Consider the following 41,344-nt stretch of genomic DNA (forward strand, 5'->3'; position numbering starts at 1 on the left):
CGTGCAGAATGCCGTTGGCGTCGATGTCAAAAGTCACTTCGATCTGAGGCACGCCGCGTGGAGCGGGTGGAATCTCGGCCAAGTCGAACTTGCCCAGCGACTTGTTCTGAGTGGCTTGCTTACGCTCACCTTGCAGAACGTGGATGGTCACTGCGCTTTGGTTGTCATCGGCAGTCGAGAACACTTGCGATTTCTTGGTAGGAATCGTGGTGTTTTTCTCGATCAGTGCAGTCATCACACCGCCCATGGTTTCGATACCCAGCGTCAGCGGGCTGACGTCCAGCAGCAGGACATCTTTCACGTCACCTGCCAGTACGGCACCTTGAATAGCAGCGCCCATTGCGACCGCTTCGTCAGGGTTGACGTCTTTGCGGGCTTCTTTACCGAAGAATTCGGTGACCGCCTTCTGAACCAGCGGCATACGGGTCTGACCACCGACCAGGATCACATCGTTGATGGCGCCTACGTCGATACCCGAATCTTTCAGCGCGATGCGGCAAGGCTCGATAGTACGCTGAACCAGATCCTCTACCAGCGCTTCGAGCTTGGCGCGGGAGATTTTCACGTTCAAGTGCTTAGGACCCGTGGCATCTGCAGTGATGTACGGCAGGTTCACGTCGGTGGAGTTGCTGGACGACAGCTCGATCTTGGCCTTCTCGGCGGCTTCTTTCAGGCGCTGCATGGCCAGCGGGTCGCCCTTGAGATTCATGCCGCTTTCTTTCTTGAATTCGTCAACGAGGTAGTCGATCAGACGAATGTCGAAGTCCTCACCACCGAGGAAGGTGTCGCCGTTGGTAGCCAACACCTCGAACTGGTGCTCGCCGTCAACTTCAGCGATTTCGATGACCGAAACGTCGAACGTACCACCACCCAGGTCATAAACGATGACGGTGTGATCGCCTTTCGCTTTGTCCATACCGTAGGCCAGAGCGGCAGCGGTAGGTTCGTTGATGATGCGTTTAACATCCAGACCCGCGATGCGTCCGGCGTCCTTGGTCGCCTGGCGCTGGCTGTCGTTGAAGTAGGCCGGTACGGTGATGACCGCCTCGGTCACTGGCTCGCCGAGGTAGTCTTCGGCGGTCTTTTTCATCTTCTTCAGGATTTCCGCGGAAATCTGAGGAGGGGACATTTTCTTGTCGTTGACTGAAACCCACGCGTCGCCGTTATCGGCCTTGGCGATGGTGTAAGGCACCATCTTGATGTCTTTCTGCACGACTTCTTCGTCGAACTTGCGGCCGATCAGGCGCTTGACCGCATACAGGGTGTTGTGCGGGTTGGTGACCGCCTGACGCTTGGCCGACTGACCGACGAGGGTTTCGCCGTCGTTGGCATAAGCGATGATCGACGGAGTGGTACGCGCGCCTTCGGCGTTCTCAATCACCTTCGCAACACCGTTTTCCAGAACCGAAACGCAGGAGTTGGTGGTCCCCAGGTCGATGCCGATAATCTTGCCCATGTCTTGACTCTCCCGAAACTTGAATTAGGTTGCCGCAACTGCGTTTACAAATTGCGGTAATTTTTTAAACGCATGGCCTGTAAATGGGGGCCACTCAGCTGATTTCAAGCCTGCTCGTCAATTGACGGTGCAACAGGCGAAGGTGCCTTGCTGACCACGACCATGGCCGGGCGCAGCAGACGACCATTAAGCTGATACCCCTTCTGAAACACCTTGAGCACACTGTTAGGCTCGACGTCAGCGCTTTCCTGCATCGCCATTGCCTGGTGATGCTCGGCGTTGAACGGTTGGCCATGCGGGTCGATGGCTTCCAACTGATAGCGCTTAAGCGTATCGCCGAACATTTTCAGGGTAAGTTCGATGCCTTCGCGCATCGGCCGGATGCTTTCGTCATCCGGGCTGGACAGGTCCAGGCCGCGTTCCAGGCTGTCGACGATCGGCAGCAAGTCGCCAGCGAACTTCTCCAGTGCGAATTTGTGAGCCTTTTCCACATCCTGCTCCGCACGGCGGCGGATGTTCTGCAGATCCGCCGCCACACGAAGAGACTGATCCTGGGCGGCAGCCAGTTGCTCTTCGAGCACTTGCACACGAGTTGCCAAATCTTCTCCGGAACTTGCCGCCTGAGCCGCTTGATCCTGAGCCTGCGTATCCGGATTCTGTTCGTCAGCCATAGTTCTCTCCTCCCAATTACGTCCGTGAGCTCAACTCACGCTTCTGCCCGGCTATATGGGGCCGTAATTTTCCGCTTCAAGGGCATTGGTTGCAGGACAACGCGAATAACCCTACAAATTTTCCGACATGACGCCTTGCGCAACTGAACCTGTCAAAACAACGCATCGGTGATAAAAATTCCTTGCCGCCCGTCAAATCGACCTGGGTTAGGGCATTGTCAGCCGAAAGCCAAACACTGTATAAATAACCAGACAAATCGCTTGGGAGCCGCCCTTATGCTGGTGCACCTGTCCATACACAACTACGCCATCGTTGAACACCTGGATCTGGAACTGGATCGAGGCATGAGCGTCATTACCGGGGAAACCGGTGCCGGCAAGTCGATCATGCTCGACGCTCTGGGCCTGACGCTCGGTGATCGCGCCGACAGCGGGGTTGTGAGGCCGGGCGCCGACAAGGCCGATATCCTGGCCACGTTTGACGTTGGCGATATTCCCGAAGCACGCGCATGGCTTGGCGAACGAGACATGGAAACCGACGGGCCGTGCATCCTGCGTCGGGTCATCACCCCCGAGGGTCGCTCTCGCTCCTATATAAATGGCACGCCCTGCCCTCAAGGTGATGTCAAAGCGCTGGGCGAGCTGTTGATCGATATTCACAGCCAGCACGAACACCAGTCCCTGCTCAAAACCGATACCCATCGCCGACTGCTGGATGAATACGCCGGCGCTACCGATCTTGCGCGTCAAGTGCATCTGGCCGCGCAACGCTGGCGCCAGACTCGCCACGAACTGGAACGCCTTTCCAATTCTGGCGATGAACAGCGTGCCAAACACCAGTTACTGAGTTATCAGCTCGAAGAACTCGAAGGCCTGAGCCTGGGCGAGAATGAACTCGAACAACTGGAGCAGGAACACACGACCCTGACCAATGCCGAAAGCCTGTTGGGCATTTGCCGACAGGTGGTCGAACTGTGCAGTGAAAGCGATTCGGGCAACGCACTGAATGCGCTGACGGCTAGCCTCAATCGCCTGACCAGCGTGAACAACTCGCCAGATGCGCTCAATGAGGCGACCAATCTGCTGTCCAGCGCGCAGATTCAGGTTGAAGAAGCCGTCGGTGAAATCAACCGCTTTCTTGATCGCTTCGAGGCCGACCCTGCGCGCCTGCAGCAGATCGAGGAACGCCTGGACACCATTTACACACTGGCGCGCAAACATCGGGTACAGCCCACCGAAGTTGCCGCGCTGCATCAGAAGCTGCTCGACGAAATCGAAACGCTCAACGCCAACGACGAAGCCATCGAACGCTTGGAGCATGAGTTGGGCGCGTTCGCTCGTCACTATCAGGAAAAGGCTCGCGAACTGAGCGACTTGCGCCATAGGGCGGCGCCGGAACTTGCGCATGCGGTAGAGCACGAAATCCAGCGCCTGGGCATGCCCGGCGGCCGCTTTAACATCGAGCTGCGGGAAAACGTCGACAAAGAGCTTTCCCCCAACGGCCTGGAACAGGTTGAGCTATTGGTCAGTGCGAACCCGGGCCAACCGCTCAAGGCACTGGCGAAAGTCGCGTCAGGAGGTGAGCTTTCCCGCATCAGCCTGGCCATTCAGGTGATTACCGCGCAGACATCTCGCATTCCAACGCTGGTGTTCGACGAAGTCGACGTCGGCATCGGCGGCCCGACCGCAGAAATCGTCGGGCAGTTGCTGCGTCGCCTGGGCGAGCGCGGCCAGGTCATGACCGTGACCCACTTGCCGCAGGTTGCAGCGCAGGGCCATCAACATCTGTTCGTGCACAAGGTTCGCGAACAAGATGCCACGCGCACTGCGGTTTCCAAACTCAGTAAAAGCGAGCGCGTGGAAGAGGTGGCGCGGATGCTCGGCGGCATCGACCTGACCAAGGAGTCGCTGGCTCATGCGAGGAAGATGGTAGTGGCGGCGGCGAAGGCTTAGCGCCGCGCCTCACTTGGTCGTCCCTGAATCCTGAAAACAATAAAGGCGGCCCATGGGCCGCCTTTACTTTGTGTCAGAAAAAAACTTATGCTTTTTTCTTGCGTACGTAAAGCACCAGATTGTGGTCTACCAGCTCGAAGCCGTGTTTGATCACAATGGCTTTCTGCAGCTTCTCGATTTCTTCGTCGAAGAACTCGATCACTTCACCGGACTCCACGTTGACCATATGGTCGTGGTGGCCTCCGTCTGCCAGTTCGAATACGGCGTGACCGCCGTCGAAGTTGTGGCGCACCACCAACCCGGCTGCTTCGAACTGAGTCAAAACACGGTAAACCGTCGCCAGACCGACGTCTTCGTTGGCCTCCATAAGCGCCTTGTAGACGTCCTCCGCGCTCATGTGGCGCTGCTCTGCAGAATCGAGCATTTGAAGGATCTTGACCCGCGGCAGGGTCACTTTAAGTCCAGCTTTGCGTAGTTCGCTATTTTCAACCATGGTCAGCTTTCTCGCAGACGCTGCTTCGCAGCTTCTCTTAATGCAGGTATGATCGGGGTTTACGTTGTCCCAGCCAAGATAGTGGAAGTCGCCCACCGATGCAAAACACCAAGCTCTTGCTAACCAGTTTCACCTTCGTGGGACTGCTCGCACTCGCCGGTTGTTCATTCCCCGGGGTTTATAAAATCGACATCCAACAGGGCAATGTCGTCACGCAGGACATGATAGACCAGTTGCGCCCGGGAATGACCCGACGGCAAGTACGGTTTATCATGGGCAACCCCTTGTTAGCCGATACTTTTCACCCAGATCGCTGGGACTACCTGTACAGCCTGCAGCCCGGTGGCGGGGAGCGGCAGCAGGAACGGGTCAGCCTGACCTTCAACGCTAACGATCAGCTGGCTAGCCTTTCCGGGGACTTCAAACCGGGCGTCAGCCGCGATGAGGCGATCCTCGGAAAGAGCAGCGACACAACCGTCACCCCTGAAAACAAAGGCGATCAGCCTCAGAAAGAAGAGCCGCCAAAGCCGGGCTCCCTGCTTGAGCAAATCCAGAACGACGTCGACAAAGTCGAAACCGTTCCTGTACCGACGCAAGAACCATTGGATACCGATCCACGTTGATTCAAGCCGCCGCACTCAAAACGGCAGCACGAAAAAGCCCGGCAAAGCCGGGCTTTTTTACGCTCGCTCAATCGATCCGATGCAAAACTTAAATCGACTTTACCTGCTTTTTGGCAAGCGCGGCCCTCTCCGCACGCATCCGGCGCACCTCTTTCGGATCAACCAGCAGGGGTCGGTAGATTTCCACCCTGTCACCCTCCAGGAGCTGACGCGCTTCAGGCATCCCCACGGCCTTGCCAAATATACCCAAGGAACATCGAGCCAGATCCAGCCCTGTGACACGTTGCGCGATGCCCGAGGCCTCGACAGCCCCAAGCGCCGTCGTCCCGGCAGGGACCTGGAGTGAGATCAACTCCTGACATTCGGCGGTGGCATACACCACTTCGACGTGGATTGTCGGCTCAGCCATACAACTCTTTGGCACGCTGACAGAAAGCATCGACCAACGTATTGGCCGCCTGATTGAACAACGGTCCAAGGGTGGCGCGCACGATAGAGCCGGAATAATCGAAAGACAGGTCAAGACTGATCTTGCACGCCTTTTCGTTCAGTACCTTGAAGGTCCACACGCCATGTAACTGGCTGAATGGCCCCTCTTCAAGGTTCATCTCAATGGTCTGTCCGGGCGTCAGCGTATTGCGGGTCACGAAATGCTGGCTTAAGCCGCCCTTGGCCACCTCCACCCGGGCCCGCATGGAGGTGTCGCTATGTTCGAGCACCGTAGCGCCGGAGCACCAGGGCAGGAACTCCGAATAGCGAGCCACATCGTTGACCAAGTCATACAGCGCCTTTGCGGGATAGGGCAAAAGAGCCGAACGTTGAATATGCGTAGTCATGTCAGCGTTATTTCCAAAGCTGAGCGGCAAAGACAATCAGAATGCCGATCGGCGCCACGTAGCGCATCAAAAAGAACGTCAAAGCGAACAGGACCGGGCTGCGTACCGACAACTCGTCACGTACTGCCGCACGTCCCATCACCCAACCTGCGAAAATCACAAAGCACAATCCACCCAGTGGCAGCATGATCCTCGACGTGAAGAAGTCGATCACACCGAAGAAGTCAAGGCCCGCCGTCGCACCCCACTGGTAGAGGTGAAACGCGCCGCCTTCGTTCACGAAAAATTTGGCCTGCTTCCAGATGTTGAACGAAAACACCGTGCCCAGACCGACAAACCAGCAGATGAACGACAGCCAGAATGTCACCCAGCCGCGACGCACCTTGGTGCGTTCAACCAGATACGCCACCATGGGTTCGAGCAAAGAAATTGCCGAGCTCCATGCCGCCACCGCAACCAGAATGAAAAACACCACACCCATCACGGTGCCGAACGCTACGTTACCAAACGCGTAGGGCAAGGTGACAAACATCAGGCCAGGGCCTTCACTCGGGTTCAGGCCCGCCGCGAAAACGATGGGAAACAACGCAAGGCCAGCGAGCAGGGAAACGAAGGTATCCAGTAGCGCTACGCCGACCACGGTCGTACTGATCGACGCCTCTTTGGTCATGTAGGCGCCATAGATCATGATCGAACCCACGCCAACGCTCAGCGAAAAGAACGCGTGACCCATCGCCGGCAGCAAGCCTTCCATGATCTGCTCAGGCTTGAAGTCAAACATGAAATGCACGCCTTCCATGAAGTGTCCGGTGGTCAGGCTATAGCCCAGCAGGATCACCATCAGCACGAACAACAATGGCATCAAGATACGCAAACTGCGCTCAAGGCCAGCATTCACGCCTTTGGCGATGGTGATCGCCGACAACAGCATGAACAGCGTATGCCAGGCCACCAGTCGCCATGGGTCGGCAATCATTTCACTGAAAAACGCACCGACGCCATCAGGCGTCACTGCCTGAAAGTCGCCCTTGCCGACATCGATGATGTATTCCAGGGACCAGCCGCCTACCACACTATAAAAAGAAAGAATCAACAGCGCCGTTATCATCCCGGCGAACGCACCCCAAGACCATTTGCCCGAATGACCGGCTTCGCGCGCAAGACTCTTCAACGCATTGGCCGGGCTCTGTCGGGCACGGCGGCCGATCAGGGTTTCGGCCATCATCACCGGGATGCCGATCAGCGCGATGCACGCCAGGAACACCAGCACGAACGCGCCGCCTCCGTACACGCCGACCATGTAGGGGAATTTCCATATACTGCCCAAGCCCACGGCCGAGCCGGTGGCCGCCAGAATGAACACCCAGCGACTCGCCCAGCTACCGTGGACTGAAACCTTGTCCGTCGACATCGTTGACACGTCCAACACTCAAAAAAGATCGCGCATTGTCCGGGATTCACTCAGCGTGCTCAAGCAAGAGCTTCAGACAAGCGCCGCCCATAGCCGAGAGTCGCGTTGATCCCTATAATGCGTCGCCTATGGCCAAGCTAAAGAAACATCCCACAGGGACCATCGCGCAAAATAAAAAAGCGCGACACGATTACTTCATCGAACACAAGTTCGAGGCCGGTCTGGTCCTGGCCGGTTGGGAAGTAAAAAGCCTGCGTGCCAACAAGGTGCAGCTGGTGGACAGTTACGTGCTGCTTAAGGACGGTGAGGCCTGGCTGATGGGTAGCCATATCTCGCCACTGACGACAGCCAGTACCCACGTCATCGCTGACCCGACACGCACCCGTAAACTGCTGCTCAACAAGCGCGAGCTGGACAAGCTCATCACGTCTGTTTCGCAAAAAGGCTATGCCGCCGTCGCCCTGGCCCTTTACTGGAAGCAACACTTGATCAAGTGTGAAATTGCTCTGGGCAAAGGCAAGAAGGAATACGACAAACGCCATACCGAGCGCGAGCGCGATTCCGATCGCGAGCTGCAACGTGCCGTGCGCACCAAGGGCAAGGAAGACTGATGCCTTGTGATCGATCCCTGTAGCAGCAAGGCTTGCCAGCGGCAACGACCATAGGTTGTCGCCGCCCGCCGGCCACCCGCATCCCTGCAGCTGTCAGGCACGTCGTTAGATGCCATTACGCCGTTCAGCCCTGGCCGTGCGCTGGACCTGCTGACGGACTTCCTCCAGCACTTCCTGCACGTACAGCAAATGACGGCTCGACACTTCGCGAGCATCGTCCGCGCGCCCTTCGATAATTGCCGTGTACAGCTCACGATGCTGATCGATCAGCATGTCGCGGGTCTCTGCGCGCTGCTTGTACATCCCGCCGATGTTGGTCACGACGTTGCGCGTGAGCAGGTCGAACAAACCACGAATGGTGTGCAGCAGCACGGCGTTGTGACTGGCCTCCGCAATAGCGAGGTGGAAGTTAGCATCAGCCGCGCCCTCTTCCGCGCGACTCACTTCATCCGCCCGGCTGTAGCAATCCTGCAACGCATCGAACGCCCCGCGCAGGCGGGTGCGATCCACATCCGTCGCGCGAATCGCGGCGTAATAGGCGCAGGACGCTTCCAGCGTATGCCGAAATTCCAACAGATCACGTTGCGCGTCGGCGTTGCTCTCCAACAGATGCAGCAACGGGTCGCTGAACGTCGAGCCAAGATTCTCGACCACGTAATTGCCCCCGCCCTGGCGACTGACCAGCAGGCCTTTGGCAGTGAGCTTTTGGATGGCTTCGCGCAAAGAGGGGCGTGACACACCGAACTGCTCGGCCAATGCACGCTCGGCAGGCAAACGCCCGCCCGCCCTGAGCGTACCCTCGAGAATCATGCCTTCGAGCTGTTCGACAATATCGTCAGACAAACGGCGCTGACGCACCTGACCAAAACCCATACCCCTCCACTCCACATACCCAGGTGCCCCGTCTGACACAGCAGGGGGGACGCATATTCTCGTTGATTGCGCTCAGACATACACCCGGCAGACGTCGGCCAAATTACCAACTCAGGAAATAACCGGGACCTGTACTACAAAAGTTTTAGCCTCATAAATTGACACGCCAACGCCGGGGCTTTTAACCTAGCGCCAAGACATTGTAAATTGGTATTACCAATTTATGAATGCCGGCGACTAGTGGTTATCCACCACGACACGCTGCAAGCCATCACGACGGTGAAAGGCTTGAGCTGGTGAGCTGTGCGATTCGTTCGTCAGCGCCGGCAGGACGACAGACAAACAGTTGTCGCTTGCAGGAGCCGCGCACGCAAGACATGGACACCGGGCCTAACCAAAAACAACTAGGGGCCTCCTACATGCAAACCTGGCAACAGCTCTATACACCTTTCGGCAGCCTGGGCCTTTCGGCGCTGGTTGCAGTCATACCCATCGTGTTCTTCTTCCTGGCGCTGGCGGTGTTCCGGCTCAAGGGACATGTCGCCGGCACCATCACCCTGGCGCTTGCGATCCTGATTGCCATCGTCGCCTTCCAGATGCCCGCTGACATGGCCATCGCCGCGGCGGTGTACGGTTTTCTCTATGGCCTGTGGCCCATCGCGTGGATCATCGTTGCAGCGGTATTTCTCTACAAACTGACCGTCAAGAGTGGCCAGTTCGAGATCATCCGCAGCTCTGTCATGTCCATCACCGACGACCAACGCTTGCAGGTCCTGCTGATTGGCTTTTGCTTTGGCGCTTTCCTTGAGGGCGCGGCTGGCTTCGGTGCGCCGGTCGCCATCACTGCAGCCTTGCTGGTCGGCCTGGGCTTGAATCCGCTGTATGCAGCTGGACTGTGCCTGATCGCCAATACCGCGCCAGTCGCGTTCGGCGCCTTGGGTATTCCGATTATCGTGGCGGGTCAGGTGTCCGGGATCGACGCGTTCAACATTGGCGCCATGGCAGGTCGCCAGTTGCCACTGCTGTCGATGTTCGTGCCATTTTGGCTGATGTTCATGATGGACGGCCTCAAGGGCGTGAGAGAGACCTGGCCAGCTGCGCTGGTTGCGGGCGGCAGTTTCGCCATCGTGCAGTTTCTGACCTCCAACTTCATTGGCCCGGAACTGCCAGATATCACCTCAGCGTTGGTCAGCCTGGTTTCCCTGACTTGCTTCCTTAAATTCTGGCAACCGGCGCGCGCCGCTGATGTGCAAGCGGTCAACGCAGGCAGCGGCGCCGTGCTGATGGGTAGCGGTACAGGTGGCTTCGGTCAACCACGCACCACCGCGAAATCACCGTACTCAGTCGGCACGATCTTCATGGCCTGGTCGCCATTCCTGATTCTCACCGTGGTGGTGACGATCTGGACCCTGAAACCGTTCAAGGCCCTGTTCGCTGCCGGGGGGCCGTTGCAGGCGCTGACCATGAGTTTCTCGGTGCCGCATCTGGACAATCTGGTGATGAAGGTAGCGCCGATCGTAGCCAACCCCACCGCCATGCCAGCGGTTTACAAGTTCGACCTGCTCGCTGCGACGGGAAGCGCGATTCTGGTGTCAGCGATCCTGGCCATGATCGTGCTGCGGATCAGTGCAAAAACTGGTCTTACCACTTTCAAGGAGACGCTCAAGGAGCTGCGCTGGGCCATCCTGTCGATCGGCATGGTGCTGGCGTTCGCCTTCGTCATGAATTACTCGGGCATGTCCACCACGCTCGCGCTGGTATTGGCGGCGACGGGCTCGGCCTTCCCGTTCTTCTCGCCATTCCTGGGTTGGCTCGGGGTGTTCCTGACCGGTTCCGACACGTCGTCCAACGCGCTGTTCGGCTCACTGCAAGCCACGACCGCTCACCAGGTAGGCGTCAGTGACGTATTGATGGTGGCCGCTAACTCAAGCGGCGGAGTGACCGGCAAGATGATTTCACCCCAGTCGATCGCGGTCGCCTGTGCGGCCACCGGGCTGGTTGGTAAAGAGTCCGACCTGTTCCGCTTCACGCTCAAGCACAGCATCTTTTTCGCCGCCATCGTCGGCTGTATCACGTACGTCCAGGCGTACTGGCTGACCGGCATGCTTGTTCATTAAAGAGACGAGCACCGGGCGTGTCGACCCACGCCCGGCCGCTGCCCCCGCTCACTCAATGTTGCGAGACCCCATGATCATTTCTGCCTCCACCGACTATCGCGCCGCCGCGCAACACAAGCTTCCGCCCTTCCTGTTCCACTATGCCGACGGTGGCGCCTACGCCGAACACACCCTGCGCCACAACGTTTCGGACCTCGCCGGCATCGCCCTGCGCCAGCGCGTTCTGAAGAACATGTCCGAACTGAGCCTGCAAACCACCCTGTTCAATGAAACCCTGAGCATGCCGGTGGTCCTGGCTCCGGTCGGTTTGTGCGGCATGTATGCCCGTCGTGGCGAAGTGCAAGCTGCGCGCGCGGCGGCTGCCAAAGGCATTCCATTTACCTTGTCAACGGTATCGGTGTGCCCGATCGAAGAAGTCGCCCCGGCTATCGACCGCCCGATGTGGTTTCAGCTTTATGTGCTCAAGGACCGTGGCTTCATGCGTAACGCCCTGGAGCGCGCCAAGGCTGCCGGCGTCAAGACACTGGTCTTCACTGTCGACATGCCGGTACCGGGTGCGCGCTATCGGGACCTCCATTCCGGCATGAGCGGCAAGAGCGGTCCGATGCGTCGCGTTCTGCAAGCGATGACCCACCCGCAATGGGCCTGGGATGTCGGCGTCAACGGTCGCCCTCACGATCTGGGCAACGTGTCGGCCTATCGTGGCAATCCCACCGGCCTCACCGACTACATCGCCTGGCTGGGGAACAATTTCGACCCTTCGATCTCATGGAAAGACCTTGAGTGGATTCGCGATTATTGGGACGGCCCGATGCTGATCAAGGGCATTCTCGACCCTGAGGATGCTCGCGATGCCGTGACCTTCGGAGCCGATGGCATCGTCGTCTCCAACCATGGCGGTCGTCAGCTCGATGGCGTCCTGTCCAGCGCCCGCGCTCTGCCAGCCATCGCCGACGCCGTAAAAGGCGACATCAAGATCCTCGCTGATTCGGGCATTCGCAGCGGGCTGGATGTGGTGCGCATGATCGCTCTTGGTGCCGATGCCGTATTGATTGGCCGCGCATTCATTTACGCCCTCGCCACCCATGGCGAGGCCGGCGTGAGAAACCTGCTCGATCTGTTCGAAAAGGAAATGCGCGTGGCGATGGTGCTGACCGGCGCTAAATCCGTGAGCGAGATCACCCGCGATTCGCTGGTCCGTGAACAGTTGGCCTGACCGCCCGCCCCTACGCATGCGGCGCATCAGATGCCGCAGCCACCAGGAGACCGCATGAACCCCCGTATGAGCCTGCCCGCTGCCTTCCTCGCCGATGTGCAGCGCCTGATCCCCGCCGAGCGCCGTTTCGACGACCCGTTATCGACCCTCGCTTTTGGCACCGACGCCAGCTTTTACCGATTGATCCCCAAGCTGGTGATCCGTGTCGAATCCGAAGACGAAGTGGTTGCGCTGCTCAAGCTGGCGCAGGTCGACCGTGTACCTGTGACGTTCCGCGCCGCAGGCACCAGTCTTTCGGGACAGGCCATCAGCGATTCGGTGCTGCTGGTGCTGGGCGATAACTGGAACGGTCGCGAGATCCGCCGTAACGGCGAGCAGATCCGTTTGCAACCGGGTGTGATCGGTGCGCAGGCCAATGCCTGGCTGGTCCCGTTCGGACGCAAGATCGGCCCTGACCCGGCGTCGATCAATGCCGCCAGGATCGGCGGGATCGTCGCCAACAATTCCAGTGGCATGTGCTGCGGCACGGCCCAGAATACCTATCACACGCTAGCAGGCATTCGGCTGGTGCTGGCCGATGGCGCTCGCCTCGATACTGAAGATCTCGATAGCGTCGCAGCCTTCCGCGCCAGCCACGCCGACTTGCTGGAGCGCCTGGCTCAACTGGGCCGCGAGACGCGCGCCAACGCAGAACTTGCCGCAAAGATTCGGCACAAATATCGCCTGAAAAACACCACTGGCCTCTCACTCAACGCTTTGGTCGATTTCGATGAGCCGCTGGATATCCTGAGTCATTTGCTGGTCGGCTCCGAAGGCACCTTGGGCTTTATCAGCGCCGTGACCTACGACACCGTGGTCGATCACCCCAACAAAGCCTCGGCACTGATCGTGTTTCCCGATGTGGAAACCTGCTGCAACGCTGTGACCGTCCTGAAAACCCAGCCGGTGTCCGCCGTCGAACTGCTCGACCGGCGCAGCATGCGTTCGGTGCAGGACAAACCCGGCATGCCCTCTTTCGTACGCGAACTGTCGGAAAATGCCTGCGCCTTGCTCATCGAAGCGCGCGCCGCCACGCAGCCTCTGCTGCACGAACAACTGGCGCAAATCATGGCCTCGATTGCGCATTTCCCGGTGGAAAGGCAAGTCGACTTCACCGAAGATCCGATCGAGAACACCCGGCTCTGGGCGATTCGCAAGGACACCTTCCCGGCCGTCGGTGCCGTCCGCGAAACCGGCACCACGGTGATCATCGAAGACATCACCTTCCCTGTTGAACAACTGGCCATCGGCGTGCGCCGCCTGATCGAGCTGTTCGACAAACACCATTACGACGAAGCGATCCTGTTCGGCCACGCGCTTGAAGGCAATCTGCACTTCGTCTTCACCCAAAGCTTCAACGACGCGGAAGCGGTTGCTCGCTATTCGGCGTTCATGGATGACGTTACCCAATTGGTGGCGGTGGAGTTCAACGGCTCGCTCAAGGCCGAGCACGGCACGGGCCGCAACATGGCGCCCTTCGTCGAGCTTGAATGGGGCAGCGACGCCTACCAACTGATGTGGCAACTCAAGCGCCTGCTGGACCCCTACGGCGTCCTAAATCCGGACGTTGTGCTTAGCGAGGATACGCAGATCCATCTCAAGCACCTCAAACCCATGCCGGCTGCCGATGAGATCGTCGACAAATGCATCGAGTGCGGTTTCTGTGAGCCGGTCTGCCCGTCGAAAGGCCTGACACTGAGTCCACGCCAGCGCATCGTCATGTGGCGTGACATCCAGGCGAAGAAACGCGCAGGCACCAACACCACCGAGCTTGAGCGCGATTATCAATACAAGGGCATCGATACCTGCGCTGCCACCGGGCTGTGTGCGCAACGTTGCCCCGTGGGCATCAACACCGGGGAATTGGTAAAGAAATTGCGCGCGCAGCAAGCCACGCATGGCAAGACCGCAGGCTGGCTGGCCGAGCATTTCACCACCGCTCTCAAGGGTGCGCGGTTCACTCTTCATGCCGCCAACGGTGCGCGCATGATGCTGGGCGCACCCAGGCTGGCGAAGCTGTCCGCCGCGCTGACCAAGGCTTCTTCTGGTCGCGTGCCGCAATGGACCCCGGCCATGCCACAAGCGGAGAACGCCATTCGCTTCGCCCCGCCCGTTGAGGATCAACGCCCGCGCGTGGTTTACCTCGCTGCGTGCGTGTCGCGGGTGATGGGCCCGGCCGCGGCGGATCATGAACAAATGTCCCTGATGGACAAAACCCGCGGGCTGCTGGAAAAAGCCGGCTATCAGGTGGTGTTTCCCGACGATCAGGACAGCCTGTGCTGCGGCCAACCCTTCGCCTCAAAGGGCTACAACGAGCAGGCCGAGGAAAAGCGCCAGCAATTACTGGCCGCCTTGATCAAAGCCAGCCGCGGCGGCCTCGATCCGATTTACTGCGACACCAGCCCCTGCACCCTGCGCCTGGTTCAGGACCTCAAGGAAACCCGCCTGGACCTTTACGATCCTGTGCGCTTCATTCGCACCCACCTGCTCGACAAGCTGGTGTTCACCCCGCAACAGCAAGCCATCGCAGTCCACGTGACGTGCAGCACCCAGCACCTCGGAGAGAGCCAGGCGCTGATCGAACTGGCACGCCTGTGCAGCGTAAATGTTGTCATTCCCGAGGGCATCCATTGCTGCGGTTTTGCGGGCGACAAGGGGTTCACCACACCAGAGCTCAACGCGCACTCGCTACGTACCTTGAAGGATTCCGTCCAACACTGCACCGAAGGCGTCTCCACCAGCCGTACTTGCGAGATAGGCCTAACACAGCACAGCGGCCTGGACTACCACAGCCTCGTGTACCTGGTTGATCGCGTTACCCAACCAAGATCCGCTTGATGCACACAAAAGGGGCGACGTTCGCCCCATTTTGGCGACACGTTCCGCAATATGGCTTTTTCACATTATCTGCAAAATAAATAGAACCCCTGCGATGGGGCACAGTCCATCTTAATAAGCGCCACGACCCGGTCGGCGCTTATTCCTCTATCTCGGAGACCGCCTCGAAGAGCGGCCATACCGAGTCCACAGGCTTAAGGAGATACACATGAAGCGCACAGCACTGACTGGCTTGTTTCTTACCGCTGCACTGTTGGGTTCCCCGGTATTCGCTGCTGACGACTTATGCGGCGCGAATCTGCAGACGCTGAAAGACGCTCAGAAGTCCTCGTCGTCCAACCTTGGCGCAGACACAAAGACTGAAAGCGAGTCTGCATACAATAAAGGCCTGGCTCAGCAAGAGGCTGGCGACGACGGAGCCTGCATCGAAACCACCACTAAGGCTATCGCAGAGCTGAAACGACTTGGCTCCGGCAGTGAAGGCGGCGCAGCGAAGTAACCCTGGGCTCGGCCGGTACATAGCCGGCCAGTCCACCCTGATGCAGGTTGAAGGTCGACGTATCCCATTGATTCGGGTACACTCCGTGGTCTGACTGCTAGAGCAGCAGAATTGGGGCCGATTAGGATTCGACGCCGGTGATGAAACTCTAGGGGCATGCCGACTTGGTAACAGAAGTCGTAAATCCACTGTTGCAACTTTCTATAGTTGCCAATGACGAAACCTACGGGGAACAAGCTCTCGCTGCGTAAGCGGCGCTAGCCTTCCTTCTGGTAGCTTCGGCTCCAGCAATCATCAGGGGATGCCTGTAAACCCGAAATGATTGTCATACAGAACAGGATCGCCGTGCAGTACGCTGTGGACGAATCGGCTAAAACTTACACAGCTCGCCCAAAGCACCCTGCCCGTCGGGTCGCTGAGGGTTAACTTAATAGACACGGCTAAGCATGTAGGCCCGAAAGCGGAGTACTGGCGGACGGGGGTTCAAATCCCCCCGGCTCCACCACTTTTACATCTAAAGACGTCCAAGGGCGTCTTTTTTTGTGCCTGAAATTCATTGAAATCAAGGGCTTCAGCGCTTCTGAGGTTTTTTGGCATCCGCCGAGTTCTGACCGTTCAGGTATTCCAAGTGGTATTCCAGCCCCTCCGGGGTTAATCTCTGGAATACCAAAACAGCGCCTGAGGTAGATCTCATGCCTGCTCCAGCCCTCCGCCTCTCCGACCGACAACTCAAGGGAGTCAAACCGGCGTCCAAGGATTACGTCCTCACCGACGGCGACGGTTTGCAGCTCCGCGTACGCAGCAACGGCTCGTTGCTGTGGAATTTCAATTACCGCGACCCGGTGACCAAAAAACGCATCAACATGGGCTTCGGGACCTACCCCGAGCTGTCACTAGCGAATGCACGAAAGAAGGCTGTCGAAGCGCGCGAACTGCTCGCGCAAGGCATCGACCCCAAAGTGCAGCGCAACATGCTAAATGAAGCCAGGCGAGCCGAAACTGAACACACCTTCGAGAACGTCGCTCTCGCCTGGTTCGAGCTCAAGAAAGACTCGGTCACCCCGGCCTACGCCGAAGATATTTGGCGCTCGCTCACGCTGCACGTGCTGCCGAGTATGAGAATCACGCCACTGGTGAAGATCACTGCCCCGATGGTGATCGAGTTGCTTCGCCCGCTCGAAGCCAAAGGCAGCTTGGAAACAGTGAAACGCTTGACCCAGCGGCTCAACGAGATCATGACCTACGGCGTTAACTCCGGGCTGATCTTCGCCAACCCGCTCAGTGGCATTCGCGCAGTGTTCAAAAAGCCCAAGAAAGAAAACATGGCCACGCTTCCGCCCGAAGAGCTTCCCGAGCTAATGATGGAAATCGCCAACGCCAGTATCAAGCGCATCACCCGCTGCCTGCTCGAATGGCAACTGCACACCATGACCCGCCCCGCCGAAGCGGCCACCACTCGATGGGCCGATATCGACTTCGATAAAGCGTTATGGGTAATCCCCGCCGAGCGCATGAAGAAGCGCCGCCCCCACGCGGTCCCCCTCACCGAGCAGGCGCTAGCACTGCTTGCCACGGTTAGGCCGCACAGCGGTAATCATGAATATGTGTTTCCCTCTGACCGCAATCCCCGCACCCACGCCAATAGCCAGACCGCGAATATGGCGCTCAAGAGGATGGGCTTCCAAGATCGCCTGGTCAGCCACGGTCTGCGCTCGATGGCCAGCACCATTCTTAACGAGCATGGCTGGGACCCCGAGTTGATAGAGGTCGCGCTAGCGCATGTGGACAAGGATGAAGTGCGCAGTGCGTACAACCGTGCGGATTATATCGAGCGCCGACGGCCGATGATGGCGTGGTGGAGTGAATACATTCAGAAGCGGCGACAGGCAACCTTTCGGCAACCGCGATCAACGTGACGCGTGATCGCATCGTGGTGCCGATCCGATAGCGCTGCGGCATCGGTGGCAGAAAGCGCGCCGTCAGACTCACTGGCGGCAGTGGCCAATTCACTTTGCTCTAAGCCTCTCCGGCCCAGCCCCTGGGTATGGGGAGGCTTCGCATCCCCATACCCAGGGGCTAACATTATAAAAGCGACGAGCGGCCGCGCCGCTACTGAATGCCACCGATTTCCACTCCACGCTAACGCTTTCAATTGGCGCAATTCCAGGCGCGTTTCGCCATTGACCCATACCCCCAGCGCCATTAAAACGAAGCTTCCAAACGCTGCCGTTGGCAGCACCCCAGATGGCCAGAGCCTTCAAGGTCATGCCGCTAACGCGGTGGCTCAACCTAAGTACGATTCGCGTCCGGCAGCTCGTACGGTCACTACCAACGTGATGGATGCCTACTTCACTTCGTTGCCCATGCGGCAACCGCCCTACCCTCTTGCTGCCTTGTAGCAACCCATTCGCATGGCCATTTCATATGCGCCATCCCTTTGCCCGTCTCTTTCTAAGGAAAGAGACGGGCGCACATACCACCGCTGCAGGCTAGGTAATACGTGGCTTTGCTGCAATCCTCCTCGTGACAATAGGCGTGACAAACGCCGAAGCCACCTGCAACAGCGATGTAGATGATGGTGCCGCAGACCTTAACTGGACTGCACCTGGCTGACAGCCAGGCACGCACCGGTCATCGCATCGTTGCCTTCACCTGACTCAGGATCTCGCGGCGCTGGTTTCGTCAGCCAACGCAGCCTCCACCCGCCCACCGGTAACGGTGCTCAGGGGGCCAGATCATGAGATGCCCAAGCTCTTGGCCGTAAGGAGCCGCAGTCCCGCGTAAGTGGACATCCCCACAGGCCGCAGGGGCCTTGATCCCTGATAACACTCAGCATTCTTGGCGGGATGACGTGGGGCGAGAGCCTGGTGAATCAGGCGAGGAAACCGAAATGGTATTAGTGGGCAGGCGGCGAGAGGGCCGCAATTTTGGCTACGGCAGGCAATTGAGCTACGCAGGGCCGCAGGCGCTGAAAGACATGTTCGGCGGAGGCCACTACGGTACGGTCAAGGCGCACTGTGATCGGTGGTTGGCATTCGTGAAGTGGTGTCGGTCTGAAGCGGGGCCCGGGGTCAATGATGCGCGGAAGATTGATCGCGAGGTGTTGTCGGACTATGCCGCATACCTTCGCGGACTGGTTGAGCAAGGCGACCTAGCAATCAGCACTGCACAAAACCGGCTATCCAGCGTTAACAGAACCATGGCAGCGCTTCGCGATGATCAATATGTGAAATTGCCAAGTCCGAGCAAGGCGTTGGGTATGCAGCGCACCGGGGTTCGTCAATCGGTGCCGCAAGGCCAAGACCGCGAACAGGTACAGCAGATCGTCGAGACGCTTTGTAGCCGCGATCAGATGCGGGCAGCAGCGATAGTTCAGTTGACGCGAGCCACGGGGATGCGTTTGCGCGAGGCCATTCTGGCTGACCTGCCACGTCTGAGCCGTGAAGCCGCGCTCTACGGCAAAATCAATATCCAGGATGGCACCAAAGGCGGCCGCGCCGGTGCATTTGCACCCCGCTGGATTAAGGTGGATGACCATATTCGTGGCGCACTTAGATTTGCATTGCAAGTATCCCCTGCGGATAGCCGCAACCTGATTGCTCCAAACGAGAGCTATCTGAACGTTCTGCAGGAAATAGCCCGGCCAGCGAGAGAGGTCCTGAAAGCACACGACCTCAAAGGCTTTCACGAACTTCGGGCGGCGTTTGCATGTGAGCGCTATGAACAGATCACGCATCACCGTGCGCCTGTAAATGGTGGCCAGTGTTACGCCATAGACCGGCGCCTAGATCTTGAGGCTCGCATGCAGATCAGCGATGAGCTGGGGCATGGACGGATTGAAGTGGTCGCTGCCTACATAGGGGGAAGGGTATGACTAAGGCGTTTGATATGGAGTTGTTCTTGAGCGCCGTGCTGACAGGGTCGCATGCGACGCGGCACCGGCATTTGCGGCAGGCGAGAATCATCCAATCTGAAATCGCAAAACGCTGGCAGCGATCAACTCCTTGGGCCTGGCAGCGAAAGCATTTAGTTTGGTTTCTTGAACACTTCCTCACCGGCCGCAGTGAGGCAACACATTATTACTATTTGCTTACTGTCCAACTGCTCGCACGACGCCTGGAAAGGCCATGGGTTTTTAAGCGTTGAGTGGAGCTCCCGTTCCTAACCATCGGTAATCGCCACCGCCTCGGAAAATCATGGCGTCGACGCGCCTATTAGCAACCTCCTCAGTGCTGAGGAAATCATGACTTTTAAAGGTCAGCCCGGTTATGCGCAAATCGCGCCGCATACAAGCGTAACGTCTCGCCCTCGGCCAGTAGCTGGTCACGCTGGACCGACGGCATATGGTTATACACGCACCACGCTTCGTCTGGCATTATGCCCTTATAGCGCCACCATTCTCGGGATGGCTGGTGACGAACTCAAGGGATGGAACATGGCAGAGAACAGCAACTTCGCCTTTTTCAAAGAACACGATCCGGTTTTTTTCCAACTTGCCAATGCGGCCGAGCGAGTATTTTCCAGCGACCCCAATACGACGCTGATCAAACTGCGTCAGTTGGGCGAAGCGCTCGCCCAAGATCTGGCGGTAAGAGCAGGCATTGAGTTCGACGCCACCACTTCCCAGGCTGATCTGCTGTTCCGCCTGAGCCGTGAAATCCAGCTCGACGGCAACATCCGTAACCTCCTCCATACGCTGCGCATCGAAGGCAATAAGGCTACCCACGAATTCCGCACCCAGCATCGTGAGGCACTGGACGGGCTGAGGGTCGCCCGCGCCTTGGCGATCTGGTATCACCAGTCATTTGGCACGGGCGGCAACACCTTCAAGCCTGGGCCTTTCGTGGTTCCGGCCGATCCGAGTGAGCCTCTGCGTGAGCTGCAGGGGCAGATCGAAAAACTTCGCGCAGAGCTGGGCGACAGTCGCCAGCAATTGGAGAACAACCACCAATTAGCCGAGCTACTGGTGCAAGAAAAGCATGAGCAAGCCAGTCTTGTTGGGCAGATGAACGAGGAAGCCCGCGTCTACGAGCAGATTGCCCTTGAACGCGAGGCAGAACTATCGAAGGCCCGAATCGATTTCGAGGCGCGGCTGAAAGTGCTGCAACAACAGCTTGAAGATCAGCCGCAAGCTGCCCAGCAGGTCACGCGTAAAACTCAGCAGGCAAGCAGCCAGTTCGACCTCAATGAAGACCTCACCCGTATTCTCATCGATCAACAGTTGAACGATGCCGGCTGGGAAGCCGATTCGCTCGATCTTACCTACAGCAAGGGCGCTCGGCCCGAAAAGGGCAAGAACAAGGCCATCGCCGAATGGCCAACCAGCAAGCCGAAAGAAAACGCTGATTACGTGCTGTTCGCCGGCCTAATCCCAGTCGCCATCGTCGAAGCCAAGCGCAAGCGCGTCAACATAGCGGACCGTATCCGCCAAGCCGAGCGCTATTCACGCCAACTGATCGTTACCGACAATCTGCAACCGGCCGGGCAGAACACGGGCTGGGCGGATGGCCAGGGCGGCCACTTCAAAGTCCCGTTTGCCTTTGCCTGCAATGGCCGGCCCTTCATTAAGCAGCTCGCCGAGCTATCTGGCATCTGGTTTCGTGACTTGCGCAGCCCGGCCAACCTGCGCCGGCCGCTGCAGGACTTCCACACACCGGGCGGCCTACTCGACCTGCTTAAACGCAGCCGTGAGGACGCCGAGGCGAAGCTACAGCAGGAAGGCTTCGCCTATCTCAAGCTGCGTGACTATCAGGAAAACGCCATCCGCGCCGTCGAGCAGGCCCTAGCCGACAATCGCCGCAACTGTCTGCTGGCCATGGCGACCGGAACCGGCAAAACGCGCACTATCATTGGCTTGATGTACCGCCTGCTGAAGGCCGAGCGCTTTCGCCGTATTCTTTTCTTGGTCGATCGCAGCGCCTTGGGGGAACAGGCCATCGAAGCCTTCAATGAGGCGACGCTGGAACAGAACCACACGCTGGCGCAGATCTACGACGTCAAAGAACTAGGCGACATGGCTGCGGAGGCTGAAACACGGGTTCAGGTCGCCACTGTGCAGGCCATGGTCAAGCGCATCTTCCAGTCGGACACTCCGCCGCCCATCGATGCCTTCGACTGCATCATCGTCGACGAAGCCCACCGCGGTTACACCCTCGATCAGGAAATGACTGAAGGCGAGCTGGCAGTGCGCGACTTCAACCAGTATCTATCGCAGTATCGTCGCGTGCTCGACTATTTCGACGCCTGCCGCGTCGGGCTCACCGCTACGCCAGCCAAGCACACCAGCGAAGTCTTCGGGGCTCCGATATACACCTACAGCTACCGTGAGGCCGTGGCTGACGACTGGCTGATCGATCACGAACCTCCAATCCGCTACCAGACTCTGCTGAGCCAAAACGGCATCCACTTTGCCAAGGGCGAGAGCGTCAGCGTCATCGATACGAACACCGGCGAGGTGGATGTCGCCGAGCTCGAAGATGAACTCGACTTCGAAATCGAGTCCTTCAATCGCCGAGTGATTACGCCCGGTTTCGACAAAGTCATCTGCGAGCAACTGGCACAAGAGCTCGACCCGTCGGGCGACGAAAAAACGATGATCTTTTGCGTTAACCAGGCCCATGCCGAGCGAGTCAAAAACCTTCTCGACGAAGCCTTCAAGGACGTTCACGGCGAGGATTACAACCAGGCAGCGGTACAGATCATCACCGGGCAAAGTGACAAGGTCAAACAACTGATCCGCCAGTACAAGAACGAGCGCTACCCGAGCATTGCCATCACGGTCGACCTGTTAACCACCGGTATCGACGTACCACGCATTTGCCACTTGGTGTTCATGCGCCGGGTGCGTTCGCGCATTCTCTACGAACAGATGAAGGGCCGCGCGACTCGCCGCTGCGATGAAATCGGCAAGACGGTATTCAGAATCTACGATCCGGTTGATCTGTACGCTGCCCTCGAGCCAGTAGATACAATGAAGCCGCTAGTGAAAGACCCAAGCATCAGCCTCGAACAGCTGGTCAGCGAGCTAACCAACCCAGCCAGCCTCGATGCTCCTGGTAACCAGCCAGACACTAATCATGCCCACGACGTCCTGGACCAGCTCAGCCAGCGGATCATGCGTATTCTGCGTAAGGCCAGCCATAAGGCCGAGCAAAAGCCAACCCTAAAGGCCAAGCTCGCCGAACTGGAAAACACCTGGGGCGTAGCCCCGGACAAACTGCATCAGCACCTGCACCAGCTCGGCCCACAGCAAGCTGCCCAGTTCATCCAACAGCATGCCCAACTGCTCGATCAGCTCGCCACGGTTAATGCCCTGCTGGGATCGCTGAACTACCCGGTGATCTCCACTCACACGGACGAACTGATGGTCCGTGAGCAGAACTACGGCGATTACCAAAAGCCCGCGGACTATTTGGAAAGCTTCAACGACTTCATCAAAAATCAGTTGAACCAGTCGGTGGCCCTCGGCGTAGTGGTCAACCGCCCGCAAGACCTGACTCGTGAACAACTGCGCGAAGTGCGCCTGCTGCTCGACGGGCATGGCTACAGCGAGGTCAACCTACAAAGCGCCTGGCGCAACCAGACGAACCAGGAAATCGCTGCCAGTATCGTCGGCTTCATCCGCCGCGCTGCCCTCGGAGAGGCTTTGCTGCCATTCGAGCAGCGCGTAACCAAGGCGATGGAGACGATCTACACCCTGCAGCCTTGGACTCAAGTTCAGCGTAAGTGGCTGGACCGCCTGGCTAAGCAGCTGGTTCACGAGGTCGTTATTGACAAGAAGCAGATTGGTGAAGCGTTCAAGAGCGATGGCGGCAGCACGCGGCTGGACAAAATGCTCGGCGGCAACCTGGGCGTGGTGCTGGATGCCCTGAATGACAACCTTTGGGCACAAACGGGATGAGACCGATCTGGAACGCCGGATTGGCCAGCGTGCTCGTTCATAAGGGATAATGCCCCTGCTATACGACTTATCGCCGCGCTACTTAGAGATGCCTCATGACCCCTGCTGAGCTTCATCAGATCCTTGCCCGTGGTGAAGACAGTCGCCATCAGTTCAAGCGCGATTTCAGCAATATCGATGCCTTGGCAGCCGAGTTGGTGGCGTTCGCCAATACGTCCGGTGGCTACTTGCTGATTGGCGTAGACGACTCCGGCGCGGTGAGCGGGTTGAGTAGCGCCGACATTTCGCGACTCAATCAGCTGCTCTCCAATGCGGCCTCACAGAATGTCCGCCCGGCGATCAATCCATTGTCCAGCAACCTTCAGACCGAGCACGGGCTGGTCATGGTGGTGACAGTCGAACAAGGGCTGAATAAACCCTATGTCGACAACCAGGGTCGCATCTGGGTAAAGAATGGCGCCGACAAGCGCCGGGTCACGGCTCGTGAAGAACTGCAGCGGTTGTTCCAGCAGGCCGGGCTGGTGTGCGCCGATGCGGTACCTGTCGCGGGCAGCAGCGTGGCGGATATCGATGCCAAGGCGCTTGGCGAGTACTTTCAAAGACGCTTTCGGCAGAGCCCCGAACAGACAGGTTTGGAAACCACCCGCATCCTGGAAAATCTCGGCCTCGCCAGTGGCGACACACCCAATTTGGCCGGTTTGCTGCTCTTCGGCCAGGCACCACAACGTCTGTGCCCGGCGTTCGATATCAAGGCTGTGGCGTTTCCGGGCACGGTTCTGCATGACCGCCACTATCTAGACAGCGAAGATATCGACGGCAATCTGCAGGAGCAGTACCGACGCAGCCTTGCCTTCATAAAGCGCAACCTACGCCACGTGCAGCGCCAGCAGGGCTTCAATACCCTCGGCCAGCTGGAAGTGCCGGAGGAGGTGTTTGAAGAACTGTTGGTCAATGCCCTGATCCACCGCGACTACTTTGTCAGCGCCTCCATCCGGATCATGATCTTCGCCGATCGCATCGAACTGATCAGCCCCGGGCACCTGCCTGACGTGCTCGATACCGAGAAAATTCGATTCGGCCTGTCCAACCGTCGTAACCCGACGCTCACCTCCCATGCTGTGCACATTCTCCCCTATCGCGGTTTGGGCACCGGCATCCCGCGCGCTATCGATGCTTGGCCAATGATCCGGCTGGAGGACGACCGGCAGAGTAATCAGTTCAAGGTGGTGATTCAGCGCGCCGTTGAAAAAGGGCCTCTTTCGGGCCCAAGTGGGGACCAAGAAGGGACTAAGTCGGGACCAAGTAGGGACCAAGTAGGGACTGAGTCCGCTGTCGAAGAAGAACAAGCCGAAACTCGCCTGTTTTTGCAGCAAGAGCAGATAACGCTGCTGTGCAAGATGACAGGCGATCACACTGCGCCAGAGCTAATGACCTTCGTCGGGCGCAGCAACCGCAGCAAGTTCCGCGAGCAGGTTTTGACCCCACTACTGACGCTTGGCGTGGTCGAGATGACCATTCCAGACAAGCCCAACAGCAGCAAGCAACGCTATCGCCTGACTGCGGCCGGCCGAGCGCTAAAGGCCGAACAACGCTCCTCAGACGACTGAGCCAGACAACCACTTCTTTGCGCCAGCGCAATCTGGCGCTTTACACACTTCGCCACAGGTACCCCATGACCAACTCCGATATCGTCCAGAAACTCTGGAACCTCTGCGACGTCCTGCGCGACGATGGCATCAACTACAGCGACTACGTCACCGAGCTCGTGCTTCTGCTGTTCATCAAGATGGAATACGAACAGGTGCAGAACAACGACAGCTTCGGCCATAAGCTGCCCGAAGGCGCGCGCTGGCCAGACCTGGCTGGCAAGTCCGGCGTTAACCTGCTCGATCACTACCGGCAGATGCTGCTGGACCTTGGCAAAAACCCTGACCCGCTGATCGCCGCCATCTACGCCGACGCTCAGACTCGCCTCAAGGAACCGCGCCACCTTGAGCAGTTGATCAAGAGCCTCGACGGCATCGACTGGTTCAGCGCCCGCCAAGACGGCCTCGGCGATCTTTATGAAGGCCTGCTGGAAAAAAACGCCAGCGAGACCAAATCCGGGGCCGGCCAGTACTTCACCCCTCGACCGCTGATCGACAGTATCATCCGCTGCATCAAGCCGCAGCCGGGTGAGACTATTCAAGATCCAGCCGCAGGTACTGCGGGCTTTTTGATTGCTGCTGACGCTTACATCAAAAGCCAAACCGACGACCACTACGACCTCGACGCCAAAGCACAAGCATTCCAGCGCAATCGAGCCTTTGTCGGCGTAGAACTGGTTCCCGGCACCCGCCGCTTGGCGCTGATGAATACCCTCCTGCATGGCATGGAAGGCGATGAAGAAGGCGTGGTGCACCTGGGCAATGCACTAGGTCAGGTCGGGGCCAACCTGCCCAAAGTCGACGTCATCCTCTCTAACCCGCCGTTCGGCACCGCCAAGGGTGGCGGTGGCCCAACCCGCGACGACCTCACTTATCGCACTAGCAACAAGCAATTGGCCTTTCTCCAGCACATCTACCGCGGCCTCAAGCCGGGTGGCCGCGCCGCCGTGGTGCTGCCGGACAACGTGCTGTTCGAGGCCGGCGTCGGCACCGAGGTGCGTCGCGACCTGATGGGCAAGTGCAACCTGCACACCATCCTGCGCCTGCCTACCGGTATCTTCTACGCACAGGGCGTGAAGACCAACGTGCTGTTCTTTCAGAAGGGCACCGTGGAAAACTCGCGCCAGGAGGAGGATTGCACTAAGCGCGTTTGGATCTATGACCTGCGCAGCAACATGCCCAGCTTCGGCAAACGCACCCCCTTCGGCCCAGCCCACCTCAAGCCGTTCGAAGATGCCTATGGCGAAGACCCGAACGGCGCAAGCCCACGCGCTGAAAACGTCGAGGGCATTGGCGACGCCAGCCGCTTCCGCTGCTTTACCCGCGATTACATCCGCAATGAACGTGGTGACTCGCTGGACCTCAGTTGGCTAAAGGACGATAGCAGCCTGGACGCCACCGACCTGCCCGCTCCGGAAGTTCTGGCAGGGGAGGCCATGGCAGAACTGACTGAGGCGCTGCGTGAGTTGGAAGATCTGATGAAGGCGCTGGGGGCAGGGGATGAGGTGGGGGCGCAGAAGCGGCTACTAGCAGAAGTCATGGGTTTTTCTAGCGAGGAAGACGCATGACTAGTAATGATATTCCCGCAAACTGGTTAATCCTTGGATTCGACGAAGTATTTAGTCAGATCTCTATTTCCGGAAAAAAGGTAAAGTCAGCTGACGTTCTGACTGAAGGAAAATTCCCCGTCGTAGATCAAGGACGGAGCTTCATTTCCGGCTATTTGGATGATGCAAGTTTTGTGGTATCTGAAAATAAGCCACTGATAATTTTTGGCGATCACACTCGCGAAGTAAAATGGATAGACTTTCCATTTATTCCAGGTGCAGATGGCGTGCAGGTTCTAAAGCCGCACCCTGAAATAGATACACGGTTCTTGTATTTCTTTCTGCGCAACCTTCCGATTGAAAGCAGAGGGTACGCAAGGCATTTCAAAATCGTGAAAGATGCAGCGTATCTGGTTCCACCATTCGCCGAGCAAACCCGCATCGCCGCCAAGCTCGACGAACTGCTGGCACAGGTCGATACCCTAAAAGCCCGCATCGACAGCATCCCCGCGCTGCTGAAGCGATTTCGCCAGTCCGTCCTCGCTGCCGCCGTATCCGGGCGGTTGACAGAGGAGTGGCGCACTAATAGCCCCCCCATGGACAAAAGCTCCGAGCTACATCAGCAAATAAAAAATGCTCATATTGCGGAAGGCGGACATGCTCGTGGTAATGCATCTAACCCTACAGAAGAGGCTCACGACCTCAGCTCAGATGATTTGCCGGACAGTTGGGATATTGCCGAACTGCGTGACGTGTGTGTGCCGGGACGACCAATCACCTACGGCATTCTAAAACCAGGACCAGAGTTGGAAGAGGGCGTCCCGTACATCCGAGTTGCGGATTTTCCAGGTAACAAGCTCAACATAACCAATATCAAGAAAACCAGCTCCGAGATTGATCAACAATTCAAGCGTGCCCGACTTCTAGAAAACGATCTTTTGCTATCTATCAGGGGGAGCGTTGGCCGTCTGATCAAGATCCCGGCAAGCCTTGAGGGAGCAAATATTACGCAGGATACTGCTCGACTCTCAATATCACCGCTCATTTCGACTGATTTTGTATATTGGGCATTGCTGGCAGACTCAACACAGCGTCGAATGAAAAACGCCACTCGCGGCGTCGCCGTTCGCGGCATAAACATCGGCGACGTAAGAGCCCTTCAAATTCCGTTACCTCCTCACGATGAGCAAGCTGAAATTGTCCGGCGCGTCGAGCAACTCTTCGCCTTCGCCGATCAACTGGAAGCACGTATCAAAGCAGCCCAAGTACGTATCGATCTCCTGACCCAAAGCATTCTCGCCGAAGCCTTCCGCGGCGAACTAGTCCCACAAGATCCGAACGACGAACCGGCCAGCGTGCTGCTGGAGCGCATCAAGGCTCAACGCGCCGCCATGCCCAAGGCCAAGCGCGGTCGCCAGGTTGCCAGGTTGCCAAATTGAGCTAAGCCTTACATCAGGAAGAAAACGAACCATGTCTGTCCCGACCTACGACCAGTTCATCGAGCCCATCCTGCGTTTTCTCGCCGCCCACCTGGAGGGTGCCACGGCGGGCGAGGCCCACGAAGCGGCCTCCGTGACGCTTGGTCTAAGCGAGGCGCAGAGGCAGGAGACCATCGCCAGTGGCCAGGCCACCTACAAGAACCGTTCAGGCTGGGCACATGATCGGCTCAAGCGCGCCGGCTATTCCAGCAGCGCCAAGCGTGGTTACTGGCAGTTGACCGACACCGGCCGCGCATTCGCCCAGGCCAACCCGACCCCGTTGACCCCAGAGCAGGTCGAGTATCTAGCTGTGAACTTCATGAGCGTGAAGCTGAAGGCTGCACCGGATGCCGCCTCGCTGGATGAGAGCAACGACACGCCAGCGCTTATTACCAAGACCGACCTCGCCACTAGCAGCCCGCAAGAGCGCCTGAACCAAGCCATCCTCGAGTTGCGCACCAGCGTCGCGGGCGACCTGCTGGACAATCTGTTGCAAGCGAGCCCGACGCGCTTCGAGCACATCGTACTCGACGTCCTGCACAGCTTGGGCTACGGAGCGAACCGTCAGGCGCTGCAGCAGGTCGGCGGTAGTGGCGACGGCGGAATCGACGGCGTGATCTCGCTCGACGCGCTGGGCCTGGAGAAAGTCTACGTTCAGGCCAAGCGCTGGCAGAACACAGTCGGCCGCCCCGATTTGCAGGCATTCTATGGCGCTCTGGCCGGACAGAAAGCCAAACGCGGCGTATTCATAACCACCTCCGGCTTCACCGCCCAAGCGGTTGAGTTCGCGCTATCGGTCGAAGGGCTTGTACTGGTCGACGGTAAACGCTTGGTCAATCTGATGTTGGATCACGAGGTCGGAGTCAGCTCGCAGCTTTACAAGGTGCCTAGGCTCGACAGCGATTACTTTGACGAGTCGCTCGGCTGAGTTCAAAAAGCACCATTCCATTGAAAGCCAGATAAACCAGCATTCCATTTGGTATTCCAAGCCATTTATCTGATTGATTATTAGCCAGCAAAAACAGACGGCTACGGCATATTTTCAGCTCCCCCCGGCCCACCAAACGATCAAAAAAAGACGTCCACGGACGTCTTTTTTGTGCCTGCGAACCAGTAAGTAGGCGCTGTTGGGCTTCCTGATTTTCTCCACCTACGCCCTGGCGTTTGCGCCCATGCGGCAGAACCGTTTTTCACCCGGACCTGCAAGTCCTTCGGGCTGATTTGCGCAGCGTGCTACTCGATGGTTGCTATTGGCTTTCTCAGTTCGCTGTTCTGATTCCAACTACAAGTGGCATAGTGCATCTGTACCCCGCCGTGTCCAGGTGACAGGTGATGTGCGAAGGCCCGTTTCCAGGAAAACCCCATGTCCTTGTCGTTTGATTTGATGCTGGCGTTTGCTTTGTTTGCGTTTGTCACCTCCGTCACCCCAGGCCCCAATAACGCCATGCTGTTGGCCTCGGGCGTCAATTTCGGCTTCCAGCGCACCATCCCGCACATCCTGGGTATCAGCTCCGGGTTCCTGGTGCTGGTATTGGCGGTAGGGTTTGGGCTTGGGGCGGCCTTTGCCGCCTACCCGGTGCTCTACACCATCCTGCGCTACGCGGGCGCGGCTTACTTGCTGTACCTGGCGTGGAACATCGCCCGTTCGGGCCCGGCGTCCGAAGACGCCGAAGGCGAAGGCAAGCCGCTGGGGTTCTGGGGCGCGGCGGCGTTTCAGTGGGTCAATCCCAAGGCGTGGGTCATGGCGATTGGTGCAATCAGCACCTACACACCCTTGCAGGGCTACACCGTGAACGTGGTGATCATCGCCACCGTGTTCGCACTGATCAACGCGCCAAGCGTGGGGGTATGGGCGGGGTTCGGCAGCGTGTTGCGCAACGTGCTGCGCAATCCGCGCTGGTTGCGCGTGTTCAACTTCGGCATGGCGGCGTTGCTGGTGATTTCGCTGTATCCGCTGCTGCAGCATACGAGCTGACCGTGGCGGTCCCGCAACAACAGTGATCCAGAGGCACCGGGGGAACGGTGACGAGTGACATCCAGAAACTTTCACTCAGCCCTAATGTTTTCCCCCACTCAGCCGTTATCTAAACCGAGAAATAGCAACCCCAAGCCGGCCAGGACGCCTACTTAAACGACGCGTCACTGGAGCGCTCCATGCCTACCCTCAGTTTGATCGATATGCAGCTTGACCTTGAAGCATCCGTGGCTCATCTGGAGTCCCTCTCCCAGATGCTTACCGGTCACGCACTCTACCTCGCGGCGTTTCAAACCCCGTGCCACCACGAAGATTTGAAACTGGTTGAAAGTCGCGTCGGTGGTTTGGCGCTGTCGATTCAGGACCTCAAAGCCGCCGCGCTGAAGATTGCCAGACGGGCCTGAACGACAGACGATGCTCCACCATTTCGGCTTACTTGATCAGCGACGCCAGGTGGCCGATTGAAGAACCAGATCGTCAGGCTTACCGGCGCCGTCGCTCAGCTCATCCAACATCCAAGACGTCCTAGGACGTCTTTTTTTGTGCCCGAAGCAGGCACGCTGGAGGCGGCAATTTGGACCTTGGGGCCGAAAGTCGGCTAATGTCTGCGGTGGGTCAAGTCAGCACCCGTGATGGCATGCCAAGGTGGCAAGCCATTACTGAATGCGACGTCGTCTGACTGGACGGACTTCCCTTTGCTGCCCCGCTCTAACCTGGGCTGCGGTGCCTTGAGTGGATGGCAATACTCATCACGCATAGAAGGAGATGACGATGAAAGCGGCTGTTGTCGGCAAAGATCACAAAGTAGAAATTGTCGAGAAAACCCTGCGCCCGTTGAGACACGGCGAAGCTTTGCTGCAGATGGAGTGCTGTGGCGTTTGCCACACTGACCTGCACGTGAAGAACGGCGATTTCGGCGACAAGACCGGCGTGGTACTGGGCCATGAAGGTATCGGCGTCGTTAAAGAGGTCGGGCCGGGCGTCACTTCGCTCAAGCCAGGGGATCGCGCCAGTGTGGCGTGGTTCTATGAAGGATGCGGCCATTGCGAGTACTGCAACAGCGGCAATGAAACGCTCTGTCGTGCCGTGAAGAACGCCGGTTACACCGTGGACGGCGGCATGGCCGAAGAATGCATCGTCGTGGCCGATTATTCGGTGAAGGTGCCGGACGGACTGGACTCTGCTGCGGCGAGTAGCGTGACTTGCGCCGGCGTGACGACGTACAAGGCAGTGAAAATATCCAACATCCGTGCCGGTCAATGGATCGCTGTGTATGGCTTGGGAGGCCTGGGTAACCTGGCGTTGCAGTACGCAAAGAACGTATTCAATGCCAAGGTGATTGCTGTTGACGTCAACGATCAGCAACTGGCCTTCGCTGCTGAGATGGGCGCTGACTTGACCATCAACTCGCTGCATGAAGATGCCGCCAAATTGATCCAGGAGAAAACTGGCGGGGCGCACGCTGTGGTCGTGACCGCAGTGGCGAAAGCTGCGTTCAACTCTGCCGTGGATGCGTTGCGGGCCGGTGGCAGGCTGGTCGCGGTGGGCCTGCCTTCGGAGTCCATGAACCTCAATATTCCGCGTTTAGTCCTCGACGGCATTGAAGTGGTCGGCTCGCTGGTTGGCACCCGTCAGGATCTGGTCGAGGCGTTCCAGTTTGCGGCCGAGGGTAAAGTGGTACCCAAGGTCGCGCCGCGCACGATTCATGAAATCAACGATATTTTCGAAGAAATGGAGCAAGGCAGGATCAAAGGCCGCATGGTGATCGAGTTCTCCCGCTGACCGGGGATAACCCCGCGTAACGCTCGACCAGAGGCGCCTCGGACCACACCCTGGTCGAGTCTCGGCGCTAATCTGGCGTTGATCCGGCGCCGGTCGTTTGAACGTGGGACGAGACGACCGCTCGCGAAAACGGCACAAAACCAGGGTCACCAACTGACCCTGACGCCCACGGTCCCGCTTGCCGTTTCCAGTGCTTCGCTGTCCACATTGGTGTCGTAATCCACGGCAAGGTAAACGCTGACACTGGGTGACAATCTGGCCGCGATGCCAGCCCCGACGTCGGCGCTGGACGATTTATGCTCGCTCTTGATTCGATCGACGCCGTTATACGTCACCGTGTCCTTGCCCCCAAACGTGTGCCAGGTGTTCGCTCTTACGTAGGGCTCGACTGGCGTGTCATGGATCAGATAGCGCCCTTTCAGCCGCACGCCCATGCGGCCTGTCCAGTAGTCCTGGGAATCGAAGGACACATCGGAGATGCCGTCGTTTTGCTTGTCCAGATTCACACTCTGGTAAACGACCTGCACCTGAGGCTCGACCACCCAATTGTCGGAGATGGGCAACGGGTATCCGCTTTCCAGCGAGAGCGCGACGGCGCGGCCTTCGGTGTCGAGCTTGACGCCACGGTCCGAGCGGTTGGTGCCATCGAGGCGCGTGCCCATGGCAACAGCGTCCAGGTACCCGCCGTGAGGATCGGAAAGAGTCCAATACGCGCCGTAATGATCACCCTCAAGCTTCAGATGACCGGACTTGCGATGTTCGAAGCCTTCGCTGAAACCATCGACGTCGCCTCGCAAGCGGCTCTGGCCCACGAAAAAGCCCAGCCGCTGCATCAGGCCCGAATCAGTGCTCGATGCGTAAAGGTCGTGGCCAATCTGGTACCCCTGACTGGAGCCGTCGAAGCGTGGAGAGACCGTCCCTGACCAGTTTTTGCGCAGGTCGCTGCCATAGGCGCGAGCCCATCCGGCAGGTATCGCGCCAGTTTCGGTCAGCAGGCTTTGATCGCCCTGACGATCATGAAACGTGCCCAATGCGGATAACGCCATCATCTGCGCCGCTGGCACGATGACCGAATACACCGGAACTTCGAGACGATAAAGCGGAATCGGCTGCGCACCAGGGGTGGCTTGCGGAACGGGGGGGGTGGTGGCGGCGGGCGCCGGTGACGTCGCCGCTTGCGCCGCCGTAGAGGGCAGCGCTGAAGGGTCTGCTGGAGCGACCGGAATTGACGTCGGCGCCTCGACCGGCGGCTCATCGGCGCCGACTGCAGGCGCTGGCACGGCGACTGGCGTCGTGATCGGCGGCACCACAGTAACCGGTGGCGCAGGCGGCGCACTCACAGCCCCCACCGCTGCCACCGAAGAACGCAGGTACCAGTTGTTTTCGGTTCCCGCAGACACCCCACCCTTGAACAGGTAGTACTGATAGGCGCCCGCCGACACCGAGCTTTTCAGGGCAAAGGCATCCGTGGTACTGGTCGCCCCGTTGAGCGCCTGTACCACTTCAATGCCATTGGTTCTGGTCAAGCCACCCAGACCGCCGAGGTTGGTTACACCCAACTGGGTATTGCCGCTGATCGAGCCTTGGGACACCACCAACTTGTCGCTGGCCGAATTGTCATCGCTCAACACGGTTTGTACCAGCAGCTGCCCGCCCTTGCCCACATAGTTGCCGTAAACGCTCAGCGTATCGCCGGCCACCGCGCCGTTACGGGTCAGATCGATAATCCCGGCGTTATTGAGCGTGGCTAACCGGTCTGCCTCGTAAGGACGAATCGCACCTTGGGTCGCAGTCAGCGTGCTTGTGCCATCGACGTTAAAGGTTCCCGTGGTGCTGCCACTGTCGCCAAGAAAAAAACTGCCATCGCCCAGATCGAAGCGCGACCGATCGTTGAGATTAACGGTTTCCCAACCAAGATAGCGCGCCGGAGTGGCTGATGAAGTGTCACTGAACGTCAGCGTATCCGTGCCCAAGCCACCGTCGAGTGACGGTGTCGGGGCGAGCATGGTTTCTGTGAGATTGGCCAGACGCGCGGTATCATCGCCGTCGCCCATCAGCACCGAAGATTCGATCCGCCCGCCACCGTCCCATGTGAACGTGTCGTTACCCACGCTGGTGCGGATCTCACCGGAAATCACGCCGCCTGTCACCGTGACGCTGTCATTGCCACCACTGACGCTGATATTGCCGCCAATCGTGCCGCCGGAAACGACGATGGTGTCACGCCCAAAACCGGTCACCAGGTTGCCGATGATCTGGCCGTTCGACATGTCGAAAATGTTGTTGTCGAGTTTCATGTCGACGCGGCCGATGGTGCCCCCGGTCATCGTCGCCACATCCCCATCTTCGAAAGCGCCAATGATGGTCCCGCCGCTCATGAAAAAGCTGTCGCGACTGTCGCCCTGGGCCAACGATTGGATGGTACCGCCGGTCATCTCGAAGGTATCGGGCATCGTTCCCTGGGTTACGGCGCCGGCGATGGTGCCAGCGCTCATTCGAAAAATATTGGCGCCATCGCCCATATTAACGAAACCCTGGATCGCGCCGGAGTCCATCTGCAACGTGTCCGCCCCCGGACCAAAACGCACGTTGCCGTTAATGGTTCCGTTGCCCCCGGCCGGAAAGCTCAAGCGATTGTTGCCCGTTAAATCGGTTAGAGAGGCGCTGCTGTTAGTGTCGCAGACATAGCTGTCATCGCCTGCACCGGGTGTCAATGTGCAGGCTGCCTTAATCTCCGTGACTGGCAATAACAACATAGATACGCAAGACAGATAGAGAATATTGCTGACGCCCGCCCTGAAGGGCTGCTTCATCAGAATACTCCTTTGGGCGTGACCCAAAGTCGGGTTACTTCCTTTTAATAACCGCTGCCTACTGCGTCGGATGGCACCGAGTTCAGACTCCTGCCTTGAGCTAAGGATATGCACTGGAAACTGTCAAGGTGCGCCATTGAGTCCCTGAGTCCCTGAGCCCCTGAGCCCCTGAGCCCCTTTGACGCAGGGCTGACGTGTTGTGACAACGTTAACAAGCGCGTAGACTGCCCTTCATCTGCTCGTACCTCCCATACCCATAATATTTCGCTGATTGCATGCACCGCCTCGGTTAACTACCTTGCGCGGCATTTGTGCTTGTCGGCGTTTGGTGTGGGAGTTCGGCGGCCCTTTCGTATTTCCCCTGAGGCTGGCGCGTCTTACATGAACACCACCGATGCTCGCACTGGAAGTTGGCTCAGCGTAATCGCCCTAGCCCTGGCGGCTTTTATCTTCAATACCACCGAATTCGTGCCGGTCGGTTTGCTGAGCGCGATCGGCCACAGTTTCGACATGACCACCGCGCAGGTCGGCCTGATGTTGACGGTCTACGCATGGATCGTGTCGCTGACCTCCCTGCCGATGATGCTCATGACGCGCAATATCGAGCGGCGCAAGTTGCTGATGTTTGTGTTCGTGCTGTTCATCATCAGCCACGTGATGTCGAGTCTTGCGTCCAGCTTTGGCATGTTGTTGGTCAGCCGTGTGGGCATCGCGTTGTCCCATGCGGTGTTCTGGTCGATTACGGCGTCTCTGGCAGTGCGCGTGGCGCCTGCGGGCAAGCAGGTGCAGGCGCTGGGCTTGCTGGCGACCGGCACCTCGCTGGCGATGGTACTCGGCATCCCGCTGGGCCGTGTGCTCGGTGAAGCGCTGGGTTGGCGCACCACGTTCCTGGCAATTGCCGGCGCCGCGGGGCTGACAGTGCTGGTGTTGATCAAGTCGCTGCCGCTGCTGCCGAGCCAGAACTCGGGCTCATTGCGCAGCCTGCCGATCCTGTTCAAGCGTCCGGCGTTGATATCGCTGTATGTGCTGACGGCGCTGGTGATCACGGCTCAGTTCACGGCCTACAGCTACATCGAGCCGTTCGCACAGCTCGTCGGGAAGATGAATGGCGACATGATCACCATCATCCTGTTGCTGTTCGGCGGCGCAGGGATTCTCGGTTCTATCGTGTTCAGCCGGTACAACAACCGTTACCCGCGGGGCATGTTGATCACGACCATCGGTGCACTGGCTTTGTGTCTGGTGCTACTGTTGCCGCTGTCGGGCAAGGCGTCGCTGGTTGCGACGCTGAGCATCGTCTGGGGCATGGCGATCATGTGCTTCGGCCTGGTGATGCAGGCCAAAGTCCTGTCCCTGGCACCCGATGCCACGGACGTTGCGATGGCGCTGCACTCCGGCATCTACAACATCGGCATCGGCGGCGGGGCACTGCTGGGCAGCATGGTGATCAGCCAGTTGGGCATCGCCAATATCGGGCTGGTAGGCGGCCTGGTAGCGCTCAGCGGTTTGGCGCTGGCGTGCCTGGCGACCTACCGGTATGGCGACACCATTCGGGCCTGATGCAGAGTCCTCAGTTATCGGGAAAGCTGCCGTAATAGCCTTGGCTTGGCTTGCGGCAGCTTCCCTCGACAACGAACACCGTGATCGTTCCCACACTCGCCATCATTCCCATTGATAACCACCATTCCTGCGATTGCCTTTCGCTCAAGATTTTGCGGCGTACTATCACCTCATCCCCACACACGAGCGGGGCCAGGAACAGGATTAATCATCTTCTGACCTGCATGACGCCGACCGCCCTCACCGGCTGTATTCTCGCCCTCGAACCGTTCGCGCTGCAGTCCGTGCAAGCCACGGCTCACGAAACGTCAATCGTGTGATGGCACGGGCCATCACAGGCTCCAGTAGCTGACACTCATCAGCACCTTTTGCCCTTAGAATTCTGTTTGATGCGGAGCATTCGACATGACCCGAGACGTCACCCTGCACGTTAGTTTCCCCACGTTTGGTCCCAACTATTACTCACAACATGTCGTCACTCGCCAAGACCGCCACAGCCTGGTTGAAGACATTCATTTCAGCGCATTCATGATGCCTGCGGCGGAAAACCACTTCAGTAATGAAGTGGTCGGTTTCAACGATCAATTTCGTTTTCTGACCGATGTGCTAGCCCTGCATCTGCTCGATATCGAAGCCGCGCGACCTGCCCGTAAACTCCGCCACCTGGTACCGTCGCACAGCCTGTAATAGCAGGCTGTTAACACAGGTGACTGCGTGCCCAGTGCTCGACATCAACCACATTAATGGCCTGTTGCGCGTTGAACGTCACGTCCGCGTCCCACGCAACGCCCCTGCCCTGGGCAAACACGGCCCGGTACTTTTTGATCGGGTCTTCGGGGTCGCCCTCAAGTTGCGCTTTCAGAAACGGCACACTCCATTCCACCCGCTCAAAGGTGCGCCCTGTCACCGCTTGCAGAATGTCCGCCAGTCTTGCGTACGTCACCGTGTCGCCAGCGGTATAAACGACCTGATTGCGAATGCGCGGCTCGGCGAAGACGATTCTGGCAGTCAAGATGCCGATGTCTTCGGGGGTGGTCACGGTCACTGCGGTCTTCAGGCTGCCGAGCGCATGGACGGTGTCATTTGCCAGATCGACCACGCCAAACGTTGGTTCGAACAGAAAACTGGTGAACATCCCGGTGGAAACGATCACCCACTCGGTGTGCTTTTGGGCGCGCAGCAGGTCGCGAACATCGAGCTGCTCATCGAACACATCCTGCGGACTGCCACGTCCGATGACGTCGTAATCCACACCAAACTGCCATGGGAAATAGCGTTTAACATCTGCCTCAAGCGCTGCCTGTGTCAACTTGAGCTGCGTACCGCGCCCGGCGACGAAACCTGCGCAACTGATCACGGTGTGAAACGGCGCAAACAGCGCGGCGAGTTCACTGACAGAATCGGCCACCAGATCGCCCTGTAAAATTTTCACCCCCAGGGCGCGCAGTTCGTCGATGTCCTGTTGCTTGCCAGGCGCTTGCGACTCGATGGCCGAGGCACGCAGCAGCACGGTGACGGGAGTGTCGCTGCGTGCCGCCAGCGGCGCCAGATTGCGCAGTACCGACATGCCGAGTTCACCAGCCCCGAGGACCAGAATCGATTGGGAAAGCGTTGAGTCTTTATCACTGTGCATGGCTAATCCTGAGTTGTGCCGCGCGAAACGTGAAGCCATGCTGGCACAATTAAAAACCGCCCAGAAGAAGGCACATCCGTGATACCGCAGACCGAACAACTCGATAACGCAGAAATCCTGCGACGCTCGCAAGCCGCTTGCGATGCGCTGAGCGCAGATGAAGATGGCCTCAAGCGCGAGGTCCTGACCCATGCCGGAAACCGATGGTCACTGGGCATCGTGCACGCGCTGGGGGTTTCAGGGAGGTTGCGCCATGCCGAGATCGGCAGGCGAATGGAAGGCGTCACCCAACGGATGTTGACCCGCACATTGCGACAACTGGAGCGTGACGGGTTGATCCTGCGACACGACTTCAACGAGGTCCCGCCACGCGTCGAATATGAGCTCTCGGAATTGGGTATGGGCCTGCTGGTGCGGATGATTCCGCTGTGGACCTGGGTCATGGAAAACGCCGAAGGTTTTCGCACGTCACGGGCGACGTTCGATGCTCAACCCAAGGCCGGTCTGCCGGCAGCGCGATCAGAAAAGCGCTGATTTCAATGCAGTGTTCTTAGGCCCAGCCCGCGCTATTGACGATCCTCTGCGCATTCAATTCAAAATTATTGAATTTAAACTGCATTACTTCGCATTTGTCTCGTCGGGCTTTTCTGACCACAATCGGGATGCTTAACGCGACCGGAAAGTTGACGCAACAGCTTCCCACTGTCGTTCCAGCCTTGAATTATTTGGCACTTGCCCCTTTGTGCGGGAGCTTGCTTTCACCGGCAAGCTCCTTTTTTCTGCCCTGGACTTTCCCGTTTGAAAACGCTTCTACGCAGCTTCATTCCTCATTCGCTCAATACCCATCCTGGCGAATGGTCCCGTGCTGCCCTGGGCGCTTGCCTGGGTGTTTTACTCAGTGCATTGCTCAGTCGCCAGGTGTTCGGGATCGACGTCACGTTGCATTTACTCGGTCCGATCGGCGCATCGGCCGTGCTGTTGTTCGCAGTGTCCACAGGTGCGCTGGCACAGCCATGGTCGATCATCGGCAGTTATCTGGTCTCGACCCTGATTGCATTGCTGTGCATCCGGCTGTTCGGCAACACCGTCAGCGCCGCCAGCGTCGCGGTGTGTTCGGCGATGTTGATCATGTGCATTTGTCGTTGCCTGCATCCACCGGGAGCGGCGGTGGCAATCAGCATCGTCACTTCGAAAACGGAGCTGTCAGCGCTGGGAATGCAGGTGTTGCTGCCGGTGATGCTTAACGCTGGATGCCTGCTGGCTACCGCGCTGATCTACAACAATCTGACGCGGGTACGCTACCCCAAACCTCACCTCCGATCCCAGGCCAGTGCCCTGTCGACAACGCCACCTGAACACCCGGGTTTCAGCAGCGACGATCTGGAGCAGGCGCTGAATGATGCAGGGGCTTTTATCGATGTGTCGCGCAATGACCTTGAGACGATCCTGCACAGGACCGAGGCGAACGCTCAGCACCGAAATCGCACCGATATCGACACCGCCAGGATACTAGTCCGCAACACGCAGAGCCTGTCGCTTGAGCACTCGCTGGCCGATGCGATGAACATGCTGGCCAGTCAGGACGGTAAATACCTGCCTGTGCTCGATGCCGAGCGAAAGGTGATTGGCATTATCAGCCTGGTGGATTGACACGCGTGCAGCAGTCCGGCAAGGCATGCTGCGATCGAGCTGAACCGACTTAGATCAGCGGATCCCAGCGCTGCGACCAATCGCCCTTCTCCCTGGCGATTTCACGCAGCAACTCGAGCGCCCTCGGCAAGGTCGATGAGGGGTTTTCCCGCGAATAGACCAAGTACGTCGGGTAGCTGAATTCAGGCGCTAACGGCACCCGCTCGACGATTCCCCGATCCAGGTAGGACTGAACCACGCGGGTACGGAAGTAACCGGCGCCGCCGTTGTCCAGAATGTATTGCAGCGCAAAGGGACCAAGGTTGAAGGCCACGGCCGCCCTGGATTTTTCCGGCAGCGCTGCATCATGCTGCTCACGAAACGCCGGCCCCCAATCAATGTAAACGTAAGGCTCGGGCCTACCGACGACGCGCACCAGAATCAGCTTTTCTTCCAGCAGTTCCTCGACCTGCAGCCCTGGCCAGTACGCCGGCTGGTAGACCAGCGCGGCATCCAGCACGCCGCGCTCGATATCCTTCAGCAGCGCGTCGCCATCCATGACCTGCGAATGCAACGCGTCATCGGGAATGGCGCTTCTGATCTCGCGTACCCAGCGAAGCAGCAGCGGGTTGCACAAGCTCATTTCCGCCCCTACACGCAGCACATGGCGATAACCCTGCGCAAGCGGCAGGTCGCGTCTCGCCGCGTCCCATGTCTGCACCAATTGATTGGCAAACACCACGAAGGCCTCGCCATCGGAGGTCAGCCTGGCGCCGGTTCGGTTGCGGATGAACAGCGTGCAATTGAGCTGACCTTCCAGCTTCTGCACCCGAGCGGTGATGGCGGTCTGGGTGACGTGCAGTTTTTCGGCAGCGGCCATCAGGCTGCCCAGGCGGACGATTTCGAGAAAGGTGCGGGCGAGGTCAATGTCCATCGATGGGGCTCGGTGTCCTGCTTCAGGCTTCTGGCTTGCGGAAAGCCGGGCCATGGTAGCGCAATGACCTGCCGTCCAGCGGGAAAGCGTGAGAGATTTGCGTTTGAAGCGCTGCGCTATCTGGCAGAAATTCCAAATCCGCTGTCTCATGCAGCAGGTTCGTACCGATCACGAGCCGCTTCCCTCCCCTTCTGCGGAAAAAACCATGAAACACGCCCTGCTCACCGGCCTGCTTTTGACTGCACTCGCTCTGCCCCTCGCCGCGTCCGCCAACGACGACAGCAGCCAGTGCCAGATGAACCTGAGCAAGGTCCGAGATGCAAAAGTTGCCAAACCGGACCTCAGTGATGCCGTGAAAAGTGACGTAGACACCACCGTTCACCGCGCCGAATCGGCATTGGCACGGCACAACGCCGATGGGGCGCGAGAGTGCGTTTCATTGACACAGCAGGCGTTGCAGAAGATCCAGAGCAACTAGGCCCGGTAACGCCGCTGTGCTTTGATTCCATCAAACACATAGGCAACGCCATTCTCGCTCCTGGCCGAAAACCCCAACGCATAGACCACCTCGTCGCTTCTGGCCGAAAGGCCGTAGGAGCAAGCTTGCTCGCGATCTGCCGGGAACCGGCAGCAAAATCAGCCCCCGCGGTGCAACAGGCAGACCGCGGTCGCCGGTTTTGCTGCTGCTGCGCAGCAGATCGCTGGCAAGCCGAGCTCCTACGCCCTGCGGGCAGAACCAAACGCATGATCGTGGCAGACGCAAAATGGCGCGGCGGTCAGCGTGAAACGCAATGGCGCGGCGGGTCAGAAC

Annotated in this window: 32 protein-coding genes, 1 other RNA gene and 1 pseudogene (1 of these 34 running past the window's edge); 24 read left to right on the forward strand and 10 right to left on the reverse strand. The window is 58.5% G+C overall.

Annotated elements, in window-relative coordinates:
• Both dnaK and grpE read right to left on the reverse strand, forming a co-directional pair.
• A protein-coding gene (dnaK, locus tag B3I26_RS01500) for a molecular chaperone DnaK (RefSeq protein WP_296254433.1) crosses the window boundary here: on the reverse strand, positions 1-1,456 show its 5' portion. Its footprint begins 464 nt before the window's first position; the window shows 1,456 of its 1,920 coding nt (coding positions 1-1,456); it begins with the start codon at positions 1,454-1,456; its stop codon lies beyond the left edge, outside the window.
• A 104-nt stretch (positions 1,457-1,560) separates the two neighbouring features.
• Positions 1,561-2,127, reverse strand: a complete 567-nt coding sequence (grpE, locus tag B3I26_RS01505; RefSeq protein WP_296254434.1) for a nucleotide exchange factor GrpE — start codon at positions 2,125-2,127, stop codon at positions 1,561-1,563.
• Positions 2,128-2,403: 276 nt separating this feature from the next.
• On the opposite strand from grpE, the gene recN reads away from it, so the two are divergent.
• Positions 2,404-4,080 (forward strand): DNA repair protein RecN, encoded by a 1,677-nt coding sequence (recN, locus tag B3I26_RS01510; protein WP_296254436.1) that lies wholly within the window; start codon positions 2,404-2,406, stop codon positions 4,078-4,080.
• A gap of 85 nt (positions 4,081-4,165) precedes the next feature.
• Here recN and fur read toward each other — a convergent pair whose 3' ends face one another.
• Positions 4,166-4,573 (reverse strand): ferric iron uptake transcriptional regulator, encoded by a 408-nt coding sequence (fur, locus tag B3I26_RS01515; protein WP_296254437.1) that lies wholly within the window; start codon positions 4,571-4,573, stop codon positions 4,166-4,168.
• A 98-nt stretch (positions 4,574-4,671) separates the two neighbouring features.
• Here fur and B3I26_RS01520 point away from each other — a divergent pair, with 98 nt between their 5' ends.
• The gene (locus B3I26_RS01520; RefSeq protein ID WP_296254438.1) at positions 4,672-5,196 is read left to right on the forward strand and encodes an outer membrane protein assembly factor BamE; all 525 of its coding nucleotides are present in this window, start codon (positions 4,672-4,674) and stop codon (positions 5,194-5,196) included.
• Positions 5,197-5,284: 88 nt separating this feature from the next.
• On the opposite strand, the gene B3I26_RS01525 is transcribed toward B3I26_RS01520, so the two are convergent.
• From B3I26_RS01525 to B3I26_RS01535, 3 genes are read right to left on the reverse strand one after another with little or no spacing between them, the layout of a single operon-like run.
• A complete protein-coding gene (locus B3I26_RS01525) occupies positions 5,285-5,605 on the reverse strand; it encodes an RnfH family protein (protein WP_296254440.1) in 321 nt (106 codons plus the stop codon).
• Positions 5,598-6,032 (reverse strand): type II toxin-antitoxin system RatA family toxin, encoded by a 435-nt coding sequence (locus B3I26_RS01530; protein ID WP_296254442.1) that lies wholly within the window; start codon positions 6,030-6,032, stop codon positions 5,598-5,600. Before B3I26_RS01530 ends, B3I26_RS01525 begins: the two co-directional genes overlap by 8 nt.
• A 7-nt stretch (positions 6,033-6,039) precedes the next feature.
• The gene (locus B3I26_RS01535; protein WP_296254444.1) at positions 6,040-7,443 is read right to left on the reverse strand and encodes a sodium-dependent transporter; all 1,404 of its coding nucleotides are present in this window, start codon (positions 7,441-7,443) and stop codon (positions 6,040-6,042) included.
• Between the two features lie 128 nt (positions 7,444-7,571).
• Between B3I26_RS01535 and smpB the strand changes: the two genes are divergently transcribed.
• Positions 7,572-8,054: an SsrA-binding protein SmpB gene (gene smpB / locus B3I26_RS01540; protein WP_296254447.1), complete on the forward strand. Its 483-nt coding sequence runs from the start codon at positions 7,572-7,574 to the stop codon at positions 8,052-8,054.
• A gap of 105 nt (positions 8,055-8,159) precedes the next feature.
• Here smpB and B3I26_RS01545 read toward each other — a convergent pair whose 3' ends face one another.
• On the reverse strand, positions 8,160-8,927 hold the full coding sequence (locus B3I26_RS01545; protein ID WP_296254449.1) for a GntR family transcriptional regulator: 768 nt from the start codon (positions 8,925-8,927) through the stop codon (positions 8,160-8,162).
• 419 nt (positions 8,928-9,346) lie between these two features.
• On the opposite strand from B3I26_RS01545, the gene B3I26_RS01550 reads away from it, so the two are divergent.
• The 16 genes and pseudogenes from B3I26_RS01550 to adhP all read left to right on the forward strand — a co-directional run bounded on the left by B3I26_RS01550 (position 9,347) and on the right by adhP (position 31,964).
• Positions 9,347-11,044, forward strand: coding sequence for a lactate permease LctP family transporter (locus B3I26_RS01550; RefSeq protein ID WP_296254450.1), 1,698 nt, complete (start codon positions 9,347-9,349; stop codon positions 11,042-11,044).
• Positions 11,045-11,114: 70 nt separating this feature from the next.
• The gene (lldD, locus tag B3I26_RS01555; RefSeq protein ID WP_296254451.1) at positions 11,115-12,260 is read left to right on the forward strand and encodes an FMN-dependent L-lactate dehydrogenase LldD; all 1,146 of its coding nucleotides are present in this window, start codon (positions 11,115-11,117) and stop codon (positions 12,258-12,260) included.
• A 66-nt stretch (positions 12,261-12,326) separates the two neighbouring features.
• A complete protein-coding gene (locus B3I26_RS01560; RefSeq protein ID WP_296254600.1) occupies positions 12,327-15,137 on the forward strand; it encodes an FAD-binding and (Fe-S)-binding domain-containing protein in 2,811 nt (936 codons plus the stop codon).
• A 208-nt stretch (positions 15,138-15,345) separates the two neighbouring features.
• Positions 15,346-15,636 carry a hypothetical protein gene (locus B3I26_RS01565; RefSeq protein ID WP_296254452.1) on the forward strand — a complete coding sequence of 97 codons (291 nt, stop codon included), beginning with the start codon at positions 15,346-15,348 and terminating at the stop codon, positions 15,634-15,636.
• Between the two features lie 113 nt (positions 15,637-15,749).
• Positions 15,750-16,141: a transfer-messenger RNA gene (gene ssrA, locus B3I26_RS01570) on the forward strand.
• Between the two features lie 187 nt (positions 16,142-16,328).
• Positions 16,329-17,584, forward strand: a pseudogene (locus B3I26_RS01575) (integrase domain-containing protein).
• Positions 17,585-18,526: 942 nt separating this feature from the next.
• A complete protein-coding gene (locus B3I26_RS01580) occupies positions 18,527-19,510 on the forward strand; it encodes an integrase domain-containing protein (protein ID WP_296254454.1) in 984 nt (327 codons plus the stop codon).
• The gene (locus B3I26_RS01585; RefSeq protein WP_296254456.1) at positions 19,507-19,782 is read left to right on the forward strand and encodes a hypothetical protein; all 276 of its coding nucleotides are present in this window, start codon (positions 19,507-19,509) and stop codon (positions 19,780-19,782) included. Before B3I26_RS01580 ends, B3I26_RS01585 begins: the two co-directional genes overlap by 4 nt.
• 289 nt (positions 19,783-20,071) lie before the next feature.
• On the forward strand, positions 20,072-23,536 hold the full coding sequence (gene hsdR / locus B3I26_RS01590) for a type I restriction-modification system endonuclease (RefSeq protein ID WP_296254457.1): 3,465 nt from the start codon (positions 20,072-20,074) through the stop codon (positions 23,534-23,536).
• 95 nt (positions 23,537-23,631) lie between these two features.
• A complete protein-coding gene (locus B3I26_RS01595) occupies positions 23,632-25,143 on the forward strand; it encodes an RNA-binding domain-containing protein (protein ID WP_296254458.1) in 1,512 nt (503 codons plus the stop codon).
• A gap of 65 nt (positions 25,144-25,208) precedes the next feature.
• On the forward strand, positions 25,209-26,750 hold the full coding sequence (locus tag B3I26_RS01600) for an N-6 DNA methylase (protein ID WP_296254460.1): 1,542 nt from the start codon (positions 25,209-25,211) through the stop codon (positions 26,748-26,750).
• Entirely contained in the window at positions 26,747-28,168 is a 1,422-nt protein-coding gene (locus B3I26_RS01605; RefSeq protein ID WP_296254462.1) for a restriction endonuclease subunit S, read from the forward strand. The genes B3I26_RS01600 and B3I26_RS01605 overlap by 4 nt, the downstream gene beginning before the upstream one ends.
• A 31-nt stretch (positions 28,169-28,199) precedes the next feature.
• Positions 28,200-29,135, forward strand: a complete 936-nt coding sequence (locus B3I26_RS01610; protein ID WP_296254464.1) for a restriction endonuclease — start codon at positions 28,200-28,202, stop codon at positions 29,133-29,135.
• Between the two features lie 435 nt (positions 29,136-29,570).
• Positions 29,571-30,182 (forward strand): LysE family translocator, encoded by a 612-nt coding sequence (locus B3I26_RS01615; RefSeq protein WP_296254466.1) that lies wholly within the window; start codon positions 29,571-29,573, stop codon positions 30,180-30,182.
• Positions 30,183-30,361: 179 nt separating this feature from the next.
• Complete coding sequence (locus tag B3I26_RS01620; protein WP_296254468.1) at positions 30,362-30,586, forward strand: hypothetical protein; 225 nt, start codon at positions 30,362-30,364, stop codon at positions 30,584-30,586.
• A gap of 367 nt (positions 30,587-30,953) precedes the next feature.
• Entirely contained in the window at positions 30,954-31,964 is a 1,011-nt protein-coding gene (adhP, locus tag B3I26_RS01625) for an alcohol dehydrogenase AdhP (RefSeq protein WP_296254470.1), read from the forward strand.
• A 146-nt stretch (positions 31,965-32,110) separates the two neighbouring features.
• Here the strand turns inward: adhP and B3I26_RS01630 are convergent, their stop codons facing one another.
• Complete coding sequence (locus B3I26_RS01630; RefSeq protein ID WP_313483729.1) at positions 32,111-34,777, reverse strand: autotransporter outer membrane beta-barrel domain-containing protein; 2,667 nt, start codon at positions 34,775-34,777, stop codon at positions 32,111-32,113.
• Between the two features lie 381 nt (positions 34,778-35,158).
• On the opposite strand from B3I26_RS01630, the gene B3I26_RS01635 reads away from it, so the two are divergent.
• On the forward strand, positions 35,159-36,337 hold the full coding sequence (locus B3I26_RS01635; RefSeq protein WP_296254472.1) for a sugar transporter: 1,179 nt from the start codon (positions 35,159-35,161) through the stop codon (positions 36,335-36,337).
• A 405-nt stretch (positions 36,338-36,742) separates the two neighbouring features.
• Positions 36,743-37,024: a hypothetical protein gene (locus B3I26_RS01640; RefSeq protein ID WP_296254474.1), complete on the forward strand. Its 282-nt coding sequence runs from the start codon at positions 36,743-36,745 to the stop codon at positions 37,022-37,024.
• A 10-nt stretch (positions 37,025-37,034) separates the two neighbouring features.
• Here B3I26_RS01640 and B3I26_RS01645 read toward each other — a convergent pair whose 3' ends face one another.
• Positions 37,035-37,970 (reverse strand): aromatic alcohol reductase, encoded by a 936-nt coding sequence (locus B3I26_RS01645; protein ID WP_296254477.1) that lies wholly within the window; start codon positions 37,968-37,970, stop codon positions 37,035-37,037.
• Between the two features lie 78 nt (positions 37,971-38,048).
• On the opposite strand from B3I26_RS01645, the gene B3I26_RS01650 reads away from it, so the two are divergent.
• Together B3I26_RS01650 and B3I26_RS01655 are read left to right on the forward strand one after the other, a co-directional pair.
• Positions 38,049-38,504 (forward strand): winged helix-turn-helix transcriptional regulator, encoded by a 456-nt coding sequence (locus B3I26_RS01650; RefSeq protein WP_296254479.1) that lies wholly within the window; start codon positions 38,049-38,051, stop codon positions 38,502-38,504.
• Between the two features lie 264 nt (positions 38,505-38,768).
• Positions 38,769-39,620: an HPP family protein gene (locus tag B3I26_RS01655; RefSeq protein WP_296254481.1), complete on the forward strand. Its 852-nt coding sequence runs from the start codon at positions 38,769-38,771 to the stop codon at positions 39,618-39,620.
• A 49-nt stretch (positions 39,621-39,669) separates the two neighbouring features.
• Here the strand turns inward: B3I26_RS01655 and B3I26_RS01660 are convergent, their stop codons facing one another.
• The gene (locus tag B3I26_RS01660) at positions 39,670-40,533 is read right to left on the reverse strand and encodes a LysR family transcriptional regulator (RefSeq protein ID WP_296254483.1); all 864 of its coding nucleotides are present in this window, start codon (positions 40,531-40,533) and stop codon (positions 39,670-39,672) included.
• Positions 40,534-40,738: 205 nt separating this feature from the next.
• On the opposite strand from B3I26_RS01660, the gene B3I26_RS01665 reads away from it, so the two are divergent.
• A complete protein-coding gene (locus tag B3I26_RS01665; RefSeq protein ID WP_296254485.1) occupies positions 40,739-41,011 on the forward strand; it encodes a hypothetical protein in 273 nt (90 codons plus the stop codon).
• Positions 41,012-41,344: the final 333 nt, after the last annotated feature.

Source organism: Pseudomonas sp. UBA5706 (assembly GCF_002419965.1).
Taxonomy (GTDB): domain Bacteria; phylum Pseudomonadota; class Gammaproteobacteria; order Pseudomonadales; family Pseudomonadaceae; genus Aquipseudomonas.

Excerpts from the sequence above, each read along its gene's own strand:
- B3I26_RS01550 (WP_296254450.1), top strand. The coding sequence starts at position 9,347 with ATGCAAACCTGGCAACAGCTCTATACACCTTTCGGCAGCCTGGGCCTT.
- adhP (WP_296254470.1), top strand. The coding sequence starts at position 30,954 with ATGAAAGCGGCTGTTGTCGGCAAAGATCACAAAGTAGAAATTGTCGAG.
- B3I26_RS01660 (WP_296254483.1), bottom strand. The coding sequence starts at position 40,533 with ATGGACATTGACCTCGCCCGCACCTTTCTCGAAATCGTCCGCCTGGGC.
- B3I26_RS01620 (WP_296254468.1), top strand. The coding sequence starts at position 30,362 with ATGCCTACCCTCAGTTTGATCGATATGCAGCTTGACCTTGAAGCATCC.
- B3I26_RS01610 (WP_296254464.1), top strand. The coding sequence starts at position 28,200 with ATGTCTGTCCCGACCTACGACCAGTTCATCGAGCCCATCCTGCGTTTT.
- B3I26_RS01665 (WP_296254485.1), top strand. The coding sequence starts at position 40,739 with ATGAAACACGCCCTGCTCACCGGCCTGCTTTTGACTGCACTCGCTCTG.
- recN (WP_296254436.1), top strand. The coding sequence starts at position 2,404 with ATGCTGGTGCACCTGTCCATACACAACTACGCCATCGTTGAACACCTG.
- B3I26_RS01535 (WP_296254444.1), bottom strand. The coding sequence starts at position 7,443 with ATGTCGACGGACAAGGTTTCAGTCCACGGTAGCTGGGCGAGTCGCTGG.
- grpE (WP_296254434.1), bottom strand. The coding sequence starts at position 2,127 with ATGGCTGACGAACAGAATCCGGATACGCAGGCTCAGGATCAAGCGGCT.
- B3I26_RS01545 (WP_296254449.1), bottom strand. The coding sequence starts at position 8,927 with ATGGGTTTTGGTCAGGTGCGTCAGCGCCGTTTGTCTGACGATATTGTC.
- B3I26_RS01615 (WP_296254466.1), top strand. The coding sequence starts at position 29,571 with ATGTCCTTGTCGTTTGATTTGATGCTGGCGTTTGCTTTGTTTGCGTTT.
- B3I26_RS01565 (WP_296254452.1), top strand. The coding sequence starts at position 15,346 with ATGAAGCGCACAGCACTGACTGGCTTGTTTCTTACCGCTGCACTGTTG.
- hsdR (WP_296254457.1), top strand. The coding sequence starts at position 20,072 with ATGGCAGAGAACAGCAACTTCGCCTTTTTCAAAGAACACGATCCGGTT.
- B3I26_RS01645 (WP_296254477.1), bottom strand. The coding sequence starts at position 37,970 with ATGCACAGTGATAAAGACTCAACGCTTTCCCAATCGATTCTGGTCCTC.
- B3I26_RS01630 (WP_313483729.1), bottom strand. The coding sequence starts at position 34,777 with ATGAAGCAGCCCTTCAGGGCGGGCGTCAGCAATATTCTCTATCTGTCT.
- fur (WP_296254437.1), bottom strand. The coding sequence starts at position 4,573 with ATGGTTGAAAATAGCGAACTACGCAAAGCTGGACTTAAAGTGACCCTG.
- B3I26_RS01560 (WP_296254600.1), top strand. The coding sequence starts at position 12,327 with ATGAGCCTGCCCGCTGCCTTCCTCGCCGATGTGCAGCGCCTGATCCCC.
- smpB (WP_296254447.1), top strand. The coding sequence starts at position 7,572 with ATGGCCAAGCTAAAGAAACATCCCACAGGGACCATCGCGCAAAATAAA.
- B3I26_RS01600 (WP_296254460.1), top strand. The coding sequence starts at position 25,209 with ATGACCAACTCCGATATCGTCCAGAAACTCTGGAACCTCTGCGACGTC.
- B3I26_RS01525 (WP_296254440.1), bottom strand. The coding sequence starts at position 5,605 with ATGGCTGAGCCGACAATCCACGTCGAAGTGGTGTATGCCACCGCCGAA.
- B3I26_RS01580 (WP_296254454.1), top strand. The coding sequence starts at position 18,527 with ATGGTATTAGTGGGCAGGCGGCGAGAGGGCCGCAATTTTGGCTACGGC.
- B3I26_RS01520 (WP_296254438.1), top strand. The coding sequence starts at position 4,672 with ATGCAAAACACCAAGCTCTTGCTAACCAGTTTCACCTTCGTGGGACTG.
- B3I26_RS01585 (WP_296254456.1), top strand. The coding sequence starts at position 19,507 with ATGACTAAGGCGTTTGATATGGAGTTGTTCTTGAGCGCCGTGCTGACA.
- lldD (WP_296254451.1), top strand. The coding sequence starts at position 11,115 with ATGATCATTTCTGCCTCCACCGACTATCGCGCCGCCGCGCAACACAAG.
- B3I26_RS01530 (WP_296254442.1), bottom strand. The coding sequence starts at position 6,032 with ATGACTACGCATATTCAACGTTCGGCTCTTTTGCCCTATCCCGCAAAG.
- B3I26_RS01605 (WP_296254462.1), top strand. The coding sequence starts at position 26,747 with ATGACTAGTAATGATATTCCCGCAAACTGGTTAATCCTTGGATTCGAC.
- B3I26_RS01595 (WP_296254458.1), top strand. The coding sequence starts at position 23,632 with ATGACCCCTGCTGAGCTTCATCAGATCCTTGCCCGTGGTGAAGACAGT.
- B3I26_RS01640 (WP_296254474.1), top strand. The coding sequence starts at position 36,743 with ATGACCCGAGACGTCACCCTGCACGTTAGTTTCCCCACGTTTGGTCCC.
- B3I26_RS01635 (WP_296254472.1), top strand. The coding sequence starts at position 35,159 with ATGAACACCACCGATGCTCGCACTGGAAGTTGGCTCAGCGTAATCGCC.